We start from the raw sequence: 57,671 nt of genomic DNA, 5'->3' as shown, positions 1-57,671 counted from the left end.
GACCAAAATACGGTACGTAAAGTGAGGGAAAAGTGATCATGGGTTACTTTGCCGATACGGTTACTGGCACGTTCTAGGAATGCGTGATAATGGCGGAGAGAACTAATGCTGAATATCACCAGCAATAGCGCTCCAAATAGATACAGTAGTGTATCCTGAGTGGTCAGCATGACAATCAGAGCTCTGCTTAACTGAGAGAAGGTATCCAGCGATAATAAACGGGTTAAATCATGCACGACATTGATTGGGTAATCGAGCGCAACAGGGTTAACATCTGCAACCCAGAATAGATAACGGTGTGTGGCTTCTTTGACTTCTGTCAGTGCATCATTTAGCTGGTTAGTAGCCACTTTCAGTTTAGTCAGTTCAAGAATTTCACTGTCATAACCAGATAATAATGAATTGAGTAATTCCTTGCGGGTACGAATGAGAGAATCATAAATCCGCTCTTGTTCGTTGGTTAACGTAACATTACTTTTTTGTATTGGTTTTGCTTCTTTTTGTAATTGCTCCAGCATGTCTTCGTATTTCAGTCGATCGACCCTGAATTTCACAATGTTCCGATCGAGTTGTTGGGGTTTAGACATGTCAGGCAAACGGGCAAGCTGCGTTCGGAGCGCTTCTCCAAGCGTTGTGGAGTCGCCAAGCCATTGAGCTTGTTCTCGAATGGTACTCAATGCTTGCCGAACCTGAATAATATCACTGGCTGCTTGGCGTTGTTTGTCGCCTATGATGTTCATTCGTTGTGCTTGCTGATTGAGTTCCTGAGATAAATTTCGGTTCAGTTGTAATTCATCAAGCAGAAATTTGGGTAGCTGATCACTTTGTTCTGCCAGCATCTCTGTATGTTCTAGGGCTAATTCTGCTTTTTGCTGGCGTTGTGCGTTGAGTTGATTGCGGAGTTGTTGAAGCTCAAGATCAAGTCGATGATACCGTTTTTTGAATAGTTCAACCCGCATACGGGAAATTTCCTGCCGATTATTAGCAGAAAGTTGAGCTATTTCGAGTTCATTGACTGTCGCTTTGTGGGCATTGACTTCAGCTTGAGTAAAGGCAAATTGAGCCTCTCCTAATGGGGAGGATGGTGTTCCTAATGATTGCAGGCGAGAGGATGCTTCAGTTAGCAGGCGTCGCGCTTCTGATTGTTGCTGTGGTAATAGTACTAGAGAGTCGCCGATTTCCCGTCCTTTATCCTGCTCTTGCTGTAATTGTCCTCCTTGTTCTATTAACCGGCTGCTGACCTGAATAATCTGTTGCTCAATGTTTGCAATGGGTTGGTTAGCAGGAATTGGGCGCGGAGTATCACTTTCAGAGAGTAATTTTTGACGAAGTTCTTTCGTTATTTTAGGGAAATCATCGATGGCAGTCTGATACTTTTGCGTTCTGTCATTAGCGGCTTTAGTATCGGCAATCCAATTGAGTGCGCCTTGCAGCGCCTGGGCAACTTCTGCATCCTGCGGATTTTTGCTGGATTCAATTTGTTTCAGCTCTTGTTTGAGCTGGTTTTCATTAAGTTGAATAGCAGCAAAAGTCGGATTAATAATGAGCAGGCTAAGCAATAAGCTGATAATCAGGCGCACGATAGAGGGCTCTCCTTGGAAAGGTACTAGCTTATGTTGTCAGTGGATTATTCTGGCGTGATAGCTTGGGCTAACAGTTCACCCATGCAGGTTGCTGAGCCACTGCTCAGATGCCCGGCTAGTTGTACCTGATTTGGTGCAAACAGGTTAATAACGGTAGAGCCCAATTTGAAACGCCCCATTTCTTCACCTTTCTTGAAAGCAATTGCGCCAGTTGTACCGGCTTCCGGGTAAGTCCAGCGTTTTATAATACCTTCCCGTGGTGGTGTCACTGTACCGCACCAGGTCATTTCAATGCTGCCGACGATAGTTGCACCAACCAGAATTTGTATCATGGGGCCAAATTGAGTATCAAACAGGCAGATGACTCTTTCATTACGAGCAAATAAATTTGGCACGTTGGCGGCAGTCAATGGATTGACAGAGAACAGATCACCTGGCACATAAATCATCTCTTTCAATAATCCATCACAAGGCATATGTACACGGTGGTAATCTTTCGGCGATAAGTAAGTAGTTACAAACTGCCCATCACGGAATATTTCTGCTAACTGGTGATTTCCGGCTAGCAAGGCTTCAAGTGTATAGTGGTGCCCTTTGGCCTGGAGAATTTGATCTGCTCGGATATGGCCTAACTGACTGATGATTCCATCAGCAGGCAGTGCCAATTGATGTTCTTCGCAGACAATTGGGCGAACATCATCTTTTAATGGACGAATAAAGAATTCATTGAATGTTGTATAGGCAGAAAATTCTGGCGATTTCGCTTCATTCATATTCACTTTATAAACACGGGCAAATGCCTTGATTGCCAGTTGAGTCAGCCAGCCAGCCTTTTTGTTTGCAAACCAGCCTGCCAGATTAGTAAGTCCCTGTTTAGGGAGTAAATAATGCAACCTGATTTTAATGTTATCCAGCACGTCAACCTCTTGGATTTTATTATCGGCGAATTAGACAAAAGGGCGTTATTGTACCTGCCCTTTTATTTAATGTCAGTTAGCTATTGTTATTTGTAAATGTCTTGCGTGGTTTAATTTGGTCCATGCTGTCGAGAATACGATGGTAATTCTCAAAACGCTCCTCAGCGATTTCATTGGCTTCTACCGCTTTTCGCAACGCACATTCTGGGTCATCCCGATGTTTACAATCACGGAATTTGCAGTTTCCCAGATAATCATGAAATTCCACGAAACCTTGAGTTACCTGTTCTGGTGTTAAATGCCATAGCCCAAATTCCCGTACACCAGGAGAATCGATAACATCACCGCCATGTGGAAAATGATAAAGGCGGGAGGCAGTTGTGGTGTGCTGACCTAAACCAGAAACGTCTGAAACCTGATTGACCAGAATTTCTTCTTCGTCTTCCGGCAGGAGGGTATTGAGTAAGCTTGATTTACCCACACCAGATTGACCGGCAAAAATACTGACTCTGCCAGCGAGCATTTTCACCAATTCTTCCATACCTTCGCCAGTATGGCTGGATAGCTTTAATACTCTGTAACCAATGTTATGGTACGTAGACATCACTTCGTTGACCCACTCACGGCTTTCTTCATCGAGTAGATCAATTTTATTCAGTACAATCAATGGTTCGATGTTCAATGTTTCACAGGCAACAAGGTAACGATCGATAATATTGAGTGAAAGTTCAGGAAGAATTGCCGAAACGATGACTATTTGGTCAATATTGGCCGCGATAGGCTTAATTCCATCATAGTAGTCGGGACGCGTAAGTGCAGAAACACGCTCATGAACCGCTTCAACAATACCATTCACTTTAACATCCGTTTGTGTTTGCAGTGAAGGCCGCCATACTACTCGATCACCTGTTACTAATGAACGGATAGTTCTGCGAATATTGCAGCGTTGTATTGAACCGTCTTTTGCCTCGACATCAGCATGTTGGCCGAATCGGCTAATAACCAGCCCTTCCTGAGGTTCACCTAACTGGCTATCATCCAATTCAGGTTTGTTATCCTGTTTTTTCAGCTTGCGTTGATGATTTGCCTGTACTCGCCGTTGCTGGCCTTTGGATAGTTTATGTTTAGCCAACCAAACCTCACTTGTTCCACATGTGTCGCTGCTATGTCTTAAAAGCGTTATGATACACTATTAATCAGAATTATCTCTCCAACCTAGGATATAATATGTCAAAAAGTGAACACAATCTTATCTGGATAGATTTGGAAATGACGGGCTTAGATCCAGAGCGGGATCGCATTATTGAAATTGCGACAATTGTCACTGATGCAAATTTGAATATCCTAGCTGAAGGGCCAGTTATTGCGATTCATCAGTCTGATGAACAACTTGCTCTGATGGATGAATGGAACGTGAGAACCCATACTGGTAGTGGGTTGGTTGAACGTGTTAAAGCAAGCAAGATTGATGCTCATGGAGCAGAGAAGGCGACGATTGAATTTCTGGAAAAGTGGGTCCCAGTAGGTGTTTCTCCCATTTGTGGCAACAGTGTTGGTCAAGATCGACGTTTTCTATTTCGTTATATGCCTGAGTTGGAAGCCTATTTCCATTACCGCTATCTGGATGTCAGTACTCTGAAAGAGTTAGCCCGTCGCTGGAAACCAGAGATCTTGGCTGGGTTTAAGAAGCAAAATACTCATCAGGCACTGGATGATATCCGCGAATCAGTTGCTGAATTGACTTATTATCGGGAACATTTTATTCAATCGTAATTAAGAACGTTTTATTTTTATTCTTTGTTGAGATGATCACGCAAGCTCAGTATGGCGATTAATTAATCTACATTGGTGTTTAAATCGTCACTCGATAGAAAAGTTTATTTTTTTGCGTTGGGGGGCTTGCGGGCGTAAGGATTTCTCGTATAATGCGCTCCCCGTACCAATGAAGAATTTCATAAGGTATGGATGACATACTAAAAAAGATATGCGGGAATAGCTCAGTTGGTAGAGCACGACCTTGCCAAGGTCGGGGTCGCGAGTTCGAGTCTCGTTTCCCGCTCCAAATTTTGTAGTCAGTATGTTGTTACGGGCTTATTATTAGCCAGTCAGCGACGCGGGAATAGCTCAGTTGGTAGAGCACAACCTTGCCAAGGTTGGGGTCGCGAGTTCGAGTCTCGTTTCCCGCTCCAAATTTTGCAATCAGTATGTTTTTTCAGGCTATCATTAGCCAATCAGTGACGCGGGAATAGCTCAGTTGGTAGAGCACAACCTTGCCAAGGTTGGGGTCGCGAGTTCGAGTCTCGTTTCCCGCTCCAATTCTTCCTATCATATCGATAGCCTAAAATATCCTTCTCCGCTTCGGTTTTTAGTCAGCACTACATCTACATGGTGTGGCATTAGGTGAATTTCCCTTTATTCTTTAAACGTTGAACCGCATCTTTTACTGGTGTGACTTCACCCGTTTTAACCTGTTGTTGCCCTAAAGCCAAAATTTTTAACAACGCCATAGTTTCTTGAGTCTGCCCATATTTGGAGTTTCCTATGCCATTAGAATCCTTGAACAGGAGCTTGGTGTAGAGTGGTTTCATCGGTATCAAGGAATTATTGAACTGACAGATATAGGGGACAGCTTGCTTCGGAAAGCCCAAGCTATTCTTGGTTTGGCTCAGACTATGCGACAAGAAGCCTCCAATGTACGAGGGATGAAATGGGGACGTTGAGGATCGGATCATTTGATCTAACTTCATCCCTGCGGCTGTTGCCAGCGGTACTGGCTGACTATCGCAGACTTTACAGGTATTAAGGTTCATGTTGATGAGGGACCTGAAGGCAAGTCGTGCAATGGCTTATGGATAGGCGAGTAGATGTGGGATTTGTGACTCTACCTTGTGAGAACGGAAAAAGGTTTTTATGGATAGTTTGATCGGCGTCATCTTGTTGCCATGGTTAAGGTTTTGCCGTAATCGGTCGGTTCGCTGATAATTAGTTGAAGGCGTATGTGCTAATTGCGCTGGAGGGTTGTGCATGACGTATTCTTGGTGAAAATTAGGTGCGCCGAAGTTTTGTGTTTTTTCAGGTAGGTGTTGTTCGGTTGAAGGTTGTTTGTTCGAAAGTAACTAACTTAATTTCAATAAAGAGCAATAGGGGTAAGAAATGAAAAAACTACTTTTTCTGGCATTATTGGGGGCAGTATCTCCTGTACTAGCTGCGTCACACACTATTGTTAAGACTGTTAATCCACCTATTCTAATGGTGTTCTCAACGGGTACCGGCTCTTCTCTTAGTCAGTTTTCATTGTTATCGACTGATTTCCCTTCTGGGACATTGAACGCAACCAAAAAGTTGTCATCAGTTAACTGGAGGACTTCGTCCTATCCCACCACAACTGGAGAGCGAGCGGAACTCTGTTACTCCCAACCTTATTCTTCGACGGAGGTTCTTTGTATTCCCGTTGCGCTCAATTCGGCAGGAAGTACTGATGTATTTAACAACTATCGGTTTGACAATGGCGTTAGAGTGGTTATCCGTCATGTGGTGACAAACGGCACACCTTCGTATTATCACAGCCCAGCCGGGCAGGAGCTGGTATCGTTCACTTACAGTTACTAACTGTATATCTGAGATAGTTTGCACAACAAATGTCAGCCCTTTTGCGAATAGGGCTGATATCAAGAATTCCAAAATATTTTTCAACTTCCGCTTGCCAAATTTTCCAAGGTAGTACATAATGCACTCCTTTCATCGCCCGTAAATGATAAAAATATCTTATTAATCAATGAGTTATGTAGATTTAACAGGCTTGCTTCTCGTTTCAGGTTGCTTATTCAGTGGTAGTACTTACTTATTTTAATTCGATTTTTGGGGTTGCCTTCTTCGGTCAAGGCTCTTGCTTTTTATCCACAGAATGGAAAGTAATCGCTCGGTAAATAAGTACGACACCTTAAAATTACCACACAGACTTATCCACAGGCTGCTTCCTTTAAATTTTTCTTATTCTAAGTTTTACAAAATAGATGTTTCTTCTGTAACCTATTGATAGCTTTTCGGAATGCTTCTTTGTTAATAAATGTCATATTGATCACTTGCGCTTTTTTTGAGCATTGATCAGCAAGGGTTTTTTATTTTATTCACAGGGGAATTATCTGATTCTTTTATGCGTTATATAAATGGCTAATAATTAAGCATCTCTGGGTAGGCCTTTGATTACCGCTCGGATAAGCCGTTTTTGTTGTGAAGTTTGTAGATTGACAATATTAGCGTCTCGGCGAGTCATCTGTTGTTCAATAGCCCAATGAATATGTTCATCAATCATGGTGTTTAATCCTAGTTTCTGTTGTAGAGAAAGAACGATATCGTCTTGATATGGCGCGTTTCCCAGAGCAACAATAATGTTGCGTAACCAGCGTAAATGACCAATGCGGCGGATTGCAGAACCTTCTGTTATTCGCAGGAATTTTTCTTCACTCCAATTGAATAAATCTAATAATTTCGGTGTATGTAATGTTGCTCGTGGACTGAAATCACCTTCATCTGTCAGTTGAGAAAAGCGGTTCCATGGACAAATAATCTGACAGTCATCACAACCATAAATGCGGTTTCCCATTAATGGGCGAAATTCTTCAGGAATAACACCTTCCAGTTCAATCGTGAGATAGGAAATACAACGGCGGGCATCAATGACATAAGGGGCGACAATAGCACCTGTTGGGCAGGTTGTCATGCAAGCCACACAGCGGCCACAATGTTCTTCCTGTGGAGTGTCTATTGGCAAGGGAAGATTAATCAACAGCTCACCAAGGAAAAACCATGAGCCAGCTTCTTTATTAAGAATAAGTGAGTGCTTGCCAACCCAGCCTAAACCGGATTTAGCAGCTAGCGGGCGCTCCATTATCGGAGCTGAATCAACAAAAGGTCGGAAATTTAGGGTTCCCTGATATTCAAAGTCATAGCAATAGTCTTGAATTTGTTCACCCAGTTTCTTCAGGCGTTGGCGTAGTAGTTTGTGATAATCTCTTCCCAAGGCATAGCGGCTTACATAGCCGAGTTCAGAATCATTTAGCGTGCTGGCAAAAGAGGCTTTGGCAGGAAGATAATTCATTCTTACACTAATAACTCTCAATGTCCCTGGCAGTAGTTCATTAGGGCGTGTACGCATCATACCGTGGCGTTCCATCCATGCCATCTCGCCGTGATACTGTTTATCCAGCCATTCCTGAAATTTTGGCTCTTCCACTGATAAATCAGTATCGCAAATACCAACTTGCTGGAAACCAAGGGAGAGACCCCATTGTTTGATATTTGCGGTCAGGAGATTGAGGTCGAGAGGAGTTGCCATGGTGGAAATTAGTTTATGCTGTAAGGAACCTTAGTGTAGCATAATTTGTTTCGGGCTAAAAATAATGGGTTTGGTAATGAAACAATGAAACCTGAATAGAAGGCGTTAAATGTTGATAATAGGGCTGTGTTAGGGTTATCGTTTTAGCTGATGAATTAATAAAACAGCAGATATTATTCGATGAAAGAACTTGTTTTGTCACTTCAAGATGAAGATGCGACGGTTTCTCTTGGGAGTGCAGTTGCGGTTGCCTGTAATCGTGGCAGTGTAATTTATTTATATGGTGATTTAGGTGCCGGTAAAACTACATTTAGTCGCGGTTTTTTGCAATCTTTGGGTCATAAAGGGCATGTAAAAAGTCCAACTTATACTTTGGTTGAACCTTATGCTTTAATACCGAGGCCGGTTTACCATTTCGATCTTTACCGGTTAGCTGATCCGGAAGAATTGGAATTTATGGGAATACGCGATTATTTTCATCAGGATGCTATTTGTCTGGTGGAGTGGCCTCAGCAAGGAGAAGGTGTATTACCGGATGCAGATATTAAATTACATTTGAGTTACCAGTCTGAAGGGCGACAGGCACATTTTATCGCTTTGTCTGAATATGGTGAGAGCCTGTTAGATAATTTGAAATATTTATGAGGGATCACCCGAGTATGATTCGTGCTTTAGTCGCAAAAATGATAAAGAAATGGCAAATTAGTTTTATGATGATTTGTTCGTTGTTTATCATAATGAACAGCTTGATGGTGACAACAGCAATAGCGGCAACTTTATCCAATATTCACGTCAGCAACAGTATAAGTGAAGCTAAAGTGACCATGGTTTTTTCAGATGGTCGCCCTGATTACAGTTTTTTCCCACTACATTCACCGGAACGTTTAGTCGTAGATATTCACCAGTCTGGAAATATTATTGGTTTGCCAATGAGCTTGCCGGGGCAGGATTTAGTGAGGAAAATCCGATCCAGTCAACCACCTGTGCCACAAAAAAAACGTATCGTGCTTGAACTAAATCATAAAGTTAAAGTCAACTCTATAGTGCAGCAATCTGGGAGTGAATATCGGGTTATCTTTACCTTGCGGGCTTCCGACATATCTGTCAGCAATCCTGTTTTCAGAGAGAGTTCACAGGTGGCTGCAAGTAAGCCGTTACCCACTAACAATAAATTACCTGCGACAAAGAAAGCTGTTCCTCAAAGAGTACCTAAAGGTGGTCAGCAGGTCGTTGTTGCTATTGATGCAGGACATGGTGGACAAGATCCTGGGGCAATCGGACAACGTGGACTGAAAGAGAAAGAGGTCACTATCAGCGTAGCGCGTAAACTTGAGGCGTTGTTACGTAATGATCCTATGTTCAAACCTGTTTTGACTCGTGATGGCGACTATTTTATTTCTGTCGCTGGTCGTTCCGAGGTTGCGCGTAAGCATAGCGCAAATATGCTGGTTTCTATTCATGCGGATGCTGCACCTAATCGCAGTGCGCGTGGTGCCTCTGTTTGGGTGTTGTCAAACAAGCGTGCAAACAGTGAATTGGGGAATTGGCTTGAACAACATGAGAAACAGTCTGAGTTACTGGGAGGGGCTGGTGATGTATTGGCTAATGGTACAAATCCTTATCTGAGTCAGGCAGTGCTGGATTTACAATTCGGCCACTCTCAACGGGTAGGTTATAATGTTGCTGTACAAATTTTGAGTGAATTACGTAAAGTTGGTTCATTACATAAACGTTCTCCAGAGCATGCCAGCTTGGGTGTATTACGTTCACCGGATATCCCTTCAATTTTGGTAGAAACAGGATTTATCAGTAACTCAGCTGAAGAAACATTACTTGGATCTAGTGATTTTCAGGATAAGCTGGCAAGTGCTATCCACAAAGGATTGCGTAACTATTTTCTGGCAAATCCATTACAGGCTGCACCAGGAACAGCCGGGAAGTAAGGGTTAAAAATATGGCGATCAAGATCTTACCTCCTCAATTAGCAAACCAAATTGCTGCTGGCGAAGTAGTAGAACGTCCCGCGTCAGTAGTAAAAGAGTTGGTGGAGAATAGCCTTGATGCTGGAGCTAGCCGCATTGATATTGAAATTGAGCGTGGTGGGGTAAAGCTTATCCGTGTCCGTGATAATGGCTGTGGAATCAACCACCAGGATATTGCTCTGGCGCTGGCTCGTCATGCGACTAGTAAGATTGCAACACTGGATGATCTGGAAGCCATTATTAGTATGGGATTTCGAGGAGAAGCGTTAGCCAGTATCAGCTCGGTTTCGCGTTTGACATTGACTTCTCGTACAGAAGAGCAAAATGAAGCCTGGCAAGCATACGCTGAAGGGCGGGATATGGAAGTGACAGTAAAACCGGCGGCGCATCCGGTGGGCAGTACTGTCGAAGTGCTGGATTTGTTTTATAACACACCGGCCCGGCGCAAATTTTTGCGAACAGAAAAAACGGAATTTGGTCATATTGACGAAGTTATAAGACGTATTGCGCTGGCGCGTTTGGATGTATCAATTAATCTGCATCATAACGGTAAACTGGTTCGCCAGTACCGGCCAGCCAAAGATGAATCACAGCATGAACGGCGGTTGGCCTCTATTTGTGGTACTGCTTTTATGCAGCAAGCGCTTTCTCTTTCGTGGCAGCATGGAGATTTATCTATCAAAGGATGGATTGCTGATCCAATGAATGCTACTGCGAGTGGTGATATTCAGTATTGCTATGTTAACGGGCGTATGATGCGCGATCGTTTGATCAATCACGCTATCCGTCAGGCTTATCAGGATTTGATACAGGGAGAGCAGCAGCCGTCTTATGTTTTGTATCTGGAGGTTGATCCGCATCAGGTGGATGTTAATGTGCATCCGGCAAAGCATGAAGTTCGTTTCCATCAAGCCCGTTTGGTACATGATTTTATCTATCAGGGTGTGACAGCCGTATTAAAACAACGCGGAAGCAGCACCGAGCTGGATATGGCATGCTGTGAACCTGCCCCAGTTTGGGAACCGGAAAACCGCCCATCCGCAGGCGAAAATCATTTTTCCCGGCAAAATAGCGCCGCATCTGTGGCAACTTCATTACCCAAGGAAGTTTCGTCAGTCAGAAGCAGCTCCGTTTCTTCTCGTAGTGGTGAAAACTATCAATATCATGGTGGTAATTATCAGAAACGTCAGGGGGAGTTGTATCAGAAAATGATGCAATCTGTACCGGAGCCTGAAGGGAAGAGAGAGTTATTTCCGACAAGAACCGCTCCTGTTACGGCGGAAAAGATAACTTCTATTCCTGTTCAGGTTAAAAATAACAGTCATAGTTTTGGTAAGGTATTGAGCATATATCCGCCATGCTATGCTCTGATTGAATTTCCGTTAGGCATTGGATTGTTATCTTTGCCAGTTGCTGAACGTTGGTTAAAACAAGTACAGTTAACGCCAACGGAACAAGGATTGAAATCACAGCCACTTTTGATACCGCTAAAACTTTCTCTCAGTAAAGAAGAAGCTGATGCTTTAAATCGTTATAGTGACTTATTAGGCTCTTTTGGTATTGAAGCATCTGTATTTCATGGAAAAGCAACACTACGTGCGGTATCGTTACCATTGCGTCAGCAAAATCTGCCTAAATTAATTTCTCAGTTGTTAGGTTATTTGGCACAGCAGCCGTCAGCATCGGTAGAACAGGTTGTAACCTGGTTTGTTGATCATATCGGTAGTGAGCATGAAACGTGGAATGTTGCTCAGGCAGTACAGTTGTTGGCTGATGTTGAGCGGCTTTGCCCACAACTGGTAAAATCTCCGCCAGGTGGGTTATTACAATTAATTGATTTACAAGCAGTGGTGGCATCCCTTACTCATGAGTGATCAGAAAACTCAATATCTGCCAACGGCAATCTTTGTTATGGGGCCGACGGCTTCAGGCAAAACAGCCTTATCTGTCGCTTTACGCCAGCATCTTCCTGTGGAACTGATAAGCGTTGATTCTGCGCTGATTTATCGTGGAATGAATATTGGCACGGCTAAACCGACTGCGGAAGAGCAAGCATTGGCACCTCATCGTTTGATCGATATTTTGGACCCTTCTCAGTCCTACTCTGCGGCTGATTTCCGTCGTGACGCATTGAAAGAAATGGCAGAAATTACAGCTTCTGGGCGTATTCCCCTACTGGTTGGTGGAACTATGCTCTATTTCAAAGCATTACTTGAAGGTTTATCACCTTTGCCTTCTGCTGATCCGATTATTCGGGCAAAGATAGAACAACAAGCGGCAGAACAAGGATGGGATGTATTGCATCAGCAATTACAGAAAATTGATCCTGTGGCTGCATTAAGGATTCATCCAAATGATCCGCAGAGACTTTCCCGGGCATTGGAAGTTTTTCTTATTTCAGGTAAAACTCTTACTGAACTGACTAAATTGTCAGGCGAAGATCTTCCTTATCGTGTCTACCAATTTGCTATTGCTCCAGCGAAGCGTGAGATCCTTCATCAGCGTATTGAAGCGCGTTTTCATCAAATGCTTGAATCAGGGTTTGAAGAAGAAGCTAAAGCACTTTATGCTCGTAATGATTTGCATGTGGACTTACCTTCTATTCGTTGTGTTGGTTATCGCCAGATGTGGTCCTACCTTTCCGGCGAGATTGACTACGATGAAATGGTTTATCGTGGTATTTGTGCGACGCGCCAGTTGGCAAAGCGTCAGATGACTTGGCTTAGAGGTTGGAAGCAGGTTCATTGGTTGGATAGTTCCCAACCGGAGCAGGCTTTAAACACTGTGATGCAGGTTGTTAGTGCATAGGTTTGTTGATTGTGTACAATTGATGAGTACCAAAGCGCAATTTTTGAGTAGTTCATTTTTTCGAACCTCCAGGTTCTTAGTTAAAAACAACAAAATAAGGAAAATATAGAATGGCTAAGGGGCAATCTTTGCAAGATCCGTTCCTGAACGCATTACGGCGTGAAAGGGTCCCGGTTTCTATTTATTTGGTCAACGGCATCAAATTGCAGGGTCAGATTGAATCTTTTGACCAGTTTGTCATTTTACTGAAGAATACAGTTAGCCAGATGGTTTATAAACACGCCATCTCTACTGTTGTGCCTTCTCGCCCGGTTTCTCATCATAGTAGCAATGCTGGTGTAGGGGCCAGTGTAGGTAATTATCACCCCGGGGGAGCCTCTGCTCCAGCAGCACAACAGGAAAGTGATGGCGCTGAATAAGCTTGAGAATGACTGAATGAAGAAAAACATAGGTAGGGAGGTTTTACCTATGTTTTTTCCTGTAATTTTTGACTCAGCCTGAGAGGTCGCACCTTTGTTTGAGCGTTATGAAGGCGGTGAACAAGCCGTTGTGGTGCATGTTTTCTTCTCGCAGGATAAAGACACAGATAATCTCAGTGAATTTGAATCACTGGTAACTTCTGCTGGCGTGGTTCCTGTGCAAATTGTCACGGGGAGTAGAAAAGCTCCTCACCCGAAATATTTTGTCGGAGAAGGTAAGGCTGAGGAGATTGCTGAGGCTGTAAAGGCCAGTAGTGCTGATGTTGTGTTATTTAATCATGCACTTAGCCCTGCACAGGAACGCAATCTTGAACGGCTTTGTCAATGTCGGGTGATCGACCGTACCGGCGTGATTCTGGATATTTTTGCCCAACGGGCACGAACTCACGAAGGGAAGTTACAGGTAGAATTGGCGCAGTTACGCCATCTTTCTACCCGTCTTATCCGGGGATGGACTCACCTTGAACGCCAAAAAGGTGGGATTGGTCTAAGAGGGCCGGGGGAAACTCAGCTTGAGACAGATAGGCGTTTATTGCGGGATAAAATTCGCCAGATTTTGAGTCGTCTCAGTCGGGTTGAGAAACAGCGTGAACAGGGGCGTCAGGCGCGGAATAAAGCGGATATACCGACGGTTTCATTGGTAGGATATACCAATGCGGGTAAATCGAGCTTGTTTAATTGCATGACTTCCGCTGAGGTTTATGCGGCTGATCAACTATTTGCTACACTGGACCCAACATTGCGGCGGATTGAAGTTGATGATGTTGGCACCGCGGTGTTGGCTGATACTGTTGGTTTTATCCGCCATTTGCCTCATGATCTGGTGGCGGCATTTAAAGCCACATTGCAGGAAACCCGGCAGGCAACATTATTGTTGCATGTCGTTGATGCTGTAGATAATCGTATAGACGAAAATATTGCAGCAGTTGACAGTGTACTGGAAGAGATAGACGCTCATGAAATTCCGGTACTGCTGGTGATGAATAAGATTGATATGTTGGGGGATTTTACACCGCGTATTGATCGCAACGAAGATAACTTACCGGTCAGAGTTTGGTTGTCTGCGCGAACCGGTGAAGGTATCCCGTTGTTGTTAAAAGCGTTGACGGAGCGTCTTTCGGGTGAAATCGCACACTACGAGTTGCGCTTGCCGCCAGAGGCGGGTCGTTTACGCAGTCGCTTCTATCAACTTCAGGCAATAGAGAAAGAGTGGATAGAAGAGGACGGCAAAGTTGGTATCGAAGTGAGAATGCCGATTGTTGACTGGTGCCGTCTGTGCAAACAAGAACAGGGTTTGCTTGATTACATCGTCTGATTTGTCTGGCGGATGAATATCAGAAAACTTGTGTGATTGAGAGTTGGCTTGTTTACAAGCAGCTCTTAGCCTGAAAAACCAATCATAAAAGAATGGAGCTAAAACATGGCGTGGAATCAGCCCGGGAACAACGGACAAGACCGCGACCCGTGGGGGAGCAGCAATAATAATGGCGGCAACTCTGGCGGGAATAAAGGTGGTCGAAACCGTGGGGCATCTGATCTCGACGATCTGTTCCGTAAGCTGAGTAGTAAACTTGGTGGTTTCGGTGGGAATAAGGGCGGTAATGGTTCTGACCAAGGGGCAAAATTTGGTGGGCGTATTGTTAGCCTTGCCGCTGTCGCTATAGTCGTCATTTGGGCCGCTAGTGGTTTCTATACGATTAAAGAAACAGAACGTGGCGTTGTTACTCGTTTGGGTAAATTGAGCCATATTGTGCAGCCTGGTCTGAACTGGAAACCAACGTTCATTGATGAAGTTGTTCCAGTTAACGTGGAATCTGTTCGTGAGCTGGCGGCATCTGGTGTGATGCTGACTTCCGATGAGAACGTTGTTCGTGTGGAAATGAACGTCCAGTACCGTGTGACTAATCCAGCCGCTTATCTCTATAGCGTAACAAGCCCTGATAACAGCTTGCGTCAAGCAACAGACAGTGCAGTTCGTGGTGTTATTGGTAAATACACCATGGATAAAATTTTGACTGAAGGTCGTACTATTGTACGTAGTGATACCCAACGGGTACTGGAAGAAACTATTCGTCCATACAAAATGGGTATAACTCTGCTGGATGTCAACTTCCAGGCTGCCCGTCCACCAGAGGAAGTAAAAGCTTCATTTGACGATGCGATTGCTGCTCGTGAAAACGAACAGCAGTACATTCGTGAGGCGGAAGCTTATGCTAATGAAGTTCAACCACGTGCAAATGGCCAGGCTCAACGATTAATCGAAGATGCTAAGGCTTATAAAGCACGTGTGGTACTGGAAGCTCAGGGTGAAGTGGCGAGTTTTGCCAAGATGTTACCTGAATATAAAGCTGCACCGGAAATTACTCGTGAGCGTTTGTATATTGAGAGCATGGAAAAAGTACTGAGTAATACCCGCAAAGTTGTTGCTAATGAGAACAGTAATAGCTTGATGGTCCTGCCATTAGAACAATTGTTCCGTAATGATGCAGCCAGTGGTAAAACGGTCATGGAAAGTCAGCCGGGTAATACAACAGCTTCCAGTCCGCGGGTTATTCGTCCGACAATACCGTTGAGTTCAAACCGGACAGTAGATTATAACCATACAGATAATCTGCGTAATGACACTGTTAGAGTAGGGAGACAATAATCATGCGTAAGTCGTTTATTGTTATTATTGTCGCTGTACTGGTTGCTCTGTATACCTCAGTGTTTGTTGTGCATGAAGGACAGCGCGGCATTGTTCTGCGTTTTAGTAAGGTTGTCCGTGATGCAGAAAATAAACCAATTGTGTATGCGCCTGGTTTGCACTTTAAAGTGCCATTTATTGAAACAGTGAAAACACTTGATGCCCGTATTCAAACTATGGATATTCAGGCTGATCGGTTCCTGACCAGTGAAAATAAAGACCTGATTGTTGATTCTTACCTGAAATGGCGCATTATCGACTTTAGTCGTTACTATCTGGCTACTGGTAATGGTGATATTTCTCAGGCTGAGGTTTTGTTGAAACGTAAGTTCAGTGACCGTTTGCGCTCTGAAATTGGTCGTTTGGATGTTCGTGGTATTGTGACTGATTCTCGTGGCAGATTAACTACCGATGTTCGTGATGCTCTGAACAAAGGTACGACTGACGGCGAAGCGGTAACAACCAGCGAAGCAGATGATGCTATTGCATCCGCTGCGGCTCGTGTAGAGAAAGAAACTGCGGGTAAACAATCGGCAGTTAATCCGAACAGCATGGCTGCTCTGGGTATTGAGGTTGTTGACGTGCGTATCAAGCAGATTAACCTGCCGTTGGAAGTTTCCGAAGCTATTTTCCAGCGTATGCGTGCAGAACGTGAAGCGGTAGCCCGCCGTCACCGTTCTCAGGGGCAGGAAGAAGCAGAAAAATTACGTGCAACAGCGGATAAGCAGGTCACTGAAACATTGGCAAAAGCGGAGCGTGAAGCCCGTACTTTGCGTGGTTCCGGTGATGCAGAAGCGGCTAAATTGTTTGCTGATGCATTCAGTCAAGACCCGGATTTCTATGCCTTTATCCGTAGCTTACGTGCTTACGAGAAAAGCTTTAGTGAAGGTGGGAAAGATGTTCTGGTGTTAAGCCCAGATACTGATTTCTTCCGTTATATGAAAGCGCCTGAAAGGCGAGCTGTTCAGCGTTGATAGACTTTTAAGTCTATAAGTAAGGCCCGCATCAGGCGGGCCTTGTCATGTTTGGTGGGTTAACAAAAATAACGGATGTGATAAAAATTACTGAAAGGTGTGAAATGAGATGTTAGAATCCATTTTTAAGCAACCGAGTGAATTTTGAAATGGGTAAGAACGTTGTCGTATTGGGCACCCAATGGGGTGACGAGGGCAAGGGCAAGATCGTCGACTTGCTGACTGAACGAGCTAAGTATGTTGTTCGTTATCAAGGTGGCCATAATGCTGGTCATACACTGGTTATCAACGGTGAAAAAACCGTTCTCCACTTAATCCCATCGGGGATTTTGCGTGAAAATGTTATTAGCATCATTGCAAACGGGGTTGTATTAGCGCCTGATGCACTGATGAAAGAGATGAACGCATTAGAGTCCCGCGGTGTTCCTGTTCGCGAACGTCTGCTTATTTCAGAAGCTTGTCCGCTTATTCTTCCATACCATGTTGCATTAGATAATGCCCGCGAGAAAGCCCGTGGTGCAAAGGCCATTGGTACGACCGGTCGTGGCATTGGTCCTGCATATGAAGACAAAGTTGCACGTCGTGGCCTACGTGTTGGTGACTTGTTTGATAAAGAAGTATTCGCTGCCAAACTGAAAGAAATTATCGAATATCATAACTTTCAACTGGTTAACTATTATAAAGAACCTGCGGTTGATTACCAGAAAACCCTTGATGAAATTATGGCTGTTGCCGATATTCTGACGGACATGGTTATTGATGTTTCTGACTTGCTGTACAAAGCAACTCAGAAAGGCGAACTGGTTATGTTCGAAGGAGCACAGGGCACTTTGCTAGATATCGACCACGGTACCTATCCATATGTGACCTCTTCCAACACTACGGCTGGTGGCGTTGCAACAGGTTCCGGTTTAGGTCCATGTTATGTTGATTATGTTCTGGGGATCATTAAGGCTTATTCTACCCGTGTAGGAGCAGGTCCGTTCCCAACAGAATTGTTTGATGAAACGGGCAGTTATCTGCGTGAAAAAGGTCAAGAGTTCGGTGCGACTACTGGCCGTAGCCGTCGTACTGGCTGGCTGGATATTATTGCTATCCGCCGTGCAGTACAGATCAACTCGTTGTCAGGTTTTTGTATGACCAAGTTGGACGTATTGGATGGCTTGAAAGAAGTGAAAATCTGTGTTGGTTACCGTATGCCTGATGGCTGCGTAATTGAAACCACACCTCTGGCTGCGGATGATTGGGAAGGTATTGAACCTGTCTATGAGACAATGCCAGGCTGGGATGAAAGTACTTTTGGTGTGAAAGAGCACAGCAAGTTGCCTTTGGCAGCGTTGAACTATATTAAACGTGTAGAAGAACTTACCGGTGTTCCTGTTGATATTATTTCTACAGGCCCAGATCGTTCAGAGACAATGATTCTGCGTGATCCGTTTGATGCCTGATTGTGCCAATAATTAGGTAAAGCCGGGCTTTTCAGCCCGGTTTTTTGCTATTTATCATGGCCTTTTTTGCTTAACTACCAGAAGGTCAACAGAATTTTGGCTAATTCATGGTATATAATTTGAACAAATACTTATTTTTTCAGTTTGTTCTCGGATATATTAACTTATATCTCATTATCCAGAGGTTGATGTGCAGTTAACGAGTTTTACAGATTATGGATTGCGCGCGCTAATTTATATGGCCGCTTTGCCGCAAAGCCAGATGACCAGTATTTCTGAGGTCACTGATGTTTATGGTGTTTCTCGTAACCACATGGTAAAAATCATTAACCAATTGAGCCACTTAGGATTAGTGGATGCTGTTCGTGGTAAAAATGGCGGCATTCGTCTGGGTAAACCAGCAAAGGATATCAGAATTGGTGATGTAGTGCGTGCTCTCGAGCCATTATCATTGGTTAACTGTAGTCAGGAATCTTGCCATATTACGTCTGCATGTCGCCTGAAAGTGGTATTAAATCAGGCAGCCGAGAAGTTTTTAGAAGAACTGGATAAGCATACTTTAGCTGATATGGTTGAAGACAATATCCCCCTTTATAAGCTGCTGCTGACCGAATGAAGAAATGGCGCAAACAGCTTGCTGATGACAACGGAGGAACTGCCATGTCACAAGACCCTTTTCTGGAACGCGAAGCGGAAAAATATGAAGCTCCTATTCCAAGCCGTGAGTACATCTTAGATATTATCTCTAAACGCACTGTACCGGTAAGCCGCCAAGAATTGGCACAAGAGCTAAATCTGACCAATAATGAAGAGCTTGAAGCATTACGTCGCCGTTTACGGGCTATGGAGCGTGATGGGCAACTGGTTTATACCCGCCGTCAATGTTACGCCTTGCCAGAAAGACTGGATTTATTGAAAGGTACCGTTATTGGTCACAGGGATGGTTACGGTTTCCTGAGGGTGGAAGGATACAAAGACGATTTTTATCTTTCTGCCGAGCAGTTGAAAATGGCTATTCATGGTGATGTTGTATTGGCGCAGCCGTTGCCTTCAGATCGTAGAGGGCGCAGTGAAGCGCGTATTGTTCGTGTATTGGTACCTAAGACCAGCCAGATTGTTGGCCGTTATTTTCTTGACTCGGGTATGGGGTTTGTCGTACCGGATGACAGTCGCTTGAGCTTCGATATTTTGATCCCGAGAGATGAGAGTTGTGGCGCGCGCATGGGGAATGTCGTCGTAGTGGAGTTGATCACACGTCCCGCGCGTCGCACAAAAGCGATTGGTAAAATTGTTGAAGTGTTGGGTGAAACCATGGGAACGAATATGGCAGTGGAAATTGCCTTGCGTACTCATGAAATTCCACACCATTGGCCGCCACAAGTGGAAAATCAGGTGGCATTTCTGGATGAACAGGTACCTGAATCTGCGAAAGAAGGCCGTGTTGATCTGCGAGCTTTACCATTAGTGACAATTGATGGTGAAGATGCTCGTGATTTTGACGATGCCGTTTATTGTGAGAGGAAGCGAAGCGGTGGTTGGCGTTTATGGGTTGCTATTGCTGATGTCAGTTACTATGTCCGCCCACAAACGGCATTGGATACAGAAGCTTGTAACCGAAGTAACTCAGTGTACTTCCCGTCTCAGGTTGTTCCTATGTTGCCAGAAGTGCTTTCCAATGGCCTCTGTTCGTTGAATCCACAGGTGGACCGCCTTTGTATGGTGTGTGAGATGACAGTTTCAGCCCAAGGAAAATTGTCATCTTATAAATTTTATGAAGCAGTCATGAATTCTCATGCTCGCCTGACATATACCAAAGTATGGCGTATGTTGCAGGGAGATGAAGAGTTGCGTGAGCATTATAAGCCGCTGGTTCAGCATATTGAGCATTTACATGAGCTTTATCAGGCGTTAGAAAATGCCCGTGAGCAACGTGGCGCGATCTCTTTTGAATCAGAAGAGGCGAAGTTTATCTTTAATGCTGAACGCCGAATTGAGCGAATTGAACCCGTGGTTCGCAATGACGCACATAAACTGATTGAAGAGTGCATGATTCTGGCAAACATTGCGGCTGCGCGTTTCGTGGAGAAAAACAAAGAGCCGATACTTTACCGTATTCATGATCGACCAAGGGAAGAGAGCATTCTTAACCTGCGTTCGGTTTTTAGCGAATTGGGACTGACTTTGCCTGGTGGCATGACGCCAATGCCAAAGGATTATGCGCAACTGATGCATCAAGTGGCGGAACGTCCTGATCGTGAATTATTGCAAACCATGTTGCTGCGTTCAATGAAACAAGCGATTTATGACCCGGAAAACCGTGGTCACTTTGGCCTGTCATTAAACTCTTATGCGCACTTTACTTCACCTATTCGCCGTTATCCTGATCTGGTGCTGCATCGGGCGATAAAATATCTGCTGGCAAAACAGGAAGGTGTTGTTGAACATTGCGGGACACCAACCGGTGGATGGCATAGTGATATAGAACATATGCTGCAATTGGGCGAACACTGTTCTATGACCGAGCGCCGGGCAGATGAAGCGACGAGAGATGTTGCCGATTGGCTTAAGTGTGACTTTATGCAAGATCAGGTGGGTAATATTTTTACCGGAATTATCACCAGTGTGACAGGTTTCGGCTTCTTTGTTCGTCTAAATGATCTGTTTATCGACGGTTTAGTACATGTTTCCACACTGGATAATGATTATTATCACTTTGATAATGTGGGACAACGTTTAATTGGTGAGAATTCTGGTCAAACTTACCGGTTGGGGGATGAAGTTGAAATCCGTGTGGAAGCTGTCCATATGGATGAGCGTAATATTGATTTTAAATTGCTCACCTCTACCCGCAAAGCCCGGAATGCTGGCAAAACAGCGCGTGACAGGGCGAAAAAAGCAGAGCCTGGCCGTAGAGATAGTAGTAAGAAAGGGCGTGGTTATAGCAAAGAGACTCACTTTGAGCCTGATGGTGTTTTCCGTAAAAAGAAATCTGTGGATAAGCCGCAACGGAATAAGGAAAAAGGTAAAAAAAGCCTTTCAGCTAAAACACAGAAAATTGCTGCTAAATTCAAAGCCAAGCGTGCTAAGAAAAGTGCAGAGAAGTAATCCTGATTTTAGTGTCTTGAATACAGAGAGCCTGATAGATAGGCTCATAGTATCAGTCAGTACTGTATAACAGTGAAATAAGAAGATTATGAGTGAAATTATCTACGGTATTCATGCCGTTAAAGCTTTACTGGATCGCGATCCGCAGCGTTTTATGGAAGTTTATGTACTGAAAGGACGGGAAGATCGTCGTTTGAACCCTCTGATTCATGAGCTGGAAAACATCGGGGTGACCGTCCAACTGGCAAATCGTCAGTGGTTGGATAATCAAACGGAAGGTGCTGTGCATCAGGGAGTTATTGCCAAAGTGAAGCCAGGGCGCCAATATCAGGAAAATGACTTACCCGATTTGCTGGCAAAGGTGGAAACGCCTTTTCTGCTGGTACTTGATGGCGTGACAGATCCACATAATCTGGGCGCTTGCTTGCGCAGTGCTGATGCAGCAGGTGTACATGTTGTTATTGTCCCCCGTGATCGTTCCGCTCAGCTTAATGCTACTGCGAAAAAAGTAGCATGTGGTGCTGCGGAGAGCGTACCACTTGTTCGTGTAACCAATCTTGCTCGTACTCTGCGTGTGTTGCAGGAACACAATATTTGGGTGGTTGGCACAGCCGGGGAAGCCGACCATACGCTATATCAGAGCAAACTAACAGGCCCTATAGCTCTGGTGATGGGGGCGGAAGGGGAAGGTATGCGTCGTTTGACCCGTGAACACTGTGATGAGTTGATTAGTATTCCTATGACGGGTTCTGTCTCGTCCCTCAATGTGTCTGTCGCAACAGGTGTTTGCTTGTTTGAAGCGGTGCGTCAGCGCAGCTCGCAGTAATCCAAAATATAAAGCGTTGTTCACTCCTTGAGTTTTTGATGTGAGGCGGGTATAGTTACGCGTCAATTTTTCAGCCGCACTTAAACAAGTTCCTTGCCTCCACGGGCCGCGGTTGACCCTGACAGGAGGCTGAATAATCCGTAAGGAGCAATTCTAATGCGTCATTACGAAATCGTTTTTATGGTCCATCCTGACCAAAGCGAACAGGTTCCGGGCATGATCGAGCGTTACAGTGCGACTATCACTAACGCGCAAGGTCAGATTCACCGTCTGGAAGACTGGGGTCGCCGTCAACTGGCTTATCCAATCAATAAACTGCATAAAGCTCATTACGTTCTGATGAACGTTGAAGCTCCGCAGGAAGCGGTTGATGAGCTGGAAACTAACTTCCGCTTCAACGATGCCGTTATCCGCAGCATGATTATGCGCGTTAAGCACGCGGTAACTGAAGCATCTCCAATGGTTAAAGCCAAAGATGAACGTCGCAGCCGCGATTACTCTCTGGAAGACGCCGGTGTTGATGCTGAAGAAGCTGGGGATTCTGAAGAGTAATAACTGTGACAACTAATCGTTTGGTGCTTTCTGGCACAGTGTGCAAAGCCCCTATTCGAAAAGTCAGTCCTGCCGGTATCCCTCATTGTCAGTTTGTACTAGAGCATCGCTCACAGCAACGGGAAGCCGGTCTAGGCAGGCAAGCATGGTGCAGAATGCCCGTCATTGCCAGTGGACAATCGTTACAAGTTTTAACTCACAGTATAACGGTCGGCAGTCGATTAACCGTTTCAGGATTCATTAGTTGCCATCAAGGTCGCAATGGTCTTAATAAACTGGTTCTTCATGCCGAGCAGATTGAATTGATAGATTCTGGAGACTAGCCAAATGGCACGTTATTTCCGTCGTCGCAAGTTCTGCCGTTTCACCGCGGAAGGCGTTCAAGAGATTGATTATAAAGACATCGCTACGCTGAAAAACTACATCACAGAGAGCGGTAAAATTGTACCAAGCCGTATCACTGGCACCCGTGCAAAATACCAGCGTCAGCTCGCTCGTGCTATCAAGCGCGCGCGCTACCTGTCTTTGTTGCCTTACACTGATCGTCATCAGTAATCGGCACAGTCCATTAACGACTCAGAGAGGATAAGGTAATGCAAATTATTCTGCTTGATAAAGTAGCTAACCTGGGTAGCCTGGGTGATCAAGTTAACGTTAAACCGGGTTATGCCCGTAACTACTTAGTTCCACAGGGAAAAGCTGTCCCTGCGACTAAGAAAAACATCGAATTCTTCGAAGCTCGCCGCGCTGAACTGGAAGCTAAGCTGGCTGACGTTCTGTCAGCAGCAGAAGCTCGCGCTGAGAAAATCAATACGCTGGGTTCCGTCACTATTGCTTCTAAAGCAGGTGACGAAGGAAAACTGTTCGGTTCTGTTGGTACTCGTGATATCGCTGATGCAGTTACTGCGGCTGGTATTGAAGTATCTAAGAGCGAAGTTCGCCTGCCTAATGGCGTTCTGCGTACCACTGGTGAACATGAAGTTCACTTCCAGGTACACAGCGATGTATTCGCAAAACTGAACGTTAACATTGTTGCTGAAGCTTAATTTATAATTAACGGATGTAAACAAGTAAAAAACGCTAGCAATGCTGGCGTTTTTTATTGCCTCAACTTACTGTTATTTCATCAGCTTATAAGGTTTTCGTTGCTGACTTCCATTGAACTGAAGATTAATCTGACTTATTTCCTGTTTACTGCCTTTATATTCTAATCAATCTCTAGTCCATTATAGTGGAGATATAATTAATTATAGAATTATTGACTATAATTAATTGAAATTGTATTTCTATTATCTACTAATAAATCTGGTTAATTACATGTATTATTATTTCATAATAATTAAAAAATATATTTTCATATAATCATCATGATTATATCTATAATGGTCATTTATTTTATCCTATTCTATATGAGAATATGGAAAATTAATGATATATATTTTTATTATTAAATAATAATATCAAAAATTTATATGAAATTTTATTTATATAGCTGTCAGAATTGACAGTAGACTTCTGGGAGTAAATTTATAATTATCATCTGTGTTAATTAATCATTGTGTGAGAGCGAAAATAAATGAACTTGTTTTTTGGGAAGGAATGGCGTTATTCCTAAAAGTTATTTATAAAGTGGGTAATTTCATCAATAGATTAATAGATATTAAAATTTTTTATTTGTTAATAAAAATACCTCGTCATCATTGTATGTTCTTCACATTGACCGAAAAATGGGAGGTAAAACTTATATGAAGCTGGGTAAAAATATATTACAGATTATAGGTAATACTCCAGTAGTTATGTTGGATGGTAGACATACTAGAGGTGTTAATATTTTTCTTAAAATGGAGAATATTAACCCTAGTGGAAGTATTAAAGACCGTATTGCAGTTGCTATGCTGGAAAAGGCAGAGGCTCAGGGAGAATTAAGGCCGGGTATGGTGGTGGTTGAGCCATCATCGGGTAATACTGCGATTGGTTTAGCAATGGCGTGCGCTGTTAAAGGTTACCGATTTATTGCTGTTTTAGACCGTATGGTGCCGGCAGCGAAACGCGATAAAATAAGAGCGTTTGGCGCTGAAATTATTTTTTTGCCAGAATTTGAAGCGGGAACAGATACTGTCAAATATCGAATCGATTTAACCAAAGAGATTATAAAAGCCTACCCAAATGCATTTAGCCCTATGCAATTTGAAAATCAGATTAATCCTGATGAACATTATCATTCTACAGGGCGTGAATTATATGAAACCTTTGGTGATAATTTGACGGCTTGTTTTGCGACGGCAGGAAGTTGTGGAACGTTAACAGGGATTTCCCGTTATTTGAAAGAGAAAAACCCATGGGTGAGAATTTATGGCGTTGAGCCTGTTGGGTCAGTTATTTTCGGTGGTGAGCCAGGAAAATATTTGGTACAAGGTGCCGGGTTGACGTTTGTACCTTCTATTTTAGATCTTAGCAACATCGATATTACCTTGAAGATTACAGATATTGATGCGTTCCGGATGGCAAGAAAATTAGCCAGAGATGAAGGTATTTTGCTTGGTGGAACGGGTGCTTGTTCTGTGTGTGCTGTATTGGATCGCTTAGATGATTTTAAGCCCGGAGATAATATCGTTGTCATCATTCCTGATAGTGGAGAGCGTTACATAGATACGATTTATAACGATGCTTGGTTATCTGAAAATAATTTCTCAGAATTAGTTGAGGAAAGTACAACAGAACCAGGGTTAAAAGAAATTATCATGAGAATGGGGTGTACACTCAATGAATTCTGATAGTGTTTTGGTGATTTATTATAATCGTCGTTATAATCCTCTTATAATCAGAGATCTTAAATCTAGATTTAAAGAGGTCATTGCTCTTTATATTGATGAAGGACAGGTAAGGGATATTGATGATATTGAATTGGAATGTATAGTTGCGGGTGCTGATAAATTTATTTATAAAGATTATCGAAAGCAATATGCTGAAAATTTTATTTCAAAAGCGATAAAAGCAAATGCTATTTATCAGCATGGTTATTTTCTCAGTGCTGCACTTTCCCGGCCTGCGATTGCTGAAGCTGCGGTTGAAGTTGCTAATATACTTGATATTAATTATATTGCACACCAATTCAGAGGTAATGATCAAGCCAGGATGGATATGAATATAGAAATTCTGGATAAGATACCTATTGCTTCATTGAGAGATTTCAAATATGACGAGAATGTTGTAAATAATTATGCTGCTCAGTATGGTATTCCTCAAGAGTTTGGTTGTAATAATCCTTATTCTACGAGTGAAAATATATGGGGCTTCAGCATCGAATGTGGTTCGTTGGAAGAACCAGAAACATTTATTCCTGAAGACGTCAAAGAAAAATTGTTTGAACATGCATTATCAGCGACTGAACCAATATTTTTGTCATTAGGTTTTGAACATGGTGTGCCTGTATCACTTGATGGTGAAAATAAATCATTGGCTGAAATTATTGAAATATTGAATGAAATTGGTAAAAAGTTATCGGTTGGAATTTTTGATATTGTTGAAGATGGTATTGTTGGTTTGAAAACGCGGGCAATTTATCAATCACCTGCCGCACACATATTAATTACTGCACATCGTGATTTGGAGCTTTATTGTAGTAATCGTAGAGAAAACTGGTTTAAAGAAACAGTCGATAAAAAATGGGCTGAACTGGTTTATTCTGGGCTTTGGTATGATCCTTTATTAACTCATTTGAACTATTTTATTGATAGTATGAACCAAAATGTTAATGGTGAGGTTAAACTTGAACTGGGCTATAAGTATGTCAATGTTTGTTCTCGTACTTCAAAGACCAGTATTTATGATCATAACCTAGCAATATATAACTGTGGGCATTTATATAGTCAAAGTGATACAGAGGGGTTTGCAAAAATATTTAATATTCATACTAAGCAAAGTGCTAAATCTAAAATGAGGCAAATATTATGATTAAAGAATTATTAATGTGTAAACCGGATTTTTACGATATTGAATACGTTATTAATGATTGGATGGATACTAATAATAAAGTCAATAAAGAATTGGCACAGCAACAATGGGATTTTCTTTATGAACGGTTAACTGAACGTGGCATCCGCATTCGCACTATTGATCCTGTTAACGGTCTGCCGGATATGACCTTCTCAGGTGATTGTGGCATGGTGCATAATAATAAATTTCTTGCGAGTAATTTTCGGCATGCGGAACGTCAGGGTGAAAGTCAGTACTACATAGATTATCTGGAAAAATTAGGTTATGAGATATATCGTGTTGATGACGATGTCTATTTTGAAGGGCTTGGAGATATTATCTATTGGGATAATGACATTATATTTGGTTATGGTCCTCGATCAGATAAGGAGGCGATAAATAAAATTAAAGAAGTATATCCAGAGTTAAGAGTTAAAGGTGAGTTGCATATTCAGGATAATACTTTCTTTCATGTAGCTTTGGCGTTTTCATTTATTGACAAAGATACGGTTATTTACTACCCAGAAGCATTTACTAAAGAAAGCCAGGATTATATTGCTGAAACATTTGAACGCAGGATCTCAATATCAGAACATGATGCTAAAGAACTTTTTGTCTGTAATAACATTCCAATAGGTAAAGATATTATAATGCATGGTTGTTCTGTTGAGGTTGAACATCAATTAAATAATTATGGTTACAATGTTGTCAAATGTGATATGGGTGAATTCTTAAAGAGTGGCGGAAGTTTACGCTGCCTGGTATTAAAAATAAAATAACTATGAGGATGATAAGCCATGTATATATTGGGTATAAATTCTGTTTACCATGAATCAGCAGTTTGTTTATTAAAAGATGGAGAAACTATTTTCGCTATTGAGGAAGAGCGATTAAATAGGAGGAAACATGGTAAACCAGCAAATATTGATAATCCGGATGAACTACCATTAGCTTCCATTGAAGTTGCATTAAACTTTGCGGGTATTACTTTGGAGGATGTGAGCCATATCGGGTATTCTATTGACCCGATAGAACGAAGAAAGTCAATCTTCATTGATGAAGTAACGAATGAAGGAAGCTGGGGAAGTGAATCAGGTGAATCAATTTTCTATCATAAAATCACTTCAGTACCAGAAATTTTGCAATCAATGGGATTTCGCGGTCAATTTCATTGGGTTCCACATCACACTGCTCATGCTGCGTCTGCTTATTTTGTTTCGCCATTTGATAAAGCGCTAACATTATCACTGGATGGTGTTGGAGAGGATAATACCGCAGGGGTATATTTGGGCAATGGTAATAGCATGAAAAAAATTAAAACCATTGAATATCCTCATTCAATCGGTTTTATGTGGGAAAAATTAGCAGAATTCCTGGGTTTCTCTGTATACGATGCCTGTAAGGTGATGGGAATGTCCGCTTATGGTAAGCCTGAAGGTTTTATGCCGGCGTTCCGACAATTAGTCAAGATTGGTGAGAAAGGCGAATTTACTATCGATCACACCATTCTCGATTTCCGCATAGAAGAATTTTCTAAATTAGAATCTCTGTTTGGTATTGAGAAAAGAGTGCCTGGTGGAGAAGTTGCACAGGAATATTATGATATTGCTGCATCTCTTCAGCAAATAACTGATGAGATAGTTTTAAATATGGCTCGTCATTATTTGCAGGAAACCGCAACGAATAAACTCTGTCTTGCCGGTGGTGTTGCATTAAATTGCATAACGAATAAACGATTATATGAGGAATTGGATATCGAAGATATCTTTGTTCAGCCTGCCGCACATGATGCAGGGACTGCTACAGGTGCGGCGTTATTTATTTGGCATCAGATTCTTGAAAATAATCAACGTTACCCTCTGACTCACACATATTGGGGGCTTGAATATAGTGAAGATGATTACCAGCGTAGTTTAGAAGCCTATGGTTTGGATTGGACATATGAAGAGGATATTTATGAAGTCGTCGCAGGCTTGCTGGCTGAAAATAATGTCGTTGGTTGGTTCCAGGGGAGAATGGAATTTGGGCCGCGTGCGTTAGGTAATCGTAGCTTGTTGGCTGATCCGAGAAACAAAGATATTCGGGATTTAATGAATCGTAAAGTTAAACATCGTGAAATGTTTAGACCGTTTGCACCTAGTGTATTACGTCAACATGTTGCTGATTGGTTCCATGTTCGGAAAGAATTACCGGAAGCTGCAAAATATATGTTGTTGGCGATGGATGCTAAAGTGGATCAAGCATCAAAAATTCCGGCAGTCATTCATGAAGATGGTACTGCCAGAGTTCAGGTTGTGGATAGTGCATCAAATCCAGGTTATGCCCAGTTAATTGAGGAATTTTATCGGAAAACAGGTGTACCTTTGTTGCTGAATACCTCTTATAACGATAGTGAACCGATAGTTTGCTCACCTGATGATGCTATTAAAACTTTCATGAAAACAAATATTGATTATTTAGTTTTGGGGAATTATTTGATTAAATCGATTCATTAAGTATTGTATGATAAAAATCTATCCCAGTAGGCATAATTGATGAAGTTAATTTGAGTGTTGCCCAGCTTCAAATTGATAAATAGAATAGCCTATTGGGATAGATAATAAAGTTGAGGTAGTTCTAATGATAAACAGGATCATACTGGCTCGTTTTTTTTCTGTTTTTTCAGAGGCATTTGTTATGTTTGCGGTGCCTGTATTAGTATATACCTCAACTAATAGTGCTTCACTTGCATCCTTTGCTTTTGGACTTGAACGACTATTTAGGGTAATTTCACTCCCTATTTCTGGTTGGATGGGCGACAGGATGCATACACTGGTTATGTTATTCCTGAGTGATATTCTACGATCATTGGTTTGCTTATTTCTTTTTATCCTTTCATTTATATATTCTGATAATAATATCGTATATATTGTTATTCCACTTTCGTGTGTTTTGTCCTTTTTTAGTGGGGCGGGATATGTCAATCTAGAAGGTTTTGTCTCTAAGAACATTAGTGCAATAGAATTACCTTCTGTTAATTCTCGTTTACAGTTTGTTGAACAGTTTACTTATATCGCAGCCCCAGTGGTTGTTGGTGTGCTGGTTTACAAATTCAGTGTTTATGCAGTATTTGCATTTGCTTTTTTTCCTTTCCTGATTAGTAGTTTGATATGGTTTCAAGTACAAAGAAAAAACCGGATTGAAGAGCGTACTAATAGAGAAAGTTATAATCTGCTGGCTATTTTTAAGTTCTTGATAGGAAACCCATCATTGTTACGCGTCATTAGCCTGACATTTCTGATGAATGTGATGCAAGGAGCTATTTTATCAACGGCGGTTTATGTTATCACCAGTATTTTTTCGCAGCCGGAAGGGAGTTATGCTCGGCTTTTAGCTTATGCGGGAGTGGTGAATTGCTGTGTATTTTTTATTGCTCCGAAATTATGCCGTATTTTTGATGTTCGTATCGTTGGTGTGACAGCTTTCCTTATTGCGTTATGTGGCCTGACATTGTTTGCTACCAGTCCGCTATTCTCCATTTATACGTTGGGTTTCTTATTGGTTATTGGTTCGGAAGGTTGTTTTAATCTCTTTTCCCGTTCTTATCGCGCAAGTCTTATTCCGAAGAGAAGTTTTTCTCAGTATCTTGGTGTTGTACTTGTTCTAAATCAGATCGCGACACCTTTGACTAGTTTTATTTGTGCTAATTTACTGAATTATTTTTCTTATAATAGTATTTATCTGATATTTTCTGTATTTGTTTTATTGATGTTTATTATTATTAATCCTTATCGCGCACTTAAATTTAATCTGCATAATAGTCAATAATGGAGATAGTATGAATCCGAAAAAATATTTATTAGTGCTTGATTATCTTCCGGCGAGAATTGGTGAAATCGCTAATATTCGTGACTATATTCGACATAATTATTCCCTTGAGTTGGTGATTATTAGTGATATGTTGTCTGGTGAGGAAAAAGATATCACACCATTTGTCTATCATATTCCTGTTCGAACAGAAAATTATGTTGATAGTGTGATGGCAGTTATTGCTGAACTTAATATGACATGTGCTGGTATTCTCCCCTTTATGGATGCAGTATCTGGGTATGCTGCCGTTATCGCGAAGAAATTAAATGTTTATGGTGATGACCCTGAATTAAGTTTCGCAGGTATTGAGAAATATCAGTTCCGTCAACAAGAAACTCGGATATTACCACTGCTTATGGCCCAACATATCAAGACTCCCCGATATGCTTTCATCAATGATATTAAAGAATTGGAAGAATTTTATGATTCTGTTCCATATGGTGTGGTTATTAAACCCAACTGTGGCCGGGCAAATTTAGGTGTGGTGGCTGTTAAAGATAGAAATAACATTCCAGCTGCTTTTGCTCAATCTGTTGCACAATCTGGTGGTAATCAAATTCTTGCAGAAGAACTTATTACTTTCGATACAGAATATTCGTACGATGGTATTGGTTGTATGGCTTTTTTAACACAGAAAGTCTCTCAGAAAGGAGAATTTCCTGTTGAAATAGGGCAAATAGTTCCAGCTCAATGTGATGGAAGACACGCTATTGCGTTACATAAGGCTGGACAAGCGATGAACTTAATTTCAGGGCAAATTCTCGGTGCATTCCATAATGAGATTAAGCAAGATAGTGAAACAGGAGAAACCTTTCTTGTTGAAACTAATCGTAGACCTGCGGGTATGCGTATTTGGGATATGGCGAATCGGGTATATGGTATCAGTTTGCAGGAAATTTGGGTTGACCATTTAGTCAAAGGGTTTAGTGATCAAATGGTATTACCTAAGGCGAAAGGTAGAGCATTCCTGATTAATTTGCTGGCGAGCAAAGATGGAAAAATTAATGATAATTTTGATAAAACAGAAGTGAGTAATTTATTATTGGCATCTGTTGATAATATCCTGAATAAATTAGATTATGAAATAATTGCAATAAAAATTAATTTGTATAAGAATTCATACGTTTACGAGACACCTAAGAGTAATAATGATTTCTGCGGTTATGTTTGTGTGCATATTAATGATGAGCATATCAAATGTGAATCCCTGATGAATGAGATTAATGATGATTGGCAAGGTATTTTGGCGAATTATATTTCATAGTTACATTTAATTAGAGCTTTAATCGGGCTCTAATTATTATATAATTAGATTATATGCTATTGCTTTAGCAACAGCAGCGACTTTATTAGGGACAACTAATTTTTCCATAATATTATTAATATGGAAATTAACTGTCCTTGTTGAAATGTCCAATATATTGGCTATTTCAGCAGACGTCTTTCCTTCACAAGTCCATCTTATTACCTCTACTTCTCTTGTGGATAGGGTTGGGACAATTATTTTATCCTCTTTATTTTTTAAATTATTAAATGTTTTTATGCATTCATTCGCTAATATGCCTAACATTCCTGCTTTATTCAGTATTTCATTGTGTGAGATGGGGCCTTCTTTTCTGGCCACTGAAAAAATTGATCTTTCTCCATGGTAGCTTTTAATTTTAATGGAAATAATGTTTTTAATCTCATTTTCATTGGGTTTTTCAATCATAAAATCAGTGTGTTTCGATGTTTTTTCATCATAAATTGAAGGAATGGAAAAAATAAAATCACCATTCATTAGTTGATCACTGTCATGATTATCGTTTTTATCATAATTACCCATGGTTTCTGTGTGTAAATTGGTTATTAGAACGTATTTTTTTGTTGTGAATGGATATTTTTCTTCCTGATAAATTGAGTAAAATTCAAAATCCAGATAGTTTATAGCATTTAATACTTTCTTCTCTAATTCTGGTATCGTTTTAGCCTTTTGAATTTCTGATAAAATTTCGTGAAATAAAGTATTCATAAGATTTCTCTCATTAAATAATATTTACAATGGAACTAATTTTATATCAGTAATATTTTATTCATATAATCAATTATAAGTAAAAATATCTCAAAAGAGATTGTTTATACTGAAATTTTAAAAACGGTTGTAAGCCTTTGTTCTACCTATAAAGAATGAGGAATCATGGCTTGAATATCTCCTCTGGCTATATCTTCAGTTTACCATGTTACATAGCACTGCTATGCTTGCAAGCCTAATTTGATTTAATTACAGGTATTTTCATGGCAAAACTTTCTTTTGACTCTATCGAAGCACAGGCAAGTTATGGGGTTGGTTTGCAAGTCGGTCAGCAATTATTGGAGTCTGGCCTGCAAGGTCTGGAACCCGAAGCACTGTTAGCAGGGTTATGTGATGCGTTGGAAAGTCGTTCTCCAGCGGTGCCAGTTGAAACGCTGCATCGTGCTTTACGTGAAATGCATGAACGTGCAGACGGTGTGCGCCGTGAACGTCAGCAGGCTATGGCAGAAGAGGGTCAGAAGTTTCTGGCAGAAAACGCTCAGCGTGATGGTGTAAGTACTACAGAATCTGGTTTGCAGTTCTCTGTACTGAAACAGGGTGATGGTGCAATTCCTGCCCGTACCGACCATGTACGTGTTCATTATACCGGCCGTTTGATCGATGGTACTGTGTTTGATAGTTCAGTTCAGCGCGGTGAACCCGCTGAATTTCCAGTGAATGGTGTGATTGCCGGATGGATCGAAGCATTAACCTTGATGCCTGTTGGTTCTAAATGGGAACTTTATATCCCGCATAATTTGGCTTATGGCGAGCGTGGTGCTGGTGCATCGATCCCGCCATATAGTGCACTGATTTTTGAAGTGGAATTACTGGATATTTTGTAATTTTATCCAGGAATATGATTAAAAATAGCCGGTATATCCGGCTGTTTTTGTTTTGATGATGGTAATAAAATTCTTACAATTCCAATAAAAGCTCAATCAGTAATATAGTCTAAAATGATAACAGGTAACTAACCGCAGAGGTGTATGATGCTAGAACAAATCTGCCAATTGGCCCGGGAAGCTGGCGCAGCTATTATGGCAATTTACCAGGATGAACATCCTTTGAAAGTTGAGCATAAGCAGGATGATTCACCGGTTACTGTTGCTGATATTGTGGCTCATAAAATAATTAAAACTGGATTATCTCGTATCGCACCAGAAATTCCACTGTTGTCGGAAGAAGAACCTCCAGCTTGGGAAGATAGGCGTGATTGGAAGCGTTATTGGTTAGTTGATCCTCTGGATGGGACTAAGGAATTCATTAATCGTAACGGTGAGTTTACGGTTAATATTGCCTTGATTGATGCGGGAGTCCCTGTAATGGGTGTGGTATATGCTCCTGTGCAGGATACGCTTTATTCAGGGCAGGGGCGACAGGCATGGAAAAAAACCTGTGGTGGGCAGTGGTTGCCGATTAAAATTCGTGATGCCAATCCCCCGATGGTGGTCGTTAGCCGCTCTCATATGGATACAGAATTAGAAGATTATCTCAATCAGTTAGGTGAGCACCAGACTGTCTCTGTTGGTTCTTCATTGAAATTCTGCTTAGTGGCTGAAGGAAAGGCGCAACTTTATCCTCGTTTTGGACCAACTCATGTCTGGGATACCGCTGCGGGTCACGCTGTAGCAATTGCTGCTGGCGCTCATGTGACAAACTGGAAAGGTCAAACTCTGGATTATACGCCTCGTGAATCATTTTTGAATCCGGGATTCAGAGTAACAATTTTTTAGCTGTGGCTGTTTTTCAGTAAAGATTGTGGTGATATTGACAAACCGAAACATATCTGCAAGTCGTTATCACCACTAATATTTTATTGTAATTCTTTACGCACTAATTCAATGACGCGTTTGACTTCGCTACCATTTAGTGCTCCTTCTTTGGCAAACTTCGCTACGCCGTTTTTATCCAGGACAATAATGGCAGAATTTTTAGGCTCTAGCTGCCATGCTTTTTTGGCTACGCCATTGCTATCTGCGATAAATTGCGACCATGGGAACTCTTTTTTACTGTCTTCAATACTGCTACGAACAAATGGCCCTGTACCGAATATTGCATCACTGGTATTGATGATAGTGGTTGTTTGATATTTTTCCTTTGAAAAATCAGCACGTTTTATCTCTTCTATCAGTGGAGCATTCATCTCTTTAGCTGCGCTGCGACCTGCAATATGTTGTATGACTCTCACTTTTCCAATCAGTTTTCCACTATCCCAATTTTGGTAGCTAAACTTGTTATTGTTGAGTAGCAGCTCTCCTTTATCAGAAATACTGACCGCAGGAACTTGTTGTTCCAAGGTAATATTGTGAGCGAATGCTAAAGCGGGAGAACAAAGTAACGCAGCGTATAACATGAAATTTTTTATCATAATTTTTCCTTGGTAAGTTAATGTGACGATGCACGGGTCTTTAGCATAGCGGTTATTAATGGATTTATCCCTTTAAAGAAGATCAATTTTTTAACATTAAGTAAGACATCAAGTTACATAGTTATGTATATCTAAATATCTGTCATTTTATGTAAATTAGGTGAATAAAACCAAAAACAGGAGGAACAAAACTCGATAAATTCAGTCTACTATTCTACATAACGGTGTGGTGTATGTAATTGGTTCACCAAATGTAACCGTAAGAAGCATAAGAGGAAAAAACAGAGATGAAAATTTTTCACCAATATAACCCACTGAAAATTGCTCTCTACGTTAAAACCTTGTTCCGTGGACGTTTATATATTAAAGATATGGGGGCTTTTGAATTCGACTGCGGTAAAATTTTGCCGCCGAAAGTAAGAGATAAACGCCATTTTAGTGTGATGAGTGAAGTTAATCAGCAGGTGCTACGTTTGCAGGCCGAAATAGGGTAGATAACGAGAATAGGCGAGTAGCATACTGAATAATCCGCGCCACAAGCGAAGTGGCGCTTAATGCGAGAATATTAAACGGCTTAAGAAAAATGAGCCGTTTTTATTTATTGATTATCACTGAATGGGGGAGTCTTGCGTTGAGGCTGTCGTTGTATCAGTGATTTTTGTGACTAGTAGTTGATCGATTTTATAGTTATCAATATCGACAACCTCAAATTTATAACCAGCAAACTTAACTGAATCAGTACGTTTTGGAATTTTCCGCAGTCGAAACATCATAAAGCCCGCGATGGTTTCGTAGTTGCTGGAGTCAGGGAAATCATCAATGTCCAGTACTCGTTGCACATCATCAATAGGTGTTCCGCCTTCAACCAGCCATGAATTTTCGTCACGGACGACAATCTGCTCTTCTTGTCCCTGACCAACTAAATCACCCATCAGTGTGGTCATAACATCATTGAGAGTAATTACCCCCATTACTAGTGCATATTCATTCAAGATGATAGCGAAATCTTCACCAGCAGCTTTAAAACTTTCCAAGGCATCTGAGAGTGTCAGGGTATCTGGAATGATTAGGGCGTTGCGGATCTGAACACCCTTATTGAAGCTCAAACTCTGACCACTTAGGACACGGTTGAGTAGGTCTTTTGAATCGACATAACCGATAACATGATCGATATCTCCGTCACATATCAGGTACTTGGAATGTGGTTGGGTGGAAACCTGCTGTTTGATACTTTCTTCGCTTTCATTTTTATCAAAATAGACAACACTTTCTCGTGAGGTCATGGCCGAAGGAACAGTGCGAGATTCGAGCTCGAATACGTTTTCAATCAGTTCATGTTCTTGTTTACGGAGGATACCAGCAACAGCGCCGGCTTCTACGACAGCGAAAATATCGTCAGATGTGATGTCTTCATTTCGAGCCATCGGAATTTTAAAGATCTTAAAGATAAGATCAGCCAGACCATTAAACAGCCAGACTAATGGGCGGCAAATTGCCAGGCAGAAACGCATTGGGTTAACGATTTTCACTGCGACAGCTTCTGGTTTGATCATGCCGATACGCTTTGGTGTCAGGTCAGCAAGCAAAATAAACAGACTGGTCACAATGGCAAATGAGCAGATAAAGCCTAGTTGTTCTGCCCATTCAGAGCTCATAAATTTAATGAAAAAGGCTTTTAGTGAAGGAGAGAAGGCAGATTCACCGACAACACCTGCCAAAATGGCAACGGCGTTTAGGCCGATTTGCACGACAGTAAAAAACATTCCCGGCGATTCTTGTAGTTTGAGGACATGGGCTGCGTTGACATTACCTTCATCGGCCATCAGCTTTAATTTGATCCGCCTTGAGGCGGCGAGAGAAATTTCAGATAACGAAAAAAAGGCGCTTATTGCACACAATAAAAGGACCACTAGTAGACTATTTAACATAAAGTATCCATGTTTTACCTCCGGTGATAGGGTAGGTTGTCATTGAAAGAACACCGGAGGAAACAGTAAAAATCATATAAAATAAAAAGTTACAATAAATACAAAGTGAAACTATTTACTAAAGTAATAATTATAACATTAACTTAAATAAATCGGCTAATTTTTATCCGTTTATGGCAGGCAAACACCAATACCACCTAACCCACAATATCCTTCAGGATTTTTGAACAGATATTGTTGGTGATAGTCTTCTGCAAAATAGAATGGTCCAGCTTCTGTGATTTCCGTTGTCACAGGACGGTTATCTCCTTGCTGTTGCATTGCCTTTTGGAAATGTTCACGACTGGCTACTGCCATTTCATATTGCTGAGGTGACACAGTATAAATTGCGGAGCGGTACTGAGTACCAATATCCCCGCCTTGGCGCATTCCCTGAGCTGGATCGTGGTTTTCCCAAAAAAGTTTTAATAGGTTTTCATAACTATTTTTTACCGGATCATAAACAATTCTGACAACCTCAGCATGTCCAGTCAGGCCGCTACAGACTTCTTCATAAGTTGGATTCGGTGTTGTGCCACCGCTATAACCTGCGGAGGTCGTGTAAATATCAGGTAGCTGCCAGAATAGGCGCTCTACGCCCCAGAAGCATCCCATACCAAAATAGGCTACTTCCATATTTTCTGGAACAGGCTCTATCGCATGGTTGGTGACAACATGGTCAGGTGAAATCTTAAGTGGTTCCGTTCTGCCTGTTAATATATGTTTAGAATCAATAGATTGGCTCTTGTTAGTTGAAGTTGGCAAAATTCCCTCCCGCAATTATTAGGTTTTCAGAGATTAATAGATTGTATATATTATAAACTTTAATCAAAATAAATTTTATTATAGTCAAATTATTCCGATTAGGTTAGGAGTTCGCGTGTCGAGATACCCCGTTTTATGTCTTCTTTGTGTGTCTGTCGCAACTCCCATCGCTCATAGTGCTAATCTTCGTCTGAAATTAGAAGGATTAACAGGTAGTTTAGAAAAAAATGCTCGGGTTCATCTTTCAACTATCAGTACTGACGAAGTGGCTGCTGATGGCCGTTTCCGCTCTCGTGTAGATAAAGCGATTCGTGAAGGTCTGCGACCTCTTGGTTATTATGAACCTATCATTGAATTTACCTATCGGGAAAATAAACCTCCCACTCGTTCGGTGTTAACAGCAAAAGTTATCGCGGGTGAACCTGTGCGAATTGCTGGTGTTAGTGTTGTGTTGGAAGGTGGTGCCAAGATAGATGAAGATTATGCCAAACTTGTCAAAAGCAACAGCCCGAAAAAGGGAACAATTCTTAATCATGGTGAATATGAAAGCTTCAAAAGTTCTCTAACTGGGCTGGCTATTAGAAAGGGTTACTTTGACGCCATCATGAAGAAGAGCCAATTAGGTGTTTCCAAAGAGCGGCATGAGGCATTCTGGGATTTTGATGTTGATAGTGGTGAACGTTATCGCTTTGGTCTGGTAAATTATCAAGGTTCACAGATCCGTGAAGATTATCTGGGGAATTTAGTTCCGTTCAAAGAAGGGGATTTTTATACTTCAGAGCAACTGGCAGAGCTGAATCGGAGACTGGCAGAAACAGGTTGGTTTAACTCGGCATTAGTGACACCTGATTTTGAGACTGGCAGAAAAAATGGCAATAAGACTCTCCCTCTTGATGCGGTATTAACCCCGCGTTCCGAAAACTATGTTGAACTGGGTGGCGGCTATGGCTCAGATGTAGGGCCACGGGTTAAGGCTAAATGGGCAAAACCGTGGCTTAATTCCCGTGGACACAGCCTTAACACCAGCATCAACCTTTCTGCACCTGAACAAATTGTTGATGCCAGCTATAAAATGCCGCTAAAAGTGAACCCGTTGGAACAGTATTATGCGTTACAGACCGGTTATAAACGCAAGGATCTCAACGATACCGTATCTGATACTGCGACGGTGAATCTTTCCCGTAACTGGGACCTTTCTACTGGCTGGCAGTATGGGATTAACATGCGCTGGAGTCTCAGCCACTTTACTCAGGCTGATGTCACTAACACTACTATGTTGTTGTATCCAGGAGCAAATGTCAGTCGTATTCGTCAGCGTGGTGGCACGATGCCCTATTGGGGCGATAGTCAGCGCTATTCCATTGATATCTCTGATACTACTTGGGGGTCTGATGTAGATTTTTTGGTATTACAGGCGAAAAATGTTTGGATAAGAACTTACTGGGATAATCACCGCTTTGTTGCTCGGGGAAATCTGGGGTGGATAGAAACTAATGAGTTCCAGAAAGTTCCACCTGATTTACGCTTCTTTGCCGGTGGTGATCACAGCATTAGAGGCTACAAATATCAGAAAATTTCGCCTAAAGATGATAAAGGAAAATTAACAGGGGCATCCACGCTAATAGTAGGTTCTCTTGAGTATCAATATAACGTAACGGGAGATTGGTGGAGCGCGGTTTTTGTCGATACAGGTGAAGCAGTCAATGATATTAAAAACAGCGACTTCAAAACCGGCGCAGGAATTGGTGTGCGTTGGGCTTCTCCTGTCGGGCCAATTAAGTTTGATCTTGCTCGACCAATAGGGGATTCAGACTCCCATGGTATCCAGTTCTACATCGGATTGGGATCTGAATTATGAGATGGATTAAAAAGATCAGTATTGTTTTTCTGCTGACGGTTACTCTGTTGGTTATTACTGTAGTTGGGTTGGTAGGAACGCAATCTGGCCTGCATTTTATGATTAATAGTGCTTCCCGTTGGGTGCCTGGGCTGGATATAACTAGCGTTAACGGTGGTTGGCGTGACTTGACGCTAAAAGGCGTCAGGTATCAGATGCCCGGTGTTGATGTAAATGTGGATCAATTCCACTTTTCGTTACGTCTTTCTTGTCTGAAAAATAGTCAGTTATGTATTAATGCATTGACAACGGAAGGCGTGAAAGTTGTGATTAACACTAAACAATTTCCTGCTTCGGAAGAATCATCGCCTGAATCAGAACCTCTGACTGAGTTGAGGACTCCGTATCCGATTTTGCTTGATTTGCTATCTGTTAAAAATGCTACTGTTACTGTAGATGATATGGTAATTGCCTTTGATGAATTCAGAACAGCGGCTCAGTGGCAGCAAAAAGCGTTAACTTTCAAGCCAACTCAAATCAATGGATTGTTGATAGGATTACCAAAAACTGCTCCTGAACAATGGAAAACTGCGGAAGTAGCAAAGAACATAAAACAGAAGGTTGAACCGGAAAAGTCGCTGGGAGAAACCCTGAAGAAATTGTTCTCTCAACCATTATTGGCAAAGTTACCAGAAGTGACTATTCCACTGGATATTACTGTTGAAGGGATTAGTGGTAAGCAATTACGGCTGACTGGTGATACGAATATCACAATCAATGAGTTATTACTGCAACTGAGCAATCAGGGGCAGCAGATTCAGCTCAATAAACTGAATGTTAATACGCCGGAAGGTTCTTTGGCTATTAATGGTTCAGCGATTTTGGCACAGCAATGGCCAGTAAAACTGACAATAAAAAGTGAATTGAATTGGCAAGAGATGCGGAGGCAAAAAGTTGATTTAAAGCTTGATGGAGCTTTGCTGGAACAACTCAACCTGGTTTTGAATTTGTCTGGCCCAGTCAGCGCTAAACTTGATGCCCAAGCAGAATTGGCTCAGGTAGGTTTGCCAATGCGTATAACGCTTGAAAGTGAGCAATTTAACTGGCCTCTGACCGGAGAACCTGAGTATCAGCTTGATAGCATAAGAATGCGGCTGAATGGTAAGGCCAGTGGTTATGATTTGTCATTACGCTCAGGTATGAAAGGTAACGAAATTCCACCTGTATTACTTGTGCTGGATGCTAAAGGTAATGAAGAGCAGTTCAGACTGACTCGTTTACGTCTGTCTGCTTTGCAGGGAAGAGCGGAATTAACCGGTGTGGCTGATTGGAGTAAAGCTGTAAGTTGGAATACGGTGCTGACACTCTCTGGGATCAATACTGCGAAACAGTGGCCGGAATGGCCTGCCAGAATAGATGGCAAAATTGTTACCCGTGGTAGTTTGCACGGAGGTAGTTGGCAGCTCCAGATCCCGGAAATCATACTGGATGGTAATGTAAAGCAGAACTTGGTAAAAGCCAGGGGTAAAATTTCTGGTAATGCTGCTGGTCAGTGGAATATTCCTCAGTTTGAGCTGGCTGTGGGGCACAATAAAATGAATCTCCAAGGGCAGTTGTCTAAACAATGGAAACTTGATGGTGACATCATTGCACCGAGACTAGATGGCTTATTGCCGGGGCTTGGCGGCGTAGTGAATGGGACACTGAAACTACGTGGTAATGTGCAAGCACCGCAGCTTTTAGCAGATCTGAATGCTAATGGATTGAAATGGCAGGATCTGCGCATTGATAGTGTAAATGTGAAGGGGAATGTGCGTTCTGCGGAGCAGATCCAAGGTGATTTAGCTGTCAATGTCCGTCAGTTAAAACAGGCTGATTTGATCGTCCGTAATCTAACGTTGAATGCCAAAGGCAATGAAAAGCAGCATGACTTGCAGCTGAAGATCGATGGTGAACCTGTTTCCGGTCAGCTTGCACTTAATGGTAGTTTTGATCGTAAGCAGCAACGATGGAAAGGTAATATCAACAATACCCGCTTTGATACTCCGGTAGGAGAATGGCGTTTAACTAAACCTATTATTGTTGATTACCTTAACCAGCAGCAAAAAATGACCGTGGGTACTCATTGCTGGCTGAATCCACATGCTCAACTGTGTGTACCTAAACCGATTGAAGCTGGTGCTAGCGGCAGCGCATCTATTATTCTTGAACGTTTTGATCTCGCCATGATCCAACCATTATTGGGACCTGAAACACAACTGAAAGGTGTATTTAGTGGTAATGCGAATATTAAATGGAGTGCGGGACATGGATTACCTCAAGCTAATGTTAATCTGCGTGGTAGTGAGGTGCAGGTTAAACAGATGGTCGATGGCGTCGCATTGCCCATAGATTTCCAAACCCTGACATTCAATGCAGGCTTGAAGAATGGTACAGCAGAGCTGGATTGGTTGTTTAAAATTATGGGGAATGGTCAGTTTAACGGTGACGTACAGATTGTAGATCTTGAGGGGGGGCGCGAACTCTCTGGCAATGTAGGTATTCAGGATATCTCTCTGGCATTGATTAAGCCGATCCTTGGTAAAGGGGATAAGGCTGAAGGTCACTTGAATGCCAATCTGCGCTTGGGGGGGAATGCCAAAAATCCACTGCTGTTTGGTCGACTGGGCTTGAGTTCACTACAAGCTTCGGGTCATTGGATTCCATTTGATATTACTCAAGGGCAACTTGGGGTGAATTTTGATGGAGTACGCTCTGTCCTTGAAGGTGTTGTTAAAACGCCGAAAGGACAACTTAACCTGAGCGGTGATGCTGACTGGCATGATTTGGATACATGGCATGCAAGAGTTGCCGCTAACGGTAATAAGTTGAGGGTAACTTTTCCTCCAATAGTAAAAATTGATGTTAGTCCTGATCTGGTATTTGAGGCTTCACCTCAGTTGTTGAAACTAGATGGTAATGTTGATATTCCTTGGGCGCTTATTACAGTTAAGGAATTACCAGAATCGGCGGTTGAAGCCTCATCGGATGAGGTTATATTAAATGAGAACTTTCAGCCACTAGAAGAGAAAAAAGCATCAATTCCGATTCAAAGTAATTTGACGATTCATATAGGGGAGGATGTTCGCCTCAGTGCTTTTGGCCTTAAAGCTCAGCTTAAAGGTGATCTGAAAGTTGCTCAAGATAAGCAAGGTTTGGGCTTAAATGGACAAGTTGATATTCTTGATGGCCGTTTTCATGCTTATGGGCAGGATTTGATTGTCCGTAAGGGGCTGATTATGTTCTCAGGTCCACCGGATCAGCCATTGCTTAACATTGAGGCTATCCGTAACCCAGAGTCAACCGATGGTCGTGTTATTGCTGGGGTGAGAGTGACGGGTTTGGCAGATAAGCCAAAAGTGGAAATTTTCTCAGAACCGGTTAAATCACAGCAGGAAGCGCTTTCTTACTTATTGCGCGGTGAAGGATTAGAGAACAGTGGTTCTGACAACTCACAAATGACGGCAGTACTGATAGGCTTAGGAGTTGCACAAAGTGGTCAACTGGTGGGTAAAATCGGTGAAACATTTGGTGTTTCTGATTTGGCACTGGATACACAGGGGGTCGGAGATAAATCACAGGTAGTTGTTAGCGGAAAGATTACAAAAGATCTGCAAGTTAAGTATGGTGTTGGTATATTTGATTCGTTGGCAACATTAACCTTACGCTATAGGTTAATGCCTAGATTGTATCTGGAAGCAATGTCTGGTATTGATCAGGCATTGGATTTGCTCTATCAGTTTGAGTTTTAAAAATGCGAATTATTGTTTATGGCAGCTTACGGCGCAAACAGGGCAATCATCACTGGATGACTGACGCTCAATGGTTAGGGGATCACAAGCTGGAAGGCTATGAGTTGTACGACCTTGGGCATTATCCTGCGGTAATCCGTGGTGACGGGAGTATTGAGTGTGAGGTATATCGCATCAATTCTACTATCCTGACAGAGTTAGATGATTTGAAAGATAATTCTCGGGAGTATGTAAGGGAATTGATTCAGACACCGTATGGCAGTGCATGGATATATCTTTATCAGTTTCCAGTAGCTGGTTTACGGCGGATAAAAAGCGGTGACTGGCTGAAGCGCCACGAGAAAGAGTAAAGTAGAGTTCCCTTTTAACACTGAAGATAAAGGGACTGTGATACCAAAACCTCTGTCAGAGATCTTCTGGCAGAGGTTTTCTTAATTAGGCAGAGAAAAATTATTTCTTAGCAGCACGTTCGAAAGAGGAGATAATTTCTGCTTTAGCAGCTTCGGCATTATCCCAACCGTCGACTTTAACCCACTTACCTTTTTCCAGATCTTTGTAGTGTTCAAAGAAGTGAGTGATCTGGGCGCGTAGCAATTCTGGTAGATCGTTCACATCCTTAATGTGATCATATTCTTTGGTCAATTTGCTGTGTGGAACCGCCACCAGTTTTGCGTCTTCACCTGATTCATCAGTCATTTTCAGAACGCCAACCGGACGGCAACGGATCACAGAACCTGGCTGCAATGGGTATGGGGTTGGAACCAAAACATCAACCGGATCACCATCCAGGGACAAAGTGTTGTTGATGTAACCATAGTTGCATGGATAGAACATTGCGGTAGACATAAAGCGGTCTACAAACAGTGCACCGGATTCTTTATCAACTTCATATTTGATCGGATCTGCATTTGCAGGGATCTCAATAATGACATAGATATCTTCAGGCAGTTCTTTTCCTGCCAATACTGAGTTCAGGCTCATGAAAGTTTCCTTTATTTCAAACCAGAATAGAGTGGGGGCTATTATAGCCAGAATGATGATGAAATCTCATTAAATCTCACTATTTCCAGCACCTTCTCGGTAAAAATTTGCAAAATGAAGAACGGCTGGGAACCCCCCGCCGTTTGTTCATGATTAACAGATGAAATTATTCGTCTGGAAATTCAGCCATAAAACTTTCGGCTTTTTCTACCATTGATTTACTGCCAACAAAGAAAGGTACGCGCTGATGCAGTTTGGATGGGACAATATCCAGAATACGGTTGGCGCCATCACTGGCTTTACCTCCTGCTTGTTCGGCCAGGAATGCCATTGGGTTACATTCATATAGCAGGCGTAATTTTCCTGATGGATGGCTGGCGGTACTTGGGTAAATGTAGATGCCACCTTTCAGTAAATTGCGGTGGAAATCAGCAACTAATGAACCGATATAACGAGTAGTATACGGGCGTTGAGTCGCTTCATCCTGTTCTTGACAATATTTGATGTATTTCTTTACCCCCATAGGGAATTTGATGTAGTTCCCTTCGTTAATGGAGTACATATTGCCTTTGGGAGGGAACTGTACTTTTTCATGGGACAAGCAAAACACCCCAAGAGATGGATCGTAAGTAAAGGCGTGCACACCACAGCCGGTTGTATAGACCAGCATAGTTGAAGAGCCATAAACAACATATCCGGCTGCAACTTGGCGGTTACCCGGTTGCAGGAAATCTTCTTCAGTCACGGGTTTGCCGACAGGTGTAATACGGCGATAGATAGAGAAGATAGTACCAACGGAAACGTTTACATCAATATTTGAAGAGCCATCTAGTGGGTCCATCAAAACAACATATTTTGCATTTTCAGCGCGGTCGCCCTCAAAAATAACGATATCGTCTTCTTCCTCTGAAGCAATACCGGCAACTTCACCGCGTGCTTTCAGTGCTGCTTTGAGTTTTTCGTTAGCATACAGGTCCAGCTTCATCTGCACTTCACCCTGGACGTTGGATACGCCGCTGGTTCCTAAGATATCGACTAAACCGGCTTTATTGATATCACGGTGAATAATCTTTGCCCCGAGTTTAATAGCGGAAAGCAATGCAGTGAGTTCACCTGTGGCATGAGAAAAATCGTGCTGCTTTTCGACGATGAATTCGCCTAATGTTTTCATGACGAAAGTCCTGAATGTGATTTGATAGTGGTTTCTGAGTGTCCATTGCACTCTTACGCGGGCAGTTTAGCCAAAGAAAGGGATGATTCATAGGCTATTCCATTTCTTATCTTGCGTTTGATGGTTAGAATAGTGACTAACTTCATGCTATGGAATGGAAAATCAATGCGTATTCATATTCTTGGTATCTGCGGCACTTTTATGGGGGGATTGGCAATTTTGGCACGTTCTCTTGGCCATGAGGTGACGGGGTCAGATGCCAATGTTTATCCACCAATGAGTACCTTACTGGAAAAACATGGGATTAGCCTGACTCAGGGATATGACCCGGCACAGCTGGATTCTGTGCCAGATATGGTCATCATCGGTAATGTTATGAGCCGTGGGAATCCTTGTGTAGAAGCTGTGTTGGAACGCGGGATTCCTTATACTTCTGGGCCACAATGGCTACACGACTATGTTTTACCTGAACGTTGGGTTCTGGCAGTTGCAGGTACCCATGGCAAGACAACAACCGCCGGTATGTTAGCTTGGATTCTTGAAGCTTGTGGCTATAAACCGGGTTTTTTGATCGGCGGTGTTCCCGGTAATTTTGAAACATCAGCTCAAATCGGGGAAAGTCCGTTTTTCGTCATAGAAGCTGATGAATATGACAGTGCTTTTTTTGATAAACGATCTAAGTTTGTTCATTACAGTCCACGGACTCTGATCATGAATAACCTGGAATTCGATCACGGCGATATTTTCGGAGATCTGGCTGCTATCCAGAGACAGTTCCATCATCTTGTCAGGATCGTTCCAGGTAGTGGTAAGATTTTTGCCCCAGACAATGATATTAACCTGAAGCAGGTCTTGTCTATGGGATGTTGGAGTGAATTGGAACAGGTGGGAGAAACTGGTAGCTGGCAGGCAAAAAAGATAAGTACAGACAGCAGCGATTATCGGGTGTTTTATTGTGGTGAAGTTGTTGGAGAGGTGAATTGGTCATTAGTTGGTGAACATAATATGCGTAATGGGCTGATTGCAATTGCAGCAGCACACCATGTTGGTGTCCAACCTACGGATGCTTGTCGTGCTTTAAGCGATTTTATTAATGCCCGTCGTCGCCTTGAACTACGTGGTCAGGAAAACGGAGTTACTGTTTATGACGATTTTGCTCATCATCCGACTGCAATTTTGGCAACACTCGAAGCCCTGCGTAGTAAAGTTGGAGGAACCGCCCGTATTATTACCGTACTGGAACCGCGTTCGAATACGATGAAAATGGGTATAAGCAAGAATGAGATCGCACCGGCATTGGGGCGTGCTGATGAAGTATTCTTATTCCAGCCAGCCAATATTAAATGGCATGTATCGGAAATTGCAGATCACTGTGTTCAGCCAGCGTATTGGAGTGCTGATATCGATTCACTGGTGAATATGATTGTTGATAAGGCGCAGCAGGGGGATCATATTCTGGTTATGAGTAATGGCGGATTTGGTGATATTCATGAAAAACTACTCTCTAAGCTAAGTAAAAAAACTTATCAATTTTGAAAATGGCAGCAGGAAAATGAATCGCGCCATGTTGGCGCGTTCATTCAAAGCTCTTGTTCGAAAAACTTAAGGATGGTGCCACGCAGCTGTTCTGCGGTGAAATCTCTGGCAAGTGTAATGAAAATGGTGTCATCACCTGCAATACTGCCGAGTATACCTTCTGCTTTGCCAAGAGAATCCAGCTGACGAGCAATAAGCTGAGCAGCACCAGGGCTTGTGCGAATTACAACTATGGAATGGTTGTGATCAACGTCTAATACTAGATTTTTTATTGGGCTAGTGGCAGTAGGAACACCAAGCTCAGCAGGCAGGCAGTAAACCATCTCCATTTTAGCATTGCGGGTGCGAACTGCGCCAAATTTAGTGAGCATTCTGGAAACTTTGGATTGATTAATGTTCTCAAAACCTTCTTCCAGTAGAGCGGTGACAATTTCGCCCTGAGAGCTAAATTTTTCCTCTTTCAATAACGCCTTGAAAGCTTTTATTAAATCTTCCTGTTTAGAGGGAGTACGCATATTCCACCATTATTCAATTAATTATGTAGATCATATTATGCATATAAGTGAATTTTTATGCAATAAAAATGATTGTTTGACTACGGCAGGGAAGTGTAAATTGGTCTTATGATAAATAGAAATTCATAAAATATGAATATGATAGATTTGTTTTATGTAATTGATTATCTGGTAAATACATTGTTAATCAAATGATGTTGTTTGGCATTGTTGTTGGGTGTAAGGTATTTAACCGATTTTTTCATAAAATCAAAGGGAAATTCTTAAAATAGTGTCCATTATCTCATTAACAGATAAGCATTTTGCCTAGAATACAGCGACTTTGACGTCCCATTATTAGAGCGTAAGTCCACGATTTGGTTGTTAATAGATTGTTTTTAACAAAACTGTGGAATTCTCCCGCTTAAATTCTCATTGAGAGCGAAGCGAGTTTTTGAGTAGGGGGAGGGTGTAATGGATAGTCAGCAGCCTAAGGGCTGTCATCGGTCTGTAATATCACAAGGATTAGCTGATACGCTAGGCATAGCGGTTATGTAAAGAGTTCCCTTGCAGTTATCCCTGTCAGCGCAGGTATTGCAACGAAAGCTATTAGTTTTTTACTAATAGGGGTCATAAGAAGTCCCCGCCAGAGTCATTTGTGACTTAGCGGCGGGAGCAAGTCACAAACGTAGTAATCTATGGTTTGTAACCAGATGAATTCACAGCATTTTAAAGTATAAACGATTTAAGGAGTATCAGGATGAAAGTTGCAGTTCTCGGTGCAGCCGGTGGCATTGGTCAGGCTCTTGCTCTTCTACTAAAAACCCAGCTTCCTTCAGGTTCAGAACTCTCTTTATATGATATCGCCCCAGTTACCCCGGGGGTAGCTGTTGATCTGAGCCACATTCCAACAGAAGTGAAAATTAAAGGTTTTGCTGGTGAAGATGCCACGCCAGCGTTGGAAGGTGCGGATATTGTATTGATTTCTGCAGGTGTTGCTCGTAAACCAGGTATGGATCGTTCAGATCTGTTTAATGTTAACGCGGGTATTGTCCGTAATCTGGTAGAACAAGTAGCTAAAACTTGTCCGAAGGCACTGGTTGGTATCATCACTAACCCTGTTAACACAACGGTAGCTATTGCAGCTGAAGTACTGAAAAAAGCCGGTGTATATGATAAAAACCGTTTGTTTGGTATAACAACCCTGGATGTTATCCGCTCCAATACTTTTGTTGCTGAATTGAAAGATAAAAAGTCACAGGAAATTGAAGTACCGGTTATCGGTGGTCATTCTGGTGTGACGATCCTTCCTCTGTTGTCCCAGATCCCTGACGTGAGTTTTACCGATGAAGAGTTGGTAACTCTGACTAAACGTATTCAGAATGCAGGTACTGAAGTTGTTGAAGCTAAAGCTGGTGGTGGATCTGCCACTTTGTCCATGGGACAAGCTGCCGCTCGTTTGGGCCTCTCTTTGGTCCGTGGCTTACAAGGGGAAAGCAATGTTGTGGAATGTACCTATGTTGAAGGTGATGGCAAATATGCCCGTTTCTTTGCTCAGCCGGTTCGTTTGGGCAAAAATGGTGTAGAAGAGCGTTTAGACATCGGTAAGCTGAGTGATTTTGAACAGAAAGCATTGGAAGGGATGTTGGACGTATTGAGAAAAGATATAGAATTAGGTGAAAAATTTATTAATAACTAATTAATATATTTTATAAATAAAAGATATATATCTGTGAAATAATAAAACCGCTGGTATGATAATGACCGGCGGTTTTTATTTAACGAATTTAATTCGTTAACTAATTAATTATTTGTTTGTTCGCGTATTTTCCTTTCTAATAGTTCTCCGGTATTTGGATCAAAATAACGACTTGGCCAAATTTCTGAAGGATGTATTTCTAGATAATTTGCAATTATCCATTCTCCCTTTGGCCATGGGCGGGATAGCGCATTAGCCAGTGTAGATGAGCTAAGCCCTGCCTTACGTGATACTTCGGCTAAGGTTGTTCCCCGTTTGCGTAAAGCTGCAATTATGTCAGCAGGATGCCAATCAGATTTCCTTGAAATCATTTTTAATCCTTTTTTTATTAAATTTGATGCTATGTTAGTGGTATAAATAACAGGTCTGCATGAGAGCAATAACGAACTTAAACCTGTTATTGAGAAATAAAATAGCATTATTTTTCTAAAAGTATTTCCAAATTTTTTCTTAAAAGCTTCTTTTTTGAACTTGGTTACAAAAATAGAGAAACGTGATGAAAAAAGAGTGGTATTCGGCCAAGGAGTTAATCGGTGTGGGTGAGTTACCAGGATCACCACAAGGAGTTAATGCCAGAGCAAAACGTGAGGAGTGGAGACGTCAGAAAAGACAAGGTGTACAAGGTAAAGCAGTCGAATATCACTATTCCTGTTTTCCGGAAACGACCATTGCAGCATTGGAACTTCATGAATCACCTTCTGAGTATCAGGTGCAGAAGCAAGATCCTTTATCGGTTTGGGTTGGCGCTTTTCACCAGTTGTCGGAATCTGAGAAACAAGTAGTGACAGCTATGATTTTACGGGATGGTATCAGAAGTTTTTTGGAAAAGCTTTCTGTTGTTTGACTCATTTTTGGAAAGTAAAAATGCCAACTAACTTGGCTTCTTCTTCATTATCCCGGTGCAAAGTGAGAAGAAAAGTATGAAAAAAGAATGGTATTCAGCTAAAGAGCTGGTTGGTATTGCTGGACTTCCTTCTTCGCCACAGGGAATAAACCTGATGGCAAGGCGGGAGGGATGGGAATACAGACGTAAACGGGGTGTTCAGGGCAAGGCTCTTGAATATCATATGAACAGCTTGCCTGAAGATGTACTTAATGTGTTATCTGTAGGGGAAAGCACAATTGATTACACAAATAAACGGCAAGATCCATTTTTAATCTGGGCCGAGGCTTATTATCAACTGACTAAAGTTGAGAGAGAAAAAATTGTGAAATTTATCCTGAGGGAAGGGCTGGCAAAGCTAATTGGTTATATTGATGTAGGTGTTGAAGACGCAGAAAAAAACCTGGATTCAGATTAATTCCAGGTTTTATATCAATAATTAAGAAAGGCGTTGTACGGCAATATGGGCTAACCCCACAAGTGCTTGCTTGTATGGGGAGCTTTCCAGCACCTGCAAAGCAGCAATTGCTTTATCTGCTTCCTCTTCTGCCCGTTTACGAGTGTATTCCAGCGAGCCACATTGTTTCATTGTTATCAGTACGGTTTCGAGTAAATGGCGACCATTACCTTTTTCAATTGCTTTACGGATGAGTTGCGATTGTTCTGGATTACCATGATTCATCGCATGCAGTAATGGCAATGTAGGTTTACCTTCATTAAGATCATCACCAGTATTTTTGCCTAATGTGTTGCTATCAGCATCATAATCAAGTAAATCATCAATTAATTGGAATGCGGTACCTAAATAGCGTCCGTAATCTTGTAAAGCAGTTTCTTGTTCTGGTGTAGCGTTAGAAATAATTGCAGAAGAGTGCGCGGCAACTTCAAATAGCCGAGCTGTTTTACTGTAAATCACCCGCATATAATCATCTTCAGAAATATTGGGGTCATTGCAGTTCATTAACTGTAGAACTTCACCTTCAGCGATAACATTTGTGGCTTCTGACATCAATTTGAGAACCCGCATAGAGTTAAGAGTTGTCATCATCTGGAAAGAACGGGTGTATATAAAATCACCAACCAATACACTTGCCGCATTACCAAAAGTGGCATTGGCCGTTGCTTTGCCGCGTCGCATATCTGATTCATCCACAACATCATCATGCAATAGGGTAGCTGTATGGATAAATTCAATTAATGCGGCAACAGTAATATGCTTATCACTCTGGTAACCTAATGCTCTGGCAGCCAGAATGGCAATTATTGGACGGATACGTTTTCCACCGCCACTGATTATGTAGTAGCCCAGTTGGTTTATAAGAGCAACGTCAGAATTTAACTGACTAAGAATGGCTTCATTTACCGCTGCCATATCATCAGCGGTTAGCTTGATAATAGATTCTAAATTCATGTTTTTTTCGGCTATGGATTCTAATGCAGAGCTGTGTTCATATTAACATTACAATAGTTATCGCTGTGTCTTGATTGTACTCGAAAAACAGTTCAAATAAATGACAATTCATAAACTACGTTTTTTTATCGCCTGTTCTAATTCTGCTCTTGTCTTCTTAGGCTTTTTTGCGTAGAATTCGCGCCCTATTATGAATATTTATAGCGCGCTCTGGAATGATATTTAGGGGGCGTGCGGAAAGCGGAGTTTATATGTACGCGGTTTTCCAAAGTGGTGGTAAACAACACCGAGTCAGCGAAGGTCAAACTATTCGCCTGGAAAAGCTGGACATCGCAACAGGTGAAACTGTTGAGTTTGACCAGGTTCTGATGGTCGCTAATGGTGATGACATCAAAATCGGCGCTCCTGTAGTTGAAGGCGTTAAAGTCAAAGCTGAAGTTGTTGCTCATGGTCGCGGCGAGAAAATTAAAATTGTTAAGTTTCGTCGTCGTAAACATAGCCGTAAACAGCAAGGCCATCGTCAGTGGTTCACTGATGTTAAAATCACTGGCATCGCTTAAATTTAGGAGAGCAGATTAATGGCACACAAAAAGGCTGGTGGCTCAACTCGTAATGGCCGCGATTCTGAAAGTAAACGTCTGGGTGTAAAACGTTTTGGTGGCGAGTCTGTATTAGCAGGCAGCATCATTGTTCGTCAACGTGGTACTAAATTCCACGCTGGTAGTAACGTTGGTTGTGGTCGTGACCACACTCTGTTCGCATTAGCTGACGGGAAAGTTAAATTCGAAGTTAAAGGCCCGAAAAACCGCAAGTTTATCAGCATCGAAGCTGAATAAGTTTTTCGAGTTATAAACCGAATCAGAAGCCCTGCATGTGTTGCGGGGCTTTTTATTATTCTGAATACGCCATCTCTGGGTAAAACGGCCGTCCAGCACTATATGGCTAACATACGGAGAAAAGATATGAAATTTGTAGATGAAGCCAGAATACTGGTTGTAGCGGGGGATGGTGGCAATGGTTGTGTCAGCTTCCGCCGTGAAAAATATATTCCGAAAGGTGGGCCAGACGGTGGAGATGGTGGAGATGGTGGAGATGTTTATCTGTTAGCAGATGAAAATCTCAACACACTGATTGATTATCGTTTTGAAAAATCTTTCCGGGCAGAACGTGGGCAAAATGGTCAAAGTCGAGATTGTACAGGTAAGCGTGGTCAGGATATTACGATCAAAGTGCCCGTTGGTACGCGTGTTCGCGATGTGGTAACCGGTGAAGTTCTGGGTGATATGACCCGTCATGAGCAACGTTTGATGGTCGCTAAAGGAGGGTTCCATGGACTTGGTAATACCCGTTTTAAATCTTCTGTCAACCGGGCTCCTCGTCAAAGAACGATGGGAACTTCAGGTGAAACCCGTGAACTGATGCTGGAACTCATGTTGTTAGCGGATGTTGGTATGCTGGGGATGCCAAATGCGGGTAAATCCACATTTATTCGCTCTGTTTCTGCTGCTAAACCAAAGGTTGCAGACTATCCGTTTACAACTCTGGTGCCAAGTTTGGGTGTAGTAAGGATGGATAACGAGCAGAGTTTCGTTGTCGCGGATATTCCAGGGCTTATTGAAGGTGCTTCTGATGGCGCAGGCTTGGGCATCCGTTTCTTAAAACATTTGGAACGTTGCCGGGTGCTATTGCACTTAATCGATATCTGCCCTGTTGATGAATCAGATCCTGTTGAAAATGCTCGGATTATTTTCAACGAGCTACAGCAATATAGTGAAAAATTAGCACAAAAACCACGCTGGTTAGTATTTAACAAGGTTGATCTGCTGGAGCCTGAAGAAGCTAAACAGCGTGTACAAGACATTGCTGATAAATTGGGTTGGGAAGGTGGTTTCTATATGATATCAGCGATAAATCGTCTGGGTGTTAAAGAGCTTTGCTGGGATATCATGGAGTTTATGAAAACTCAGCCTCGTAATATGAATACGACAGAAGGTGAAGTTCAGCCAGAGAAAGTTGAATTCATGTGGGATGATTATCATAAAGAGCAATTAAATCAGGTTTCGGAAACAGACGATGATTGGGATGACGATTGGGACGAAGATGACAATGAAGGCGTTGAGTTTATTTATAAACGCTGATTTTTCCATTCTTTCATTACAATTAAAAGGCGCCACATGTTTGTGGCACCTATTTTTATTGATTGTATTGATATAAATCTTTATACAGTCTGCTTTCAAATCTTACTAAAGGAACTCGGCGGTTGCGGTGTTCTTTTGGTGGTACGGCATAGGCAGAAATAAACTGTATGAAGGCAATTCTCTGACCGTTGGCAGTGGTTATAAAGCCAGCGAGATTATAAACTCCTTGCAGGGCACCCGTCTTAGCTGAAACTTTTCCGTTTACTCCTGCTTCATCCAACCCACCCCGATATCTTAAGGTACCGTCATGACCAGCTAATGGCAGCATAGAAATAAAATCTAATTCTTGATCATGTTGTGCAATAAACTGTAATACTTCCATCATGGTTGCTGGAGTGATCAGATTGTGGCGGGATAATCCTGAACCATCCACCATAACGGTATTTCCCAGATCGATACTGGCTTTTTGTTTCAATATTTGCCGCACTGCATCAGAGCCTGAACGCCAGGTTCCTGGTATATTAAAATGTTGTCGGCCTATTGTTCTGAATACGGTATCAGCGATCATATTGTCAGATTTTTTTAGCATGACCTTGAGTAGATCATGTAATGGTGCTGATTGATTCTGGGCAAGAACTTTACCGGGTTCGGTTGGCAAGCTTTGGCGTCTGAGATGGCCTGTTATTTCAATTCCTGCAATTTGTAGTTCGTTTTTGAGGATTGCCCCTGCATAGCTGGTACCATTTTGAATAGCGAAGGCTAGTGGTAATGGTTCACTGCGTTGAGTGAGGCATCCGGTTAGCGTAAAACGGTTAAGTTCTCCGGGAACCACATCCAATTCACAGTATTGGCTTTCAGGTGATCCTTTTGCTAAGGTTTTAACCTCACTGAACATATTCACTGGATAAAAGGATGCGATACGGATAAAGGCAGTATCACCGGGGCGTTCCGCACTATATAGTGAAACTGAAAAACAGTTTCGATCGACAATTGCAGCAGCAGGTGGAGCACTGAAACATTGGGTCATATCGTTCCATACCCAACCTGGGGCTTTATCGTGGCTGGCAAAAGCGGAAACATCTATCAGAAGATCCCCGTCAATTTTTTTCACGCCGGATTGTTGTAGAACAGTAACCATATTGCGAAGTTGTTGACGGGTTAGTGTCGGATCTCCAACAAAACGAGCAGTCAAATTTCCTTTCAAAACACTGTTTGAAATTTTGCCATTGCTTTCCAATGTAGTGATAAAGCGATAATCTTTGCCCAGTTGTAACAATGCTGCAAGGGCTGTGACAACTTTCAGAGTACTTGCTGGTAGAGCCATTTGTTGGCCGTGATAGTCAAGTAACGGTGTGTTGGAACCAACTTTTTGAGCGATTAACGCTAGATTAGTGCCATCAGGTAAATATTGTGCATATTCCTTAACAGGTGTAGCGTTTGCATTGGTGATAGTTAGACACAGACTGGTAACGCAAACTAATCTGCTAGCCATTTTAAAAAAGGACATAAATTTCGCATGTGGATGTGGACATGCCACAATACTAAGGTGCAAAGTGGGGAAAAGTAAACGATGACCCATCACCAAGTCTACGTTAGAATGATACATTAATATGTAGAAATGATTGTGAACTTTGGGTAACTCTGTAGTTTACATGATTGTTTATTGTCTGGAAGCTCGCCCGACAAGGCGTGCGCATTGTGCTGTTATCTGAAAACATCAGGATGATGCTTGGTTTTTGCTCAGGAAAGATTTAGAGGATTAATATAATGAAACAGATTCCAATGACGGTACGTGGCGCGGATAAGTTGCGTGAAGAGTTAGATTATCTGAAAAACGTACGCCGTCCAAAAATTATTTCAGACATTGCTGAAGCGCGTGAACATGGTGATCTGAAAGAAAATGCTGAATATCATGCAGCTCGTGAACAACAAGGTTTCTGCGAAGGTCGTATCCAGGAAATTGAAGCTAAGCTTTCTAATGCACAAGTGATTGATGTCACAAAAATGCCCAAGACTGGACGTGTTATTTTTGGTGCTACAGTTACAGCTTTGAATGTAAACACTGATGAAGAGCAGACTTACCGGATTGTGGGTGATGATGAGGCTGATATTAAAGAAAATTTAATTTCCGTGAATTCACCGATTGCTCGTGGCTTGATTGGTAAAGAAGTTGATGACATTGTCACTATCAAGACTCCTGGTGGTGAAGTTGAATATGAAATCTTGAAAGTTGAATATATTTAAACTTTAGGATCAGCTTGTTGCTGTCGATTTTCGTTAGGTAAAGTTACACTAGATGTATAGAAAGTAAAAAAGGCCAGAAGCGGCCTTTTTTATCATAATAATGCGCATGGCATTTTTATATAAATGTGATTTGATTATTTCGGTAAAATAATTCTGCGCTCTTCCGATTGGCGGTAAAGAACCAGAGTTTTTCCGATAATTTGCACATTATATGCGCCGGTCTCACGGACAATTGCATCGGCGATCAAATTTTTGATTTCACGATCTTCGCCTGCGATTTTGACTTTGATAAGCTCATGGTGTGCCAGCGTTTGTTCAATTTCAGCCAACACGCCTTCAGTCAGACCGTTGTTTCCAATCATGACGACAGGTTTTAACGGGTGAGCGAGACTTTTTAGGTGTTGCACTTGTTTTTTGTTAAGAGTCATTGTTTTTTTGCTTAGTTAGGATTGAAAACGGGACATTCTACCGCCATCTCATATCTATCACCATAAATAGTGTGTTGTGTTTGGTATGTCGAGCAATAGATGTCTGGCTCTTTATTAGTATAGTTGGAAAGGACAATGGCCAATAAAAAACGTTCGGCAAGTTCCAGTCGCTGGTTACAAGAACACTTTAGTGATAAATATGTTCTTCAGGCACAGAAAAAAGGGCTTCGTTCTCGTGCTTGGTTTAAACTTGATGAAATTCAACAAAGTGACAAAATTTTTAAGCCTGGCATGACCGTTGTCGATTTAGGTGCAGCCCCTGGTGGATGGTCTCAGTACGCAGTGAGTCAAATTAATGAAAATGGGCGGGTAATTGCCTGTGATCTTTTACCGATGGATCCCATTGTTGGAGTCGATTTCCTTCAGGGTGATTTTCGTGATGAACTTGTATTGAAAACATTGCTTGAGCGAGTAGGTGATAATAAAGTCCAGGTAGTCATGTCGGATATGGCACCCAATATGAGCGGAACACCTGCGGTCGATATTCCTCGATCCATGTATCTGGTTGAATTGGCGTTGGATATGTGTCGTGATGTGCTGGCCCCCGGGGGGAGTTTCATTGTCAAAGTATTTCAGGGAGAAGGCTTTGATGAATACCTGAGGGAAATTCGCTCCCTGTTTACGAATGTAAAAATTCGTAAGCCAGACGCTTCGCGGGCACGATCGCGTGAAGTATACATTGTAGCGACAGGGCGGAAACTGTAGTACCCTGAATGCTATTTGTTAACACAGTTGTAATATGAGGTTAATCCCTTGAGTGACATGGCGAAAAACCTGATTCTCTGGTTAGTTATCGCAGTTGTGCTGATGTCGTTATTCCAGAGTTTTGGCCCCAGCGATTCTAATAGTCGTAGGGTGGATTACTCTACCTTCATCAATGAGTTAGCCCAGGATCAGGTGCGCGAAGTTCGTATCTCAGGTCGTGAGATTAATGTTAGTAAGAAAGATAACAGCAGATATACCACTTACCTGCCAGTACAGGATGAAAAGTTGTTAGATACCTTACTAAATAAGAATGTGAAAGTAGTTGGTGAGCCGCCGGAAGAACCAAGCTTGCTTACTTCTATTTTTATTTCTTGGTTCCCGATGTTGCTGCTTATCGGGGTCTGGATTTTCTTTATGCGCCAGATGCAAGGTGGTGGTGGTAAAGGAGCAATGTCATTTGGTAAAAGCAAAGCTCGTATGCTGACAGAAGACCAGATTAAAACCACTTTTGCGGATGTTGCTGGTTGTGACGAAGCGAAAGAAGAGGTTGGTGAGTTGGTG

Annotated in this window: 56 protein-coding genes and 3 tRNA genes (2 of these 59 only partly in view); 43 read left to right on the top strand and 16 right to left on the bottom strand. The window is 42.0% G+C overall.

The window, feature by feature from the left end; genetic code table 11:
• From mscM to rsgA, 3 genes are all read right to left on the bottom strand, one after another.
• Window positions 1–1,580, bottom strand: the 5' portion of a protein-coding gene (gene mscM, locus BDD30_RS10750; protein ID WP_015836166.1) for a miniconductance mechanosensitive channel MscM. The gene continues 1,756 nt to the left of window position 1, outside the view; only the first 1,580 of its 3,336 coding nucleotides appear in the window; the start codon lies at window positions 1,578–1,580; the stop codon falls past the left edge of the window.
• Between the two features lie 47 nt (window positions 1,581–1,627).
• Window positions 1,628–2,500, bottom strand: a complete 873-nt coding sequence (gene asd / locus BDD30_RS10745) for an archaetidylserine decarboxylase (RefSeq protein ID WP_015836165.1) — start codon at window positions 2,498–2,500, stop codon at window positions 1,628–1,630.
• Window positions 2,501–2,576: 76 nt separating this feature from the next.
• Window positions 2,577–3,632, bottom strand: a complete 1,056-nt coding sequence (gene rsgA / locus BDD30_RS10740) for a small ribosomal subunit biogenesis GTPase RsgA (protein ID WP_015836164.1) — start codon at window positions 3,630–3,632, stop codon at window positions 2,577–2,579.
• A 95-nt stretch (window positions 3,633–3,727) separates the two neighbouring features.
• On the opposite strand from rsgA, the gene orn reads away from it, so the two are divergent.
• The 4 genes from orn (at window position 3,728) to BDD30_RS10720 (ending at window position 4,815) form a co-directional block, all read left to right on the top strand.
• Entirely contained in the window at window positions 3,728–4,273 is a 546-nt protein-coding gene (orn, locus tag BDD30_RS10735; protein WP_015836163.1) for an oligoribonuclease, read from the top strand.
• A 213-nt stretch (window positions 4,274–4,486) separates the two neighbouring features.
• Window positions 4,487–4,562 (top strand) — tRNA-Gly (locus tag BDD30_RS10730).
• 51 nt (window positions 4,563–4,613) lie between these two features.
• A tRNA-Gly gene (locus tag BDD30_RS10725) sits at window positions 4,614–4,689 on the top strand.
• Window positions 4,690–4,739: 50 nt separating this feature from the next.
• Window positions 4,740–4,815, top strand: a tRNA-Gly gene (locus BDD30_RS10720).
• A gap of 81 nt (window positions 4,816–4,896) precedes the next feature.
• Here the strand turns inward: BDD30_RS10720 and BDD30_RS23905 are convergent.
• The gene (locus tag BDD30_RS23905) at window positions 4,897–5,181 is read right to left on the bottom strand and encodes a hypothetical protein (protein ID WP_197535142.1); all 285 of its coding nucleotides are present in this window, start codon (window positions 5,179–5,181) and stop codon (window positions 4,897–4,899) included.
• Window positions 5,182–5,653: 472 nt separating this feature from the next.
• On the opposite strand from BDD30_RS23905, the gene BDD30_RS23150 reads away from it, so the two are divergent.
• The gene (locus BDD30_RS23150; RefSeq protein ID WP_015836161.1) at window positions 5,654–6,109 is read left to right on the top strand and encodes a hypothetical protein; all 456 of its coding nucleotides are present in this window, start codon (window positions 5,654–5,656) and stop codon (window positions 6,107–6,109) included.
• Window positions 6,110–6,677: 568 nt separating this feature from the next.
• Here the strand turns inward: BDD30_RS23150 and queG are convergent.
• Window positions 6,678–7,835: a tRNA epoxyqueuosine(34) reductase QueG gene (queG, locus tag BDD30_RS10700; protein WP_015836160.1), complete on the bottom strand. Its 1,158-nt coding sequence runs from the start codon at window positions 7,833–7,835 to the stop codon at window positions 6,678–6,680.
• 180 nt (window positions 7,836–8,015) lie between these two features.
• Here queG and tsaE point away from each other — a divergent pair, with 180 nt between their 5' ends.
• The 22 genes from tsaE (at window position 8,016) to BDD30_RS10585 (ending at window position 31,783) form a co-directional block, all read left to right on the top strand.
• On the top strand, window positions 8,016–8,480 hold the full coding sequence (gene tsaE / locus BDD30_RS10695) for a tRNA (adenosine(37)-N6)-threonylcarbamoyltransferase complex ATPase subunit type 1 TsaE (protein WP_015836159.1): 465 nt from the start codon (window positions 8,016–8,018) through the stop codon (window positions 8,478–8,480).
• 14 nt (window positions 8,481–8,494) lie between these two features.
• Window positions 8,495–9,778: an N-acetylmuramoyl-L-alanine amidase AmiB gene (gene amiB / locus BDD30_RS10690; RefSeq protein ID WP_041382536.1), complete on the top strand. Its 1,284-nt coding sequence runs from the start codon at window positions 8,495–8,497 to the stop codon at window positions 9,776–9,778.
• Window positions 9,779–9,789: 11 nt separating this feature from the next.
• Window positions 9,790–11,691 carry a DNA mismatch repair endonuclease MutL gene (gene mutL / locus BDD30_RS10685; RefSeq protein WP_015836157.1) on the top strand — a complete coding sequence of 634 codons (1,902 nt, stop codon included), beginning with the start codon at window positions 9,790–9,792 and terminating at the stop codon, window positions 11,689–11,691.
• Window positions 11,684–12,625 (top strand): tRNA (adenosine(37)-N6)-dimethylallyltransferase MiaA, encoded by a 942-nt coding sequence (gene miaA / locus BDD30_RS10680; protein WP_015836156.1) that lies wholly within the window; start codon window positions 11,684–11,686, stop codon window positions 12,623–12,625. Before mutL ends, miaA begins: the two co-directional genes overlap by 8 nt.
• A gap of 110 nt (window positions 12,626–12,735) precedes the next feature.
• On the top strand, window positions 12,736–13,044 hold the full coding sequence (hfq, locus tag BDD30_RS10675; RefSeq protein ID WP_015836155.1) for an RNA chaperone Hfq: 309 nt from the start codon (window positions 12,736–12,738) through the stop codon (window positions 13,042–13,044).
• A 94-nt stretch (window positions 13,045–13,138) separates the two neighbouring features.
• The gene (gene hflX, locus BDD30_RS10670; RefSeq protein WP_015836154.1) at window positions 13,139–14,419 is read left to right on the top strand and encodes a ribosome rescue GTPase HflX; all 1,281 of its coding nucleotides are present in this window, start codon (window positions 13,139–13,141) and stop codon (window positions 14,417–14,419) included.
• Window positions 14,420–14,524: 105 nt separating this feature from the next.
• On the top strand, window positions 14,525–15,751 hold the full coding sequence (gene hflK, locus BDD30_RS10665) for an FtsH protease activity modulator HflK (protein ID WP_015836153.1): 1,227 nt from the start codon (window positions 14,525–14,527) through the stop codon (window positions 15,749–15,751).
• 2 nt (window positions 15,752–15,753) lie between these two features.
• On the top strand, window positions 15,754–16,764 hold the full coding sequence (gene hflC, locus BDD30_RS10660; RefSeq protein WP_015836152.1) for a protease modulator HflC: 1,011 nt from the start codon (window positions 15,754–15,756) through the stop codon (window positions 16,762–16,764).
• A 149-nt stretch (window positions 16,765–16,913) separates the two neighbouring features.
• Entirely contained in the window at window positions 16,914–18,212 is a 1,299-nt protein-coding gene (locus BDD30_RS10655) for an adenylosuccinate synthase (RefSeq protein WP_041382534.1), read from the top strand.
• 190 nt (window positions 18,213–18,402) lie between these two features.
• Window positions 18,403–18,828 (top strand): nitric oxide-sensing transcriptional repressor NsrR, encoded by a 426-nt coding sequence (gene nsrR, locus BDD30_RS10650; RefSeq protein ID WP_015836150.1) that lies wholly within the window; start codon window positions 18,403–18,405, stop codon window positions 18,826–18,828.
• A gap of 44 nt (window positions 18,829–18,872) precedes the next feature.
• Window positions 18,873–21,317 carry a ribonuclease R gene (gene rnr, locus BDD30_RS10645; RefSeq protein WP_041383030.1) on the top strand — a complete coding sequence of 815 codons (2,445 nt, stop codon included), beginning with the start codon at window positions 18,873–18,875 and terminating at the stop codon, window positions 21,315–21,317.
• Between the two features lie 88 nt (window positions 21,318–21,405).
• Window positions 21,406–22,143 carry a 23S rRNA (guanosine(2251)-2'-O)-methyltransferase RlmB gene (gene rlmB / locus BDD30_RS10640; RefSeq protein ID WP_015836148.1) on the top strand — a complete coding sequence of 246 codons (738 nt, stop codon included), beginning with the start codon at window positions 21,406–21,408 and terminating at the stop codon, window positions 22,141–22,143.
• A gap of 156 nt (window positions 22,144–22,299) precedes the next feature.
• Window positions 22,300–22,695, top strand: a complete 396-nt coding sequence (rpsF, locus tag BDD30_RS10635; protein WP_015836147.1) for a 30S ribosomal protein S6 — start codon at window positions 22,300–22,302, stop codon at window positions 22,693–22,695.
• A 5-nt stretch (window positions 22,696–22,700) separates the two neighbouring features.
• Entirely contained in the window at window positions 22,701–23,018 is a 318-nt protein-coding gene (gene priB / locus BDD30_RS10630) for a primosomal replication protein N (RefSeq protein ID WP_015836146.1), read from the top strand.
• A 4-nt stretch (window positions 23,019–23,022) separates the two neighbouring features.
• Window positions 23,023–23,250: a 30S ribosomal protein S18 gene (gene rpsR, locus BDD30_RS10625; protein ID WP_000135199.1), complete on the top strand. Its 228-nt coding sequence runs from the start codon at window positions 23,023–23,025 to the stop codon at window positions 23,248–23,250.
• Window positions 23,251–23,288: 38 nt separating this feature from the next.
• Window positions 23,289–23,741: a 50S ribosomal protein L9 gene (rplI, locus tag BDD30_RS10620; RefSeq protein WP_015836145.1), complete on the top strand. Its 453-nt coding sequence runs from the start codon at window positions 23,289–23,291 to the stop codon at window positions 23,739–23,741.
• Window positions 23,742–24,440: 699 nt separating this feature from the next.
• Window positions 24,441–25,469, top strand: coding sequence for a PLP-dependent cysteine synthase family protein (locus tag BDD30_RS10610; protein WP_041382530.1), 1,029 nt, complete (start codon window positions 24,441–24,443; stop codon window positions 25,467–25,469).
• Window positions 25,459–26,649: an argininosuccinate synthase gene (argG, locus tag BDD30_RS10605; protein WP_015836143.1), complete on the top strand. Its 1,191-nt coding sequence runs from the start codon at window positions 25,459–25,461 to the stop codon at window positions 26,647–26,649. Before BDD30_RS10610 ends, argG begins: the two co-directional genes overlap by 11 nt.
• Window positions 26,646–27,449, top strand: coding sequence for a dimethylarginine dimethylaminohydrolase family protein (locus tag BDD30_RS10600; RefSeq protein ID WP_015836142.1), 804 nt, complete (start codon window positions 26,646–26,648; stop codon window positions 27,447–27,449). Before argG ends, BDD30_RS10600 begins: the two co-directional genes overlap by 4 nt.
• An 18-nt stretch (window positions 27,450–27,467) precedes the next feature.
• A complete protein-coding gene (locus BDD30_RS10595) occupies window positions 27,468–29,165 on the top strand; it encodes a carbamoyltransferase family protein (RefSeq protein ID WP_015836141.1) in 1,698 nt (565 codons plus the stop codon).
• 124 nt (window positions 29,166–29,289) lie between these two features.
• Window positions 29,290–30,477 carry an MFS transporter gene (locus tag BDD30_RS10590; RefSeq protein WP_015836140.1) on the top strand — a complete coding sequence of 396 codons (1,188 nt, stop codon included), beginning with the start codon at window positions 29,290–29,292 and terminating at the stop codon, window positions 30,475–30,477.
• A 10-nt stretch (window positions 30,478–30,487) separates the two neighbouring features.
• Window positions 30,488–31,783, top strand: a complete 1,296-nt coding sequence (locus tag BDD30_RS10585; RefSeq protein WP_015836139.1) for an ATP-grasp domain-containing protein — start codon at window positions 30,488–30,490, stop codon at window positions 31,781–31,783.
• A 36-nt stretch (window positions 31,784–31,819) separates the two neighbouring features.
• Here the strand turns inward: BDD30_RS10585 and BDD30_RS24670 are convergent, their stop codons facing one another.
• Window positions 31,820–32,530 carry a helix-turn-helix domain-containing protein gene (locus BDD30_RS24670; protein WP_015836138.1) on the bottom strand — a complete coding sequence of 237 codons (711 nt, stop codon included), beginning with the start codon at window positions 32,528–32,530 and terminating at the stop codon, window positions 31,820–31,822.
• 263 nt (window positions 32,531–32,793) lie between these two features.
• On the opposite strand from BDD30_RS24670, the gene bamJ reads away from it, so the two are divergent.
• Window positions 32,794–33,414, top strand: a complete 621-nt coding sequence (bamJ, locus tag BDD30_RS10575) for a BamJ family beta-barrel-assembly machinery protein (RefSeq protein ID WP_015836137.1) — start codon at window positions 32,794–32,796, stop codon at window positions 33,412–33,414.
• A gap of 147 nt (window positions 33,415–33,561) precedes the next feature.
• Window positions 33,562–34,305, top strand: a complete 744-nt coding sequence (gene cysQ / locus BDD30_RS10570) for a 3'(2'),5'-bisphosphate nucleotidase CysQ (RefSeq protein ID WP_015836136.1) — start codon at window positions 33,562–33,564, stop codon at window positions 34,303–34,305.
• A gap of 80 nt (window positions 34,306–34,385) precedes the next feature.
• Here cysQ and BDD30_RS10565 read toward each other — a convergent pair whose 3' ends face one another.
• Window positions 34,386–34,940, bottom strand: a complete 555-nt coding sequence (locus BDD30_RS10565) for a YtfJ family protein (RefSeq protein ID WP_015836135.1) — start codon at window positions 34,938–34,940, stop codon at window positions 34,386–34,388.
• A 287-nt stretch (window positions 34,941–35,227) separates the two neighbouring features.
• Between BDD30_RS10565 and BDD30_RS10560 the strand changes: the two genes are divergently transcribed.
• Entirely contained in the window at window positions 35,228–35,434 is a 207-nt protein-coding gene (locus tag BDD30_RS10560) for a DUF1107 domain-containing protein (protein ID WP_015836134.1), read from the top strand.
• Window positions 35,435–35,548: 114 nt separating this feature from the next.
• Here the strand turns inward: BDD30_RS10560 and paeA are convergent, their stop codons facing one another.
• Complete coding sequence (gene paeA, locus BDD30_RS10555; protein ID WP_015836133.1) at window positions 35,549–36,868, bottom strand: polyamine export protein PaeA; 1,320 nt, start codon at window positions 36,866–36,868, stop codon at window positions 35,549–35,551.
• Between the two features lie 171 nt (window positions 36,869–37,039).
• Window positions 37,040–37,672 carry a peptide-methionine (S)-S-oxide reductase MsrA gene (gene msrA, locus BDD30_RS10550; protein ID WP_015836132.1) on the bottom strand — a complete coding sequence of 211 codons (633 nt, stop codon included), beginning with the start codon at window positions 37,670–37,672 and terminating at the stop codon, window positions 37,040–37,042.
• Window positions 37,673–37,787: 115 nt separating this feature from the next.
• On the opposite strand from msrA, the gene tamA reads away from it, so the two are divergent.
• From tamA to BDD30_RS10535, 3 genes are read left to right on the top strand one after another with little or no spacing between them, the layout of a single operon-like run.
• Window positions 37,788–39,530: an autotransporter assembly complex protein TamA gene (gene tamA, locus BDD30_RS10545; protein ID WP_015836131.1), complete on the top strand. Its 1,743-nt coding sequence runs from the start codon at window positions 37,788–37,790 to the stop codon at window positions 39,528–39,530.
• On the top strand, window positions 39,527–43,300 hold the full coding sequence (gene tamB, locus BDD30_RS10540; RefSeq protein WP_015836130.1) for an autotransporter assembly complex protein TamB: 3,774 nt from the start codon (window positions 39,527–39,529) through the stop codon (window positions 43,298–43,300). Before tamA ends, tamB begins: the two co-directional genes overlap by 4 nt.
• 2 nt (window positions 43,301–43,302) lie before the next feature.
• Complete coding sequence (locus BDD30_RS10535; protein ID WP_015836129.1) at window positions 43,303–43,650, top strand: gamma-glutamylcyclotransferase family protein; 348 nt, start codon at window positions 43,303–43,305, stop codon at window positions 43,648–43,650.
• Between the two features lie 100 nt (window positions 43,651–43,750).
• Here BDD30_RS10535 and ppa read toward each other — a convergent pair whose 3' ends face one another.
• Both ppa and fbp read right to left on the bottom strand, forming a co-directional pair.
• Complete coding sequence (gene ppa, locus BDD30_RS10530; RefSeq protein WP_015836128.1) at window positions 43,751–44,281, bottom strand: inorganic diphosphatase; 531 nt, start codon at window positions 44,279–44,281, stop codon at window positions 43,751–43,753.
• Between the two features lie 166 nt (window positions 44,282–44,447).
• Complete coding sequence (gene fbp / locus BDD30_RS10525) at window positions 44,448–45,452, bottom strand: class 1 fructose-bisphosphatase (RefSeq protein ID WP_036770453.1); 1,005 nt, start codon at window positions 45,450–45,452, stop codon at window positions 44,448–44,450.
• 165 nt (window positions 45,453–45,617) lie between these two features.
• Here fbp and mpl point away from each other — a divergent pair, with 165 nt between their 5' ends.
• Entirely contained in the window at window positions 45,618–46,988 is a 1,371-nt protein-coding gene (gene mpl / locus BDD30_RS10520; RefSeq protein ID WP_041382525.1) for a UDP-N-acetylmuramate:L-alanyl-gamma-D-glutamyl-meso-diaminopimelate ligase, read from the top strand.
• A gap of 44 nt (window positions 46,989–47,032) precedes the next feature.
• On the opposite strand, the gene argR is transcribed toward mpl, so the two are convergent.
• Window positions 47,033–47,503, bottom strand: coding sequence for a transcriptional regulator ArgR (gene argR / locus BDD30_RS10515; protein ID WP_015836125.1), 471 nt, complete (start codon window positions 47,501–47,503; stop codon window positions 47,033–47,035).
• A gap of 739 nt (window positions 47,504–48,242) precedes the next feature.
• On the opposite strand from argR, the gene mdh reads away from it, so the two are divergent.
• Complete coding sequence (gene mdh / locus BDD30_RS10510; RefSeq protein WP_015836124.1) at window positions 48,243–49,181, top strand: malate dehydrogenase; 939 nt, start codon at window positions 48,243–48,245, stop codon at window positions 49,179–49,181.
• A gap of 104 nt (window positions 49,182–49,285) precedes the next feature.
• On the opposite strand, the gene BDD30_RS10505 is transcribed toward mdh, so the two are convergent.
• Entirely contained in the window at window positions 49,286–49,552 is a 267-nt protein-coding gene (locus BDD30_RS10505; protein ID WP_036770439.1) for a helix-turn-helix domain-containing protein, read from the bottom strand.
• A gap of 185 nt (window positions 49,553–49,737) precedes the next feature.
• Here BDD30_RS10505 and BDD30_RS10500 point away from each other — a divergent pair, with 185 nt between their 5' ends.
• Together BDD30_RS10500 and BDD30_RS10495 are read left to right on the top strand one after the other, a co-directional pair.
• The gene (locus BDD30_RS10500; RefSeq protein ID WP_015836122.1) at window positions 49,738–50,085 is read left to right on the top strand and encodes a DNA-binding protein; all 348 of its coding nucleotides are present in this window, start codon (window positions 49,738–49,740) and stop codon (window positions 50,083–50,085) included.
• A gap of 76 nt (window positions 50,086–50,161) precedes the next feature.
• The gene (locus tag BDD30_RS10495; protein ID WP_041382521.1) at window positions 50,162–50,542 is read left to right on the top strand and encodes a DNA-binding protein; all 381 of its coding nucleotides are present in this window, start codon (window positions 50,162–50,164) and stop codon (window positions 50,540–50,542) included.
• Window positions 50,543–50,563: 21 nt separating this feature from the next.
• On the opposite strand, the gene ispB is transcribed toward BDD30_RS10495, so the two are convergent.
• The gene (gene ispB, locus BDD30_RS10490) at window positions 50,564–51,535 is read right to left on the bottom strand and encodes an octaprenyl diphosphate synthase (RefSeq protein WP_015836120.1); all 972 of its coding nucleotides are present in this window, start codon (window positions 51,533–51,535) and stop codon (window positions 50,564–50,566) included.
• Between the two features lie 251 nt (window positions 51,536–51,786).
• On the opposite strand from ispB, the gene rplU reads away from it, so the two are divergent.
• The 3 genes from rplU to cgtA all read left to right on the top strand — a co-directional run bounded on the left by rplU (window position 51,787) and on the right by cgtA (window position 53,673).
• Window positions 51,787–52,095, top strand: coding sequence for a 50S ribosomal protein L21 (gene rplU, locus BDD30_RS10485; protein ID WP_015836119.1), 309 nt, complete (start codon window positions 51,787–51,789; stop codon window positions 52,093–52,095).
• An 18-nt stretch (window positions 52,096–52,113) separates the two neighbouring features.
• Window positions 52,114–52,371: a 50S ribosomal protein L27 gene (gene rpmA, locus BDD30_RS10480; RefSeq protein ID WP_015836118.1), complete on the top strand. Its 258-nt coding sequence runs from the start codon at window positions 52,114–52,116 to the stop codon at window positions 52,369–52,371.
• A gap of 126 nt (window positions 52,372–52,497) precedes the next feature.
• Window positions 52,498–53,673 carry an Obg family GTPase CgtA gene (gene cgtA / locus BDD30_RS10475; RefSeq protein ID WP_015836117.1) on the top strand — a complete coding sequence of 392 codons (1,176 nt, stop codon included), beginning with the start codon at window positions 52,498–52,500 and terminating at the stop codon, window positions 53,671–53,673.
• Window positions 53,674–53,728: 55 nt separating this feature from the next.
• On the opposite strand, the gene dacB is transcribed toward cgtA, so the two are convergent.
• The gene (gene dacB / locus BDD30_RS10470) at window positions 53,729–55,180 is read right to left on the bottom strand and encodes a serine-type D-Ala-D-Ala carboxypeptidase (RefSeq protein ID WP_041382519.1); all 1,452 of its coding nucleotides are present in this window, start codon (window positions 55,178–55,180) and stop codon (window positions 53,729–53,731) included.
• A gap of 260 nt (window positions 55,181–55,440) precedes the next feature.
• On the opposite strand from dacB, the gene greA reads away from it, so the two are divergent.
• Window positions 55,441–55,917, top strand: a complete 477-nt coding sequence (gene greA, locus BDD30_RS10465) for a transcription elongation factor GreA (RefSeq protein ID WP_015836114.1) — start codon at window positions 55,441–55,443, stop codon at window positions 55,915–55,917.
• Between the two features lie 134 nt (window positions 55,918–56,051).
• Here greA and yhbY read toward each other — a convergent pair whose 3' ends face one another.
• The gene (gene yhbY / locus BDD30_RS10460) at window positions 56,052–56,345 is read right to left on the bottom strand and encodes a ribosome assembly RNA-binding protein YhbY (RefSeq protein WP_015836113.1); all 294 of its coding nucleotides are present in this window, start codon (window positions 56,343–56,345) and stop codon (window positions 56,052–56,054) included.
• Window positions 56,346–56,480: 135 nt separating this feature from the next.
• Between yhbY and rlmE the strand changes: the two genes are divergently transcribed.
• Together rlmE and ftsH are read left to right on the top strand one after the other, a co-directional pair.
• Complete coding sequence (gene rlmE / locus BDD30_RS10455) at window positions 56,481–57,110, top strand: 23S rRNA (uridine(2552)-2'-O)-methyltransferase RlmE (RefSeq protein ID WP_015836112.1); 630 nt, start codon at window positions 56,481–56,483, stop codon at window positions 57,108–57,110.
• A gap of 48 nt (window positions 57,111–57,158) precedes the next feature.
• Window positions 57,159–57,671, top strand: the beginning of a protein-coding gene (gene ftsH / locus BDD30_RS10450) for an ATP-dependent zinc metalloprotease FtsH (RefSeq protein WP_015836111.1). 1,449 nt of this gene lie beyond the right edge of the window; 513 of the gene's 1,962 nt are visible here — the first part of the coding sequence; its start codon is at window positions 57,159–57,161; the stop codon falls past the right edge of the window.

Source organism: Photorhabdus asymbiotica, from assembly GCF_003634575.1.
Taxonomy (GTDB): Bacteria; Pseudomonadota; Gammaproteobacteria; order Enterobacterales; family Enterobacteriaceae; genus Photorhabdus; species Photorhabdus asymbiotica.
Note: the sequence above shows the minus strand (reverse complement) of the source record. Positions and strands in the feature narration are given on the sequence as shown.

Coding starts and splice junctions, on each gene's coding strand:
- rlmB (WP_015836148.1), top strand. CDS start 21,406: ATGAGTGAAATTATCTACGGTATTCATGCCGTTAAAGCTTTACTGGAT.
- queG (WP_015836160.1), bottom strand. CDS start 7,835: ATGGCAACTCCTCTCGACCTCAATCTCCTGACCGCAAATATCAAACAA.
- tamB (WP_015836130.1), top strand. CDS start 39,527: ATGAGATGGATTAAAAAGATCAGTATTGTTTTTCTGCTGACGGTTACT.
- rplI (WP_015836145.1), top strand. CDS start 23,289: ATGCAAATTATTCTGCTTGATAAAGTAGCTAACCTGGGTAGCCTGGGT.
- orn (WP_015836163.1), top strand. CDS start 3,728: ATGTCAAAAAGTGAACACAATCTTATCTGGATAGATTTGGAAATGACG.
- BDD30_RS10495 (WP_041382521.1), top strand. CDS start 50,162: ATGAAAAAAGAATGGTATTCAGCTAAAGAGCTGGTTGGTATTGCTGGA.
- cgtA (WP_015836117.1), top strand. CDS start 52,498: ATGAAATTTGTAGATGAAGCCAGAATACTGGTTGTAGCGGGGGATGGT.
- BDD30_RS10585 (WP_015836139.1), top strand. CDS start 30,488: ATGAATCCGAAAAAATATTTATTAGTGCTTGATTATCTTCCGGCGAGA.
- argR (WP_015836125.1), bottom strand. CDS start 47,503: ATGCGTACTCCCTCTAAACAGGAAGATTTAATAAAAGCTTTCAAGGCG.
- BDD30_RS10590 (WP_015836140.1), top strand. CDS start 29,290: ATGATAAACAGGATCATACTGGCTCGTTTTTTTTCTGTTTTTTCAGAG.
- amiB (WP_041382536.1), top strand. CDS start 8,495: ATGATTCGTGCTTTAGTCGCAAAAATGATAAAGAAATGGCAAATTAGT.
- rpsR (WP_000135199.1), top strand. CDS start 23,023: ATGGCACGTTATTTCCGTCGTCGCAAGTTCTGCCGTTTCACCGCGGAA.
- hfq (WP_015836155.1), top strand. CDS start 12,736: ATGGCTAAGGGGCAATCTTTGCAAGATCCGTTCCTGAACGCATTACGG.
- ppa (WP_015836128.1), bottom strand. CDS start 44,281: ATGAGCCTGAACTCAGTATTGGCAGGAAAAGAACTGCCTGAAGATATC.
- BDD30_RS10505 (WP_036770439.1), bottom strand. CDS start 49,552: ATGATTTCAAGGAAATCTGATTGGCATCCTGCTGACATAATTGCAGCT.
- BDD30_RS24670 (WP_015836138.1), bottom strand. CDS start 32,530: ATGAATACTTTATTTCACGAAATTTTATCAGAAATTCAAAAGGCTAAA.
- BDD30_RS10535 (WP_015836129.1), top strand. CDS start 43,303: ATGCGAATTATTGTTTATGGCAGCTTACGGCGCAAACAGGGCAATCAT.
- greA (WP_015836114.1), top strand. CDS start 55,441: ATGAAACAGATTCCAATGACGGTACGTGGCGCGGATAAGTTGCGTGAA.
- tsaE (WP_015836159.1), top strand. CDS start 8,016: ATGAAAGAACTTGTTTTGTCACTTCAAGATGAAGATGCGACGGTTTCT.
- cysQ (WP_015836136.1), top strand. CDS start 33,562: ATGCTAGAACAAATCTGCCAATTGGCCCGGGAAGCTGGCGCAGCTATT.
- rlmE (WP_015836112.1), top strand. CDS start 56,481: ATGGCCAATAAAAAACGTTCGGCAAGTTCCAGTCGCTGGTTACAAGAA.
- argG (WP_015836143.1), top strand. CDS start 25,459: ATGAATTCTGATAGTGTTTTGGTGATTTATTATAATCGTCGTTATAAT.
- rplU (WP_015836119.1), top strand. CDS start 51,787: ATGTACGCGGTTTTCCAAAGTGGTGGTAAACAACACCGAGTCAGCGAA.
- hflC (WP_015836152.1), top strand. CDS start 15,754: ATGCGTAAGTCGTTTATTGTTATTATTGTCGCTGTACTGGTTGCTCTG.
- ispB (WP_015836120.1), bottom strand. CDS start 51,535: ATGAATTTAGAATCTATTATCAAGCTAACCGCTGATGATATGGCAGCG.
- mdh (WP_015836124.1), top strand. CDS start 48,243: ATGAAAGTTGCAGTTCTCGGTGCAGCCGGTGGCATTGGTCAGGCTCTT.
- paeA (WP_015836133.1), bottom strand. CDS start 36,868: ATGTTAAATAGTCTACTAGTGGTCCTTTTATTGTGTGCAATAAGCGCC.
- rnr (WP_041383030.1), top strand. CDS start 18,873: ATGTCACAAGACCCTTTTCTGGAACGCGAAGCGGAAAAATATGAAGCT.
- dacB (WP_041382519.1), bottom strand. CDS start 55,180: ATGTCCTTTTTTAAAATGGCTAGCAGATTAGTTTGCGTTACCAGTCTG.
- yhbY (WP_015836113.1), bottom strand. CDS start 56,345: ATGACTCTTAACAAAAAACAAGTGCAACACCTAAAAAGTCTCGCTCAC.
- BDD30_RS10595 (WP_015836141.1), top strand. CDS start 27,468: ATGTATATATTGGGTATAAATTCTGTTTACCATGAATCAGCAGTTTGT.
- hflK (WP_015836153.1), top strand. CDS start 14,525: ATGGCGTGGAATCAGCCCGGGAACAACGGACAAGACCGCGACCCGTGG.
- BDD30_RS10610 (WP_041382530.1), top strand. CDS start 24,441: ATGAAGCTGGGTAAAAATATATTACAGATTATAGGTAATACTCCAGTA.
- bamJ (WP_015836137.1), top strand. CDS start 32,794: ATGGCAAAACTTTCTTTTGACTCTATCGAAGCACAGGCAAGTTATGGG.
- BDD30_RS10565 (WP_015836135.1), bottom strand. CDS start 34,940: ATGATAAAAAATTTCATGTTATACGCTGCGTTACTTTGTTCTCCCGCT.
- BDD30_RS10500 (WP_015836122.1), top strand. CDS start 49,738: ATGAAAAAAGAGTGGTATTCGGCCAAGGAGTTAATCGGTGTGGGTGAG.
- BDD30_RS10655 (WP_041382534.1), top strand. CDS start 16,914: ATGGGTAAGAACGTTGTCGTATTGGGCACCCAATGGGGTGACGAGGGC.
- BDD30_RS10600 (WP_015836142.1), top strand. CDS start 26,646: ATGATTAAAGAATTATTAATGTGTAAACCGGATTTTTACGATATTGAA.
- fbp (WP_036770453.1), bottom strand. CDS start 45,452: ATGAAAACATTAGGCGAATTCATCGTCGAAAAGCAGCACGATTTTTCT.
- mutL (WP_015836157.1), top strand. CDS start 9,790: ATGGCGATCAAGATCTTACCTCCTCAATTAGCAAACCAAATTGCTGCT.
- miaA (WP_015836156.1), top strand. CDS start 11,684: ATGAGTGATCAGAAAACTCAATATCTGCCAACGGCAATCTTTGTTATG.
- BDD30_RS10560 (WP_015836134.1), top strand. CDS start 35,228: ATGAAAATTTTTCACCAATATAACCCACTGAAAATTGCTCTCTACGTT.
- BDD30_RS23150 (WP_015836161.1), top strand. CDS start 5,654: ATGAAAAAACTACTTTTTCTGGCATTATTGGGGGCAGTATCTCCTGTA.
- rpmA (WP_015836118.1), top strand. CDS start 52,114: ATGGCACACAAAAAGGCTGGTGGCTCAACTCGTAATGGCCGCGATTCT.
- mpl (WP_041382525.1), top strand. CDS start 45,618: ATGCGTATTCATATTCTTGGTATCTGCGGCACTTTTATGGGGGGATTG.
- rpsF (WP_015836147.1), top strand. CDS start 22,300: ATGCGTCATTACGAAATCGTTTTTATGGTCCATCCTGACCAAAGCGAA.